The organism is Campylobacter concisus (assembly GCF_002913715.1).
In the GTDB taxonomy this organism is placed as follows: domain Bacteria; phylum Campylobacterota; class Campylobacteria; order Campylobacterales; family Campylobacteraceae; genus Campylobacter_A; species Campylobacter_A concisus_AG.
The window spans coordinates 1-56,504 of sequence record NZ_PPCE01000005.1 but is presented as its reverse complement, the minus strand read 5'-3'; the positions used below and the strand labels follow the sequence as shown (position 1 = coordinate 56,504).

Genomic DNA, 56,504 nt, shown 5'->3' with positions numbered 1-56,504 from the left:
GCAAACGTCTGGCTTTATGTAGTTCATCGTGTCATAGATACTAAAGCCACTTGTTATCACGCCGCCTGGTGAGTTTATGTAAAGATAGATATCTTTATCTGGATCCTCAGCCTCTAAAAATAGCAGCTGAGCGACGATAGAAGCAGCCATGCCGTCCTCTATCTCGCCACTTAGCATAACGATCCTATCTTTTAAAAGACGGGAGTATATATCATAGCTTCGCTCACCTCTACTAGTTCTTTCAACTACGACAGGAACGTAATAGCTCATTACTCGGCCTTCTCTTTTTTACTTACTTTTTTCTCGTCTTTTTCTTTGTTAAAGAGCTCACCAAATAGCTTCTCTTCGATCATCGACATCTTTATAGCTGGAAGCATGCCTTGGTTGCGGTACATCTCAAGGTGTGCTTTTGGATCTTGACCGCTTCTATACGCCTCAAAATAGATCGCTTGAACAACCTCTTGATCGCTTACTTTTACGCCTCTTACACGAGCTAGTTCATCGATGATGAAAGTTAAACGAACGCTATTTTCAGCGTCTTTTCTAAACTCGTCACGTTTTTTAGAAAGAGCATCTTTGTCCTCTCTAAATTTTTTCATATCATCTGGAGTAAATGAGCTCCATGCGTTTCTAAACTGCATATCAATCTCTTGCTCGACAATATTTTTTGGCACGTCAAATTTAAATTTCTCGACCGCAGCTTCAGCAAATTTTGGCTTAAGCTCATCATTTATAAGTTTATAAATTTTCTCTTGGCGGATTTGCTCTTTTATACGCTCATCAAGTAGCTCTTCAGTTGGTTTTTCTTCATTTGGAAGTAGAGTTTTTAAAATCTCTTCATCTAGTTTTTCAGGGATCTTTCTCTCTTGAATTTCATGAAGTTTGACTTTAAAAACAGCGTCTTTGCCGGCTAAATGTGCAGCTCCGTAGTTTTCTGGGAATTTAACCTCGATATCTTTTTCGCCACCAGCTTTTATGCCTACCATACCATCTTCAAAGCCTGGGATAAATTGATTTGAACCGATCTCAAGCACATAGTTTTCAGCCTTGCCACCATCAAATGCAACGCCGTCAACAAAGCCTTCAAAGTCAAATTTAGCAAAGTCGCCAACTTTTAGGCCTCTTTTACCATCAATTTTCTCAAGTGGAGCTATCATTTTTAAAAGTTCAGTTTTCTTCTCATCGATATCTTTTTTCAAAACACGTGGGTTTGAAAACTCAGGTATCAAGCTCTCATAGCCGCTCACATCGACGCTTGGTTTAAATGAAACTGTTAGCTCAACATCGATCTTGCCATCTTTTCTGTCAAATTTTGAAACGATAGGCTCGCCGATAAGATCGTCATTTTTCTTGCCTGCTTGTTTTATAGCCTCATCAACAACATCTCTTAAGACATCTTGCTCAGCATCGTTTGTTAGCTCTTTCTCGTAGCGTTTTAGCACAATAGCAACTGGTACATGGCCTTGTCTAAAGCCATCTACTTTCATAGTTTTTGCTGCTTTTTTTGCTAGTTTCTCTACGCTAGATTTTATAGCATCCGCACTTATAGTCGTGCTTGCTAAGGTATTTACGCTATCTAGAGCTTTTGTTTTGATTTCCATCTAATTCCTTTATGAATACAAATTTTTAGCCCAAAATATAGCAGAATTTTCCTTATTTCATTGTAAATTTGTAAATTTTTATAGATATAAAAGGCGTTTTAACGTAGAATCTAGCAATAAAATTATGGAGAAAATTTATGCAAGAGAGTTTTGAAAATTCGGTTAAAAACATGCTAATGATTATAGGCGAAGATCCAAACAGAGAAGGCCTTATAAAGACGCCTGAGCGTGTCTTTAAAGCATTTAAATTTCTAACTAGCGGATATGATGAAGATCCAAAAGAGGCTCTTGGTGACGCACTTTTTACTAGCTCAAATAACGAAATGGTTCTGATGCGAAACATCGAATTTTACAGTCTTTGCGAGCACCATTTGTTGCCTATTATCGGCCGTGTGCATGTGGCGTACATCCCAAATGGCAAGGTCGTTGGCCTTAGTAAAATTCCACGCATGGTAAATATCTACGCAAGACGCTTGCAAATTCAAGAGCAAATGACTGAGCAGATCGCAAAGGCGCTTGAGGACGTAATCGCTCCAAAAGGCGTTGGTGTCGTCGTCGAGGCTAGACATATGTGTGTTGAGATGAGAGGTGTGCAAAAGATAAACTCAACCACTACGACCTCAGCTCTTAGAGGCTGCTTTATCAAAAACGCGGACACAAGGCGGGAGTTTTTCTCGCTTATAAATTCTCCTAGGGAAACGCATTTTTGAGCTTAGAGCATATAAATTTAAAGCTTAAAGAGGGTGTAAAACTCTCAAACACCTTTGGCATCATAACCAAAATCACAGCTACAACTATAGAGATCACCGGACTTCGTCCAAGCATCGGCGACATCGTGCGTATAGTTGCAAAAGATAAGAGCAAAAATGGTCTTGGCATGGTCACGCAAATAAAGACAGATGGCGCTTATATCAGCCCATTTGGCTTTGTTGAGGGCTTTAGGATAGGCGACTTCGTCTATGAGAGCGATCAAGGTATGAGCATACCTGTAGGGCTAAATTTACTAGGCCGCGTGGTAGATCCATTTATGAAGCCCATTGATGGCAAAGGGGCGATCGAGACGACCGAGTACATGCCGATCATGAGAGCGCCGATAGATGCGATGAAAAGAGGGCTTATAAACGAGCCTTTTAGCGTTGGTATAAAGACGATAGATGGGCTGCTTACTTGTGGTAAAGGGCAAAAACTGGGAATTTTTGCAGGTTCAGGTGTCGGCAAATCAACCCTCATGGGCATGATCGTAAAAAACACGCTAGCACCGATAAAAGTAGTCGCGCTAATAGGCGAGCGTGGCCGTGAGGTGCCTGAATTTATAGAAAAAAACCTAGGTGGCGATCTGGAGGGCACGGTTATCATCGTAGCAACCAGCGATGATAGCTCACTCATGCGAAAATATGGTGCCTTTTGTGCGATGAGCGTGGCTGAATACTTCAAACAGCAGGGTAACGACGTGCTTTTCATCATGGATAGCGTCACGCGTTTTGCGATGGCGCAGCGTGAGATCGGCCTTGCACTTGGCGAGCCACCGACCTCAAAGGGCTATCCGCCAAGCTCACTCACACTTTTACCTCAGCTAATGGAGCGCGCTGGTAAAGAGGAGGGCAAGGGCAGTATCACGGCGTTTTTTACAGTGCTAGTTGAGGGCGATGATATGAGCGATCCGATAGCTGATCAAAGCCGCTCTATCCTAGACGGTCACATCGTGCTAAGCCGCGAGCTAACGGACTTTGGCATCTACCCACCTATCAATATCCAAAATTCGGCCTCGCGTGTCATGGGCGATGTGATCAGTAAAGAGCATAAGCTAAATGCAATGAAATTTAAGCGCCTTTACTCGCTTTTAAAAGAAAACGAGGTCCTACTTCGTATCGGTGCATATCAAAAGGGCAGCGACAAGGAGCTTGACCTTGCGATCTCGAAGAAAGAATTTATGGAGAACTTCTTAAAACAAAGTTCAGAAGAGACCTTTGCGCTCGAAGAGGTCGAAGTGCTACTTGATAAGATCAATCAGTAAATTTCTAAAATTTATAAGCCTTTTTATAAAATTTAGCTACTAAAAATATAATAAAAATTTTTATACTAATTGCCAAAGTGATCACGCATTACTTCTTTACTTCGGATGTAAAAATCGCACTCAAAGACCTATAAATTTCTATTTTCTCATCTCTTTTTTGATTTCAAATGGTGCTGCTACAAATATCATGAAAGAGATTTTGAAATTTATGAGGCTTTTTATTTTAGACTTCGTGAGACGGCTATTTTTGTATTGCACAAAATTATAAGGTTCTAGTAAAACTTTTTTAAAGCACCAAACGTGCAAATACGCATTCCAAACAGCGATCACAAAGTAGGCAAATTCCAAAATTTGGATTTTACAAAAACTTACTCATTTACAAAAACTGCGGTAGTAAATTTGAGACAAGCGAACAAGCTAAATTTATACTAAGTAGCTATATACTGATATCTGGCTTGCTGTAAATTTTGGTAGCAATCATAGCGTAAATTTAACTATGAAAGCAAAATTTTATATTTAGATCATAATCTCTGGTACTTTAAACTTCGCCTAGCAGCAAAAAGTATATGCCATATAAGATGTAAATTTTGGAAAAGCTTAATAGCCAAAACCTATTTTTTCTCATCAAAGCTTGAGTTTAGCTTACACTTTCCCTGACTTTGGCGGCGGCAAACGCATAAATTCTAATTAGATAAAAGCAGATTCCTCGCCAATGTCAGTGGCTCTTGCTTATTTATATTTATTTAAATTTATACAAACAATAAAATCAAGAGAGAAAGGCTTAAGAGCCAAATCCCATCTTTTTATCTTCGCCAAAACTTGAGTTTAGCTCGCGCTCTATCGTCGTTTTAAAGTCCTCAAAGGTAAAAATCCCATCATCTTTTATAGCGACTTTTAAAGCGGTATTTTTTAGTGCAAGGACGATCTGCGCGCCACTTAGGTTAAACTCAGCCAGTCTTTCTACGCTAAAGCCATCTTCAAAGCTCGCATTTTCAGGCAAAATTTTACGCCAAATGGCAAGCCTGCCGTTAAAATCAGGCTTTTTAAACTCGATCTTGTAGTCAAACCTTCTAGAAAACGCCACGTCAAGGCTTTGTAAGAAATTTGTCGTAGCGATCAGCACGCCCTCAAAGCGCTCGATCTGCTCTAAAAAGATATTTTGCATTTGATTATGCATCTTTTCAGCCCCGCTCGAGCTCTCCACTCTCGTGCTTAAAAACTGATCGGCCTCGTTTAGCAAGAGCACCGGCTCGCTGCCACTTTTTTTGCAAATTTCTTTGTAAGTGTCAAAAATTTTCCTTACATTTTGCTCGCTCTCGCCGACATATTTGCTTAAAATTTTTGAGCAGTCAAAGCTTAAAATTTGCTTCTTTAGACTCTTTGCAAGCCCAACGGCGCTCATCGTCTTACCAGTGCCAGGCTCGCCGTAAAAGATGATCTTAGCGTCTATGTTTTTTCTAGTTTTTATGCCCCAGCTGCTAAGTCTAGCAAGCACTTTTTTATCGACTTGCTTTAGTATCGTACTTAAAAGCTGCTTTGTCTTTTCGTTTAGCACGACGTCTTCTAGGCTCGTTACTGGCTCAATGAGCTCAAAAATTTCTTGCTCTTTTACCAGGCTTTCGATCTTGATTTTCTTGCTATTTTTATCATTTTTTGGATGCATTATGCTTTGCAAAATTTCTTCATTTATAAAAAAGCTCTTGCTAACGTTGCCATAAGCGTTTAAAACCTCGTCGTAGTCAATGAGTGCGCCCTCTATGAGCCTTGAGCCATCCTCTAAAAGAGTACGATTTTTGATGCGTTCAAGCTCGTCTTTGCTTATTAGCCCAACTAGCGTGTTTAGATCTCGTCCGTTTTCAAAATCGCCCGCGTACTCCTCTTTTAAAAGGGCTAAAAATATGATCTGCTCTTTTTCATCAAGTGAGTTTTCTTTAAAAATTTGCTCTATTTTTAGGCTAATCTTGCTTAGTTTGACGCGCTCGTTGATTCGCTTTGTAAGTTCAGAAATTTGTTCATTTATGCGCTTTTTTGCATCACTTGAGCCATCGCCAAAAATGGCAGCCTTTGAGTAAAGCTCCACCTTTAAAAACTGATCTTTTAAATACTCCAAATGATCCTCATATGGCGTAAGCTCTGGTAAATTTATATCAGCGTTGCCATCTTCAAGAATTTTTAAAAATGTGGCTGATAGAGAAATTTCAGAATGAAGCAACGAAAGAAGCCCTTGAGCTGAAGCCCTTTGTGTACTCTCAGGTATTTTAAAAAGACTATAATTTTGTACAATCCAACCGCTATCAAGCAAATTTTTTATAAATTTTAGATACAAAAGCTGCTTATCATTTTGCGTGCCAAAGACTGCTCCAAGTAGCTCAAAAACACTCATATTAGCTGTTCCTTGCACATAAGCTTTACTTAGATATTTTAAAATTTCTCCCTCTTCGTCACCACACTTTATCAGCTCGTAAATTTTGCTTTTTTTGAGGTCTTGGTTTAAAAAATCAAGCAAGTATTTCACTAAAATTTATCCTTCATCTGCTCTATTTGCTCTTTTAATACACGTTTTAGCACCTTACCAGTGGCATTTCTAGGCAACTCTTCGGCAAAATAGATACTCTTTGGTATCTTGAAATTCGCTAAATTTTTCTTCAAATGCTCTCTTACCGTCTTTTCATCAAGATCCATGCCATCTTTTACCTGAATAAAGGCCACAACCTCTTCATCGGCATGTACGTCTTTTACACCAATTACCGCTGTTGCTTCAACTGCTTCAAGTTTGTAAATAACCTCTTCGATCTCACGTGGATAGATGTTAATGCCCTTTGATATGATGAGGTCTTTTTTACGATCAACGATATAGATAAAGCCCTCTTCATCGACTTTGCCAAGATCTCCGGTCTTTAACCAGCCGTTTATTATGGTCTCATCAGTGATGCTTGACATACCATAGTAGCCTTGCATGACGCAGTCGCCCTTTATGATGATCTCACCGATCTGGCCAACTGGAAGCTCCATCATCTCATCATTTACGATCTTTACCTCATAGCCATCAAGCACTGGCCCTACACTTAACAGCTTTTGTTTATCATATAAATTTGCAGCTACGACTGGCGAGCATTCGCTAAGGCCATATCCCTCGACAAGTGTTGCACGTGGAAATTTCACCCTAAAGTCATCTATAGTCTGCTTTGCAAGCGGAGCTGCACCACTTACAAATAATCTAATGCGGTTAAACCATCTAAAATACCAAGGAATTTTTGCCTTACCGATAGCTGTATAGATGGCTGGGATTCCTAAAAATACAGTTACACGCTTTAACAAGGTTTGTTTTAACACATTTGAAAATGGAAATACTGATTTTACAAGAACCATCGAAGCGCTCGCAAATATCGGAAGCAACACCATTGCAGTTAGCGTAAAACTATGAAACATCGGCAAAAAGACTATGAAACGATCACTTTTTTTTACTATGAAACGATCATGAGCTCCAATTAAATTTGAAAAGATATTTTTATAGCTTATCATCGCACCCTTTGGCTTACCCGTAGTACCTGAAGTGTAAATTATATGCATTAAATCATCTATTACCGGATACTTTGTGATACTAAGAGCATATTTGTGATTTAGAGTTTCTGTAAAATTTATGTTTTTAATAAGGCCATTATTTTCATAGCCCTTGCTCATATCCTCTTTTGAAATTTGAGGCGTTGAAGTGAGATATGCACTCTCGCCATACTCTTCGTCAGTGTCTATATATTCATCCTTTGAGGCACTTTGAAGTTTCTTTGGTATTGCTCCGATCCAGATTATCTTTCTTAAAATTTCAAGCTCATTTAATGCGATTAACTCTTTTGCAAGCGAGCTAGACGCAAAAAGCACCTTTGCGCCGCAATCATTTATGATATATTCAAACTCATTTGCTTTTAAAAAAGTATTCATAGGCACTGCGATACCGCCTATTGCGGTTATCGCAAGGTATGAGATGATAAATTCTTTCGAGTTTGTAACCGCCATAGCTACTTTATCACCAAATTTTACTCCAGCAAGTTGCAAATAAGCTGCCACTTTATCGACATTTTGCTTTAATTCGCGATATTTTAGCTTCTCTTTTTCTTCAAAAAGAACTACTTGATTTGGATTTTCCTTTGCTACTTTGGTTAAAATTTCATAAAAATTATTATAAGAGTATCGCATTCTTGACCCTAACTAAAATGTATATTTAAAAGTCGTACCAAGGATTTGGATCGTACCAGTATCAAATTCCCCTGACATTTTTGTAGCAATACTGTTGGTAATACCTGTCGCACGCTTCTTATCACGGTGTTGATAAACATATCCAAGTGCCATTTCAAGATTTGGTGTAAATTTATAATTTACTCCAAAAGAATACACCTTAGATGTAGTATTTGGAAGCTCTAATCCAGTATGCTTACTGCTTGTAATGTCTTCATCATAGGCAAAGCCAGCCATTAGCCTAAATTTTTCATTTACGTCGTAGGCAAGACCTAGTCTATATGTATTTGTATCTTTTGCATTTTTAATGACTGGATTATCCATGAATCTTGCAAAAGCTTGATTCGAGTGAGCAGGACCTTTATCCATGTATTCAAAGTCATAGCCTTTAAATTTAGACCAATACGTCCTCTCAAAAGCTAGTAAAAGAGTAAAGTCGCTAAATTTATATCCAGTTGCAAGCACAAGCTGAGCAGGAAGTGGGATCTCAACTTTTGTTTTGCCATGGTAGCTTATAGGTAGGTTATAAAAATCAGCATCTGTATGGCCTTTAAGTTCTAAATTTACATTTGAGCGGTAAGTAACGGCAAAGCTTAAATCCTCAATAGGTCTATAAGTAAGTGCAACATTATAGCCATAGCCCATACCATCACCTTTTATCTCTCTGTAGCCTATCTGTCCAAAGTCACTTGCTATCTTACCTTTGGTGTAAACACCTCTAGCACCAAGAGCAACGGCAAGTTTATCGTTTATGCGGTAAGCTACGGTTGGATTTAACTCAACAACTTGCAGCTTAAACCTTTTAGCGGTAAATGCAGTAGCTGGATCCTCCCATGATACACCAACAGCAGCAGGAACGGCAAGAGCTAAACCAAATTTCCAGTTTTCATAAATTTCTGGCGTTACAAAACTAAATGTACCAGCTAGCGAGTCAAATTTTTCTGATCTATAGCTTTTGCCACTATCACTTTTAAACTTAAGCTTATTTATATGAAACCAGCCAAGGGTACTTTCTATGTGATGGCGTCCATCTAAAAACATCATATTTGCAGGGTTAAAATATGCCGCGTCAGCTCCAAAACTAAAGGCTACGTTACTAGCAGCAAGACCTAAAGAATCAGCACTTTGCTCAGGAATCTTATAACCTCCAGCATTTAGCAAAGTAGATGCCATAATAATGCTTAATAGCACTTTTTTCATAGTTTTTCCTTTTCGAAATTTCTTAAAATTTTTATCTCGTCTTCCCAAATACTCTCGTCAATCGTCTCTAATATTAAAGGAATTTCGCCTATTTTATCATCATTTATTATATTTTTAAAAGCACTAAATCCAAGCTCGCCCTTGCCAAGACTCTCGTGTCTATCTTTTTTCGAGCCAAGTCCAAATTTTGCATCATTTAAATGCATGCCGGATAAAAATTTATAGCCAATGATCGCATCAAATTCCCCCATCGTCTTGGCGTAGGCCTCTTTGCTTCTTAGATCATATCCAGCAGCAAATGCGTGACAGGTATCAAAGCAAACACCAACCCTACTCTCATCGTCTACTCGCTCTATTAAATAAGCAATCTGCTTAAAACTAAAGCCTAAATTTGAGCCTTGTGCAGCTGTATTTTCGATGACTAGCTTTACACCGCTTGTGCGTTTAAGTGCCACGTTCATGCAGCTTGCGATATTATCTAAGCACTCTTTTTCGCTTATTTGTTTTAGATGTGAGCCTGGATGAAAATTTAAAAGCTCTAGCCCAAGCTTACTGGCGCGATCTATCTCATCTATAAAGGCTTCAAGCGACTTTGCTCTTGCCTCCTCATCTGGATGGCCTAAATTTATCAAGTAACTACTGTGTGGCAAAACATGCTTTGTGCTTATGCCAGAAATTTTTAGATTTTCTTTAAACCGCTCTATTTCGCTGATACTTAGCTCTTTTGCATTCCATTGGCGTTGATTTTTTGTAAAAAGCGCAAAGGCATTTGCTCCTATTTTTGCAGCATTTAACGGAGCGTTAAACACGCCTCCAGCCGCACTTACGTGAGCTCCGATGTATCTCATTTTAACTCTTTTATTATCACTCTTATTTTGTTTTTGCTGTCTATAAATTTGACGTAGTTGTCGCAAACCTCGTATTTTATAAAATATGAACTTAGATCTTGGCTAAAACCACACTCCGTATTTATCAAGCCTTTGCCTTCATAAATCTTTTCTTTTTGCAAAATTTCTTCAAAAAGGCTCTCATAATGCGGAGCTAGAAAAAATTTCTCATTAAACTCAGTCTTGTTAAAACAAGCATTATTTATGCAAATTTTATCTCTTATGTTTATGTTTGCAGTGTTTACGCCAGAACTATAAATTTGCAAATTTAGCTCATTTTTATATTTATGGAAAAATCCAACGTCATTTATCTTGATCATCGGAGAAAATAAAGTAACTTGAAAAGCTTGTGAATTTTGCGGTGTTTTGGTAGCTACACAACCTGTAAAAATAAAAACAGATAACAAAGTAAATAAAAAATTTTTCAAAAATTTTTCCTTATTAATCTAAAATTAAGTATAAAAGAAATATAATCCCAACTTCATAACCGACATGTGGCCCATTCGTCTAGCGGTTAGGACATCGCCCTTTCACGGCGGTAACACGAGTTCGAGTCTCGTATGGGTCACCACTTCTAAAAATCAAAATCTTATCCATATAAGCTTTAAAATATAGTTAATCTTAAATATTATTTTTAATTTTTATTTTAAATTTTTATTGAACTGTGCCGCTTCCAATTAAATGCGTTATTAAAATTTTAAAACCTAGAAAAATTAATATCGCTCCTCCCAAAAAGAGCGCCTTTTTCTCTAAAATTTCACCCATAAATTTACCTATATAAAATGCAATCAAACTTAATGCAAAGCAGACTACACCGATGATGAGCGAGCTTTGAAAGATATTTATCTCTTCAAAGCTAAGTGTGACACCAACGGCAAGAGCGTCTATGCTCGTGGCAAATGCGCCTATAAAAATGGTCTTAAGATCCATGCCCAATGACTCGCCCGCTTCGCTACTACAGGCCTCTTTTAGCATTTTAAAGCCAAGAAAACAGAGTATAAAAAATGCGATAAAGTGATCGATAGAGCTTATAAATTTAGCAAAGCTAATACCCAGGAAATAGCCAAGAAGCGGCATGAGAAACTGAAAAAAGCCAAGCATAAAAGCTATAAATAAAATTTTACTAAAAACCAAATTTTTATACCTTGCACCATTTGCCATATTTAGTGCCGCACTATCCATACTAAGAGCAAAGCTAAGAAGTAAAAGCTGCATAAATTCCCTTTAAAAAAAGGGTAAATTCTAGTGCAAAAAGATTAAATTTATTTTAAGTGTTTAGATATTTTTTGTATGATTTTGCTCTAAATTTTAAAAAGGAAAGAAGATGAAAAGATCTCTTGTTGTTCTTTGTGGCGCGCTTGCTTTAAATTTACAAGCCGCAAGCATGGACGATATGATAAATAAAGGCGTCAAAATAGCCACTCGCGCATCAAGTGGCGACTATAAAAGCCTAGTTAGCGAGGCACTAAATGCCGCTGTTAGCGAGCTTTCAAAAGAGGGCTTTATAAACAATGCCACAGCTAAAATTCCACTTCCAAAAAGCCTTGAGATGGCGTCAAATTTAGCCAAAAAAGTAGGTGGTGAGAAGTGGGCGCAGGACCTTAGCAAGTCGATAAACAACGCTGCGACCACGGCCGTGCCAAAGGCTGCTGAAATTTTTAGCGAAAGCATAAAAAATATGAGCGAAGCAGATGTCAAAAAGCTCTTTAACGGCGGCAGTGACAGCGTTACGAAGTATTTAGAGAAAAGCTCAAGCCAAAAGCTAAAGGCGGCTTTTACTCCGATAATTGAAAAAATGATGAGCGAAAATAGCTTCGCGACTGCCTATAATGGGCTAAATTCTTTCATCGTCGGCTCAGCAAAAAATAATGAAACGATAAAATCAGTAAAGAGCCTAGCTAAAAATTTAGGTGCAAGCGAGTATGTACCAGATGACGGCGAGGACCTAAATGCATACATCACAAGAAAGACGTTAGATGGGCTATTTAACGTGATGAGCGAGAAGGAAAAGGGGCTAAGAAGCGGCTTTAGCCTAGATAGCGGCAAAAAGGTGCTAGACTCGATCTTTAAATGAAAAATTTAAGCGCGCAAAACAAAGCCGACATCGCACTCATCGTAGTTGCCATCGTTTGGGGAACTACGTTTTTACCTATGGCAAACGCACTAAAAACAAATAGTGTCTTTGTTATGCTCTTTTGTAGATTTTTTATTTCCGCTATCTTTATGGGGCTTATAGCATTTAAATTTTCTAAAATTTTTGATAAGAAAAGTGTAGTTTATGGCACTATCCTTGGCGTAGTTCTCTTTGGCTCGTTTGTTGCTCAAACTTACGCTCTAAAACTTACTTTTAGCTCAAGTGTTGCCTTTATTACAGGGCTTGAGTGTGTGATCGTGCCTTTTATGACAGCACTCATTTTTAAAAATAAAATAACCATTTTTGCTATTTTTGGTGCATTTATTGCTATTTTTGGGCTTTGGCTTTTAAGTGGAGCCACTCTTGCTTTAGGAGCTGGCGAGGCACTTGCCCTACTTTGTGCCATATTTTACGCACTTTACACGAGCTTAAATGGCCACTTTGTAAGAAAGTGCGAGCTTTATTTGCTTGTATTTGTGGTATTTCTCACCGTCTCTTTACTCTCATTTGTCTTTGCATTTATTGAAGGTAGTGTGGTGCCAAATTACGATAGGGAATTTTTTATAGCAATTTTTATCACTGCATTTATTGGCACCATTTTTTGCTACTTTGTTCAAACCATCGCTCAAAGATATACAACGGCTAGCAAAGCAGCTTTATTTTTCTGTCTTGAGCCAGTTTCTGCTGGCTTTATCGGCTATTTTTTCGCTGGTGAAAAGCTAACTCTCATACAAATTTTTGGCGCAATCTTAATAATCTTTGGAGTTATTTTTAGTGAATTTGGTAAAAAATTTTTCTCTAGATCAAAACTAGCTTAAAAGACAAAAAGCTTCATCTGCGACTCTATTTTCTCATCTATAAACTCGCCATCAAATCTCTCTTTTAACATCGCTAAAACCGCCTTTTCATCGTAGTTTTTAGCTCCGTTTATCTCAAGGTGCCAGCAGATATTCTCAGTAGCTTCCTGCATGCTTCGTCTAACGATCCTTGTCTCGTTTAAAATTTCACTCTTATAAGCAATTCCTTGCTCATTTAGCCACGCTTCAAGCCTATTTACAACATTTTTTTGAGAGAGAGTGCGTCCAAATTTTTTAAAAAATGGCTCAATCAAATCAGAGCTTCTAGGCTTATCCCAGCCAAGGTAGAGTTTTTGATTTGCGATATTATAAAATTTAACAAAATCTTCATCGCTAGCAATCGCTGGACTCATCGTACAAATTGCAATATCAAAGTGCTTTGCGGCCTTAAATTCTCTCCAAGAGCAAACCTCGCTGGTTAAATTTGTCACGCCAAATCTTTTAGCATCTTCATTTAAAATTTCTATCATATTTTTTGAGCTATCAATGCCAGTTATATTTTTTGTAGTTTTTGACAAAAATATCGTCCAAACACCGGTACCACAGCCTATATCAAGAATTTCTTTACCGCTAAAATCAACTCCCCAAGCTAAGGCTTTAGCAAAAATTTGTTGCTGAATAGCACTTACTTTGCCATCAAACCTTTGATAATTTGACGCCTTTTTATCCCATAAATTTTGCATTTTAGCTCCTTATTTTTGGTTATAATTCTAGCAAAAAAGGCTAGAAATGAAAGATTTTATCTACAAAGTAATAATCCCTCCACAAGCCATTGATATGCACGGACACATGAATAATGTCTATTATTTCACTCTTATGCAAGAGGCCGCATTTGCACACTCTGCCGCAGTTGGCGATACAGTTGAGGCGCAGTATAAAAGAAGCGAGATCTGGCTCATTAGAAAAAATGAAGCCAAATATATAAAAAGCGTAAAATTAATGGATGAGATAGAAATTCATACTTACACACAAGCTGAAGGTAAGGCGATTTCGTGTAGATATTTTGAGTTTAAAAAAGATGGTGAACTAATAGCAACTGGCAAGACCGAGTTTGTTTATGTTGATCTAAAAACAAATCGCCCAAAAGCCATTCCAACTGAGATCATCGCTCTTTACTCGTGATCACACTCATCACAAACGCCTTTTATCACGGCGCTTTTTATATTTTTAGCGACGTTTAGATGTGGCATATCGATGTTTGTGACTTTATGACAGATATCGCAGATAAAGTACGCTTTTGCCTCATTTGCTAGTTCGTAGTAGCTTTTATGATTATTTTCAGTTTTTATGACAAGGCCCTTTTTTTCAAAAATTTCTATGCTTCTATAAAAAGTAGTTTTATTTGCATTAAGGCTTTCTAAAATTTCATCATAACTTAATGGAGTTTTGGCATTTTGCAAAATTTCAACGAGCTTTATGCGAAAAGTAGTTGCTTTGATACTATGCTCTTCTAAGAAATTTCTTGCATTCATCCTTGCCCTTTTTATTTTTTGTATATTAACGCTAAAAGTTTTAAATTTCATTTAAAAAGCACTATATTTAGGCTTTTGTTCTTTAAGTTGCAACCAAGTTGCAATCTGCTAAACTTCCGCAATATTTTTTCAAACAAAGGAGAGATGGTGAGAAAGATTTTTGTTTTTTTAGCAGTTTGCGCTTTGTCACTTTTTGCAAAGCCAGTTGTTACGACTAGTATATTGCCTACAAAATTTTTTGTTGAGCAAATCGCTGGTGATACACTAAGCGTAAATACAATGGTTGGCAAAGGTGCTGATCCGCACACTTATGAGCCAAAGCCAAAACAGATGAAGGAGCTTGAAAAGAGCGAGCTTTACTTTGCTATTGGTATTGAGTTTGAAGATACTTGGCTAGAGCGTTTTTCAAAATCTTTTAAAAATTTACACATTGTAAAAACACAAGAAGGCATCGAAAAGATAGCTATGAGTGATGAACATGAACATCATGAACATCATGAACATCATGAACATCATGAGCACAAGCACGAGGGCGAGCATAAACATGAGCATCACGAGCATCATGACCATGACCACGAAGCTGGCGAACATCATCACCATCATCACGACGGCCTTGATCCGCACATTTGGCTTGATCCAGTTTTAGTAAAAACTCAAGCTGATAATATAGCCAAGGCATTAATAGAGAAATTTCCGCAAAATGCAAAGCTCTATGAGGAAAATTTAGCTAAATTTAAAGCCAGCCTTGACGAGCTTGATAGCTTTATAAAAAATACTCTAAAAGATGTTAAAACTCGCGAATTTATCGTATATCACCCATCTTGGGGATATTTTGCAAAACGCTATAACTTAGAGCAAATCGCTATCGAGATAGAGGGCAAAGAGCCAAAGCCAGCTGAGCTAAAAGAGCTCATCGAAGAGGCTAAAGAGCACGGTGTAAAGGTTATTTTCGTGGCTCCGCAGTTTCCAACAAAAGCTGCAAATTTAGTAGCAAAAGAGACTGGCTCAAAGGTCATAAGTATTGATCAGCTCCCAGAAAATTGGCTAGATGAGATGAAAAAAACAGCAGAAATTTTTGCTAAGAGTCTATAAAAAATGTTAGCACGCCTGATTGTCATTTGCTTCTTTGCTATAAATGCCTTCGGGTGTGCTCTTTGCTCGCTTTATAGCCCGACCGCTCACGTGAGCGTAAAATTTGACTCAAACGAAAACAATATCTCTACAATTGCTTTTTCATGGACATTTTCACAAAATTTCTCAGAGCTTATGAGGCAAAATTTTGACCTAAATCAGGATGAAAAGATAGATGAAAGTGAGATCAAAAAGATCCGCTTAAATTTACTTGATTATCTTGTGCCAAGGCACTATTTAACGAATATTGAGTACTTTTACAAAGATGAAAATGCTACAAAGCTTGAGCTAAATTTAAAAAAATATAAACTCTATTTTGATGAGGGCAGATTAAAATTTGATGTTAGTTTTAAGACAAATTTGCTTATCAAAGATGGCTTTGTGGTGTCTGTTGAAATGGACGATAAAGAGGGATATTTTAATTTTAAATTTACACAAAACAACGCTTTTTTGGTATCAGATCAGTTTTGGACGATACCAAATCCAAATGCAAATTTAATATTTTTTACATTTTCAAGTAAGGCTGCAGCCAAAGCTCATAATGAAAAGCCTGCGTTAAAAGAGCTTCTAAAAGAGCCAAACTCAGTAAATTTTGAAGATGAAAATTTAAGCCAGATCGATAAGATCGATGAGGCTAAGTTCGATCTTGTTTCAAAAACAAGTCTAAGCATGCTTGATAGATTAAAGCAAATTCTAAGAAATTTTGATCAAAAAAGTCCGCTAACTCTGCTATTTTTAGCGCTAATATCATTTGGTTATGGCTTTTTGCATGCTGCATCTGCGGGACATGGCAAGGTGCTTACAAGCTCTTATTTTGCCGCAACTGGTGGAAGCTACGCCAAAGCCTTTTTATTCTCTTTAAAGATCGGATTTTTACATGTTGTGGGCGCGTTTATTTTTGTGCTTGCTAGTTTTATGATACTACGTGAGATCAGTAGCGATCTAACAAAAGATACAGCAAGCGTTACGACAGCATTTTCTGGCGTTATTATCTTTTTTGTAGCGATTTTTATGCTTTATAAAAAGGTCAAAATTTATCTTTCAAGTAAAAAAGAGTTAAATAAATTTTATATTTTTAGCTCAAGTTTAAGCCAAAATTTGAGTAAAAATACAAAATTTACTAGCGACTGTGGCTGTAATATCTGTACTACAAAAAAACCAAAAAATAAAGAAGAATGGCTGGTTGCGGCTGCTGCGGCACTTATTCCTTGTCCTGGCACGATACTTGTCTTTGTGCTAGCAAATGAGCTAGGCAGCTACTTTGCAGGCGTTATAAGTGGCGTATTTATGGCGCTTGGCATGAGCACAGTGATATTTTTAGCGGCTGTTTTTGGAGCCAAAATAAATGAGAGCACAAACATTAAGCTAAAAAAGTTTAAAATCTATGCCGAATTTATGGCTCTTAGCGTTATGCTTTGGCTTGGACTTTTTATTTTTACTACGACATTTACGCAAAAGAGTCTGTTTTGAAAGAAATTATAAAAATTAGAAATTTAAACTTTAGCTACGATAAGCAAGTGGTTTTAGAAGGTATCAATTTAGATTATAGTAGCGATGAGTTTTTAGCTATTATCGGTCCAAATGGTGGTGGCAAAAGCACACTTTTAAAGCTTATTTTAGGACTACTTAAGCCTCAAAGTGGCGAGATAAAACTCTTTGGAAAAGAGCCAAGTGAAGTCAGTAAATTTATAGGTTATGTGCCTCAAAATTTCCTCTCAAATCAAAGCTTTCCAATGATGGTTTTAGAAGTAGTTTTAATGGGGCTAATCGATAAAAAAATTTTTGGTTTTTACTCACAAGCTGAGAAACAAATGGCTCTTGGTGCCCTTGAGAAAGTTGGCATGAAAGAATTTGCAAGCGCTAGAATTGGTGAGCTAAGCGGCGGCCAAAGACAGCGCGTATATATCGCAAGAGCGCTTTGTGCAAATGCAAAGGTCCTCGTTTTAGACGAGCCAACAGCTAGTATCGACACAAAGGGTCAGGCTGAAATTTATGAAATTTTAAAAAATATAAATGCAAGTGGTGTTGGTGTAGTTTTGGTAAGTCACGATCTAAATATCGTGCTAAATTATGCTACAAAAATCGCCTATGTGAGCAAAAATTTACATATCCATAAAACTCATGAAGATACTGCGAAAAGAGAATTTATAGAGCATTTAGCAAAATCTCATAGCCATTTTTGCGATGTCGAGATCGCACTTGGTGAATGTGAGTGCAAAATCAAAAGTAATGTTTTTAAGCTAAAGAGATGAAATGAGTGAAATTTTAGAGTTAAATTTTATGCAAAATGCCTTTATTGCTGGCATTTTAGTTAGTATTATTTGTGGGCTCATAGGCTCGCTCGTTGTTATAAATAAAATGACTTTTATCGCTGGCGGCATCGCGCACGGAGCATATGGCGGCATAGGACTTGCCTTTTTCTTCTCGCTCGAACCACTTCTTGGAGCTAGCATATTCTCACTCTTTTTAGCCCTTATAATCGCCACTATCACGCTAAAAGATAAAACCAACATTGACTCGGTTATCGGTGCTATTTGGGCATTTGGCATGGCTATTGGCATCATTTTTATCGATTTAACTCCGGGATACAATGCCGATCTTATGAGTTATCTTTTTGGCTCTATCTTAGCAGTAAGCGGGCAAGATATAACATTTATGAGTATTTTAGATATCTTATTTTTAGCACTCATTGCCCTTTTTTACCGTCAATTTGTAGCTATTAGCTTTGATGCAGAGTTTGCAAAGTTGCGCGGCGTAAATACAACATTTTTTCACTATTTATTAGTATGTATGATGGCACTTTGTGTGGTGGCTACGATTCGTGTTGTTGGGCTGATTCTAGTCATCGCCCTTCTTACTATACCGCCATACTTAGCACAAATTTTTGCCAAAAGACTTGGACTGATGATGCTAATCTCTACTATCTTTTCAATCATTTTTTGTTTTAGCGGTCTATTTATTAGCTTTTATTTTAACCTAACAGGCGGAGCTAGCATAATCTTAGTTGCTTCACTTTGCTTTTTTGCTTTTTGTTCTAAATTTAAAAGCTTACGCCAGTAGCCCTTCTTAGCTGATAAAGCGTCCAAAAGACGAAGCAAATGGCTGTGAGATAGACACTAAAAAATAGGGCCAGCCACATAAATTTTATCTCAAGACCAAAATAAAAAACTACAGCGTAAAAAAGTGATCCTTGAAGCACAAATTGCCTAAATCCATTTAGCAAAAAGATAGCCACTGGGCGTTTTATAGCCTGAAGAGTGCTGCCTGAGACATTTATCGTGCCATAAGCTACGTAAGCAAGAGAATTTATACCAAGATAAAGCCCTGCTATCTCAAAAACTGCCGGCGTATCATCAAAAATTCTTATCATATCTTCACCAAAAAATCTAATAAAAACACAAGCAAGTACACAATAAATAAGCAAAAAAAGAAGCGAAATTTTATAGCATTGCTTAGCTCTTTTAAAATTTTTAGCGCCATAGTTTCTTGAAACGATACTTAAAACTGCTACGGCCATACCAATGGTTGGCAATACCAAAATTTGCTCTATCCTTAAAGCTATACCATATCCCGCTACGGCATTTACACCATAGTAGCTTATAAATTTTAAAAGTACAAGTGAGCCAAGCGACATCGATAGATAGTTTAAGCAAGCCGGTAGAGCTTGCTTTGTAATCTTTGCCCAAATGCTAAAATTTGGCACAAAATAGCTTAAATTTCTTGGCTCGATCATCTTAGCTTTTTTAACTTTTGCAAAAAGGTAGATCATGCCCAAAAGCTGAACACTAGCTGTTGCTAGAGCAAGTCCTTTTACGCCAAGATCCAAAATGAATGCAAAAAAGTAGCAAAAAAATGCATTGATAAAAAGGCCATAAAATAGCCAATCGCGGTAACTTTTTGTATCTCCAAGTGCTACAAGCACGCCATTTAGAGATTTGATAATCAAGAAAAATGGTGCAGCAAGAAAGATAACACCTGCGTAATCAAGCGCCTCTTTTAAATAGTGATGATCGGCTCCTAAAAAAGTGAGTAAATTTGGTGCTAAAAAATAGCCACAAAACCCCATAAAAATAGCAAATACTAACACAAAGATAATTCCATTTGCTGCATAAAATTTAGCCGTTTTTATCTTTCCTGCTCCAAGACTATTGCCTATTAGCGCAGTTAGTGCTGAGCCAAAACCAAGCCCAATGCCTACGATACTTAGATAAAGCAAAAAACTCATAGCCATACCAGCTACAGCAAGGGTAGAAATTTTTGCTGCAAAAAATGTGCCAGTAACGTTATAAAGAGTATTAAACATCATTGCGGTGCCAGCTGGAAGCGAAAGCGAGATGATGAGCTTATTTAACGGGTCTTTTAGTAAATCCATAGTTTGATTTTACGTTTTTTATCTTTAAAATTTGTAAAGAATAAAAATCAACTAAATTTAATAAAAAGCCATTACTCATTAGCATAGTTAAGATTTGATATCTTTTGGCAACGCATTAAAACTTAGAAAGCTTATTTTTATGTATATAAATTATTTGTGTAAAAAATTTGTATTTCTATCAGTCTTTGTTATATTAAAAAATTTAGTAGGCCAAATATCATAAAAAGCAAGGAAAATACCTTGCTAAAAATTTTATTTATATTTTATGCCCATACCGCCAAATTTAAGCGTATTAGCCGTCTTATTATCGCTACTTTCGATTAGAGCTTTAACATCTGCCAAGCCAGGTAATTCCCAAACATTCTTGCAAAGACCATCTGTTTTTATAGTTATTCCTATCTCACCTTTAGTGTTGTTTCCAGCACCCACTTCTAGACACTTATCATTTTTTGCCATTATTGGAGTCTTAACATTTGACATCTTTTTAGTATCACCAGCAAATTCACCTTGCGAAGTATAGTAAGAACCCAAATCATTGATAAGTGTGTTTATGTTTGTAGCGGTTTTGGTTATCTCTGCATCATCCCTTGTTGCAGCTAGTTTTGGTATAGCAACCGCAGCCAATATGCCTAATATAACGATCACGAAGATCAACTCAATCATCGTAAAGCCTTTTTTCATAACTTCTCCTCCCTGAAATATAAATATTTTCTAAATCGAGCGAATTGTATCATAAATTTCAAAAAACAATAAAATAATGTACTATATAAAAAATCAAAAATTTGCCGATATAAAAAAGAAAATTAAAAATTAGGGGCGTTATGAAAGGCGTTATAATTTGTCTATTTATCATCACGATTTCATTTTGTAAATATGAATCTTATAAACCTCTCATGGTAATAAAATATAATGAAGAAAAGGCTCTGCTTGGTAAAAAACTCTTTTTTGACAAAAGACTAAGCCCAAATGAAAACTACTCTTGCCAAACTTGTCACAACTTGTACTGGAATTTAAGTGGAAGCAACCAAGATAGCATGGAAAAAGGCACTTTAAATCCTCCAACCATATTAAATGCTGCAGCAAACTATCTATTTTATAGCGACGCAAGGATTAGCAATTTAAAAGATCAAGTAAAAGAGTCCATAACCTCTAGAATAGAACTAAACTCAGATAACGACAAGATAGTAGATTCTGTAAATAATATCTCTGAGTACAAAATTTTATTTAAAAAAATTTATAATGACGGTATTAATTTTGATAATATTGCAGATGCAATAGCTGAGTTTGAAAAGGCTGTCTTAAGTGTTGATTCGCCATTTGATCGTTTTATATCAGGTGATAACAATGCCATAGATGATAGCGCAAAGAAAGGATTTGAGATATTTAATAATATAGGCTGTGCCGCTTGTCATAATGGTAGAAATTTGGGAGGAAATTTGACACAAGATATTGGCCGAGAAAAAATTTCTGCCTTAGATACAAGCAAAAGATTAAGAAGAGTGCCATCACTAAGAAATATTACAAAAACTGCTCCATATTTATCTCATGGAGAGATAAACGATCTAAAAGAGGCTATAAGCTTTATTGGTAACTACCAGCTAGGATACGTTCTTAGCAAAGATGAAATTGATGCTTTATACTCATTTTTTCTGACATTAAATGGTAAAAAGCCTAGGATACTAAATGAGTACTAAACGAATAAAAACCATACTTAGCGTCTTAACAGCTATATTTTTCATTAGTGCATTTTTTATATATAAAGCAAATATAGCTATTGGTGCAGCTCATAAATTTGATGATGGAATTTTAAATCTAAAATTTATAGACAATGAGATAACTTTTTCTTTAAATAATATTTATGATATCTCAAACTACGACAAACTCAATGCTGACATAAATTCTTTTGATACAAATTTGAGCAACCTTTCAATGCTTAGTGATGAGATGCTGTTATTTCATCAAAATGAAATAACAAAAGATCTACAAAACATAAGAGATGTATTTAGTAAAAAAGTATTTTTTTTACAAAGATCAGCTTATGTAAACTCATCTATAGATTCTTATATCCAAATAAGTCAATATGAAATACAAAATCTCGCACTTCCAAATAAGCTTGAGCCTATATTTTATGCGATAAAAGGTGCTTTGATGCTTAGTCCTGAAGCAATAGATGACATTTCAAAGCAAATAAAAATGTATAAAAACGAGTATAAAGATAACCAAAAAGCTCAAAATGTATTAGACAAGATACTTTATGCAGCTCAAGCTACAAAAACTTTACATACAATCTCAAATAGTGTAAAAGAGCTACATCTTGATAATATGCTAGAAAATTTTAGAAATAAAATCCTAGAATTTCACTCTGATGAGGTGAATAACGCAAAAATAGCTCAGACAATTTGTTTACTTACATTTATAGTATTTTGTGCATTTGGCCTCTTTCAAATTAAAATAGCCTCAGAGCGTTTAAGGCAAATAAAACTCTTAAGATCCACGGTTGAAAACGATCATAGCTCTGTTGTCTATTGCGATAAATACAATAGAATTTCATATGTAAATAAAACCTTTGAAGAAAAAACTGGCTACAAGCTAAAAGAATTAATTGGCAAAAATCCTAGAATACTAAAATCATATATGCACCCACAAAGCTTTTATGAATCCATAAAAGAGGCTCTGCAAAAATCTCTACCTTGGGAGAGCGATGAGCTTATAAGCAGAACAAAAAGTGGTGATTTTTTATATGAAAAGGTAAAATTTTCGCCATTTTTCTTTAAAAATAAATTTGAGGGCTACATAGCTGTAAAGCTTGATAGAACTAAAGAGACGCTGATACTAAACGAGCTAACTCAAAAAAATGAACAAATAAAAATACAATCTTCGATCGATAAGCTAACAGGCTTTGGCAACTACTTTGCTTTAACTGAAATTTTAGACGCGCAAAAAGATGGAGTGCTCATTTGCTTAAGCATTAAAAATTTTAAAATTTTAAGATTCTTTTATCAAACTAAGATTATCGATGCAATGCTAAAAGCAGTTGCTGATACACTAAAGCTTTGCATAGATACTTCTGAGATAAAAGCAAAGCTATTTAGATTTCAAGATGACGCATTTTATATATGGTATGAAGGCGATAATATCGTAAGAGATATTGAATATATAAGAGAATATTTTGGCTCAAATAGAATAAATGTCGCTATTGATGAAAAATTTGAAAATTTACCAGGCATAAAGATGGTGTTTGGTGTTTCATTGCCAAATGATACCCCACAAACTAACCGCCTAATGCAATCAGTCCTTGCAAATCAGCTCGCAATAGAAAATGGTAGCAATATTTACTACTATCTAGAAAATGACGCTATCGAGATGAAATATCACAAAAACCAGCTGGCAGTTCAGCTAATCGAAGATGCTTTAGAAAACGATAGAGTCATCGTAGAAGCACAAGGTATCTTTAACTTAGAAGAAAATGAAACCGAAGCAAAGTATTATGAAGTTTTGGTTCGTATAATCGATCAAAATGGCAAGATACACTATCCGGGCGAATTTTTAGATATTGCCATGAAAACACAACTATATCCGCAAATAACCAAAAAGGTGATAAGTCTTGCGTTTGATCTAGCCAAAAGATATCCAGATTATATGTTCTCAATAAATTTATCAATTACCGATATTGCTGATGCTAGTATGAGAGAGCTTATAGAGAGCAAGCTAAACGAGTGCAAAGATCCTAATAAAATTTGCTTTGAAATGCTAGAGAGTGAAGAGCTTAGCGACTATGTTGCGGTAAATTCTTTCATAAAACGCGTCAAAGGCTATGGATGTAAAATTTCGATTGATGACTTTGGCTCAGGATATTCAAACTATTACCGAATTTTGGAGCTTGATATAGACACTATAAAGATAGACGGCTCAATAATCAAAAAGCTTCCATTTGACGAAAATGCTAGAGTTCTAGTAGAAACCATCGTAAGCTTTGCAAAAAAACAAGGCTACAAAATAGTAGCCGAGTTTGCAAGTTCAGAAGAAATCTTAAACCAAATCAAAAATTTTGGAATACCTTATGCACAAGGTTTCTTACTAGGCAAGCCTCGCAGAATGGAATAGTGGCTAAATTTCTATATCTATCCCAACTGGGCAGTGATCACTACCTGTGATCACTGGCAAGATAAATGCATCTTTTAGCCTATCCTTTAATCCTTGCGAGATAAAGAAATAATCAATTCTCCAGCCGATGTTTTTAGCCCTTGCATTAAAGCGGTAGCTCCACCACGAGTAAGCGTCCGCTACGTCGCCATTTACGGCTCTAAAGGTATCGATAAAGCCACTTTTTAGCACCTCATCTATCCACGCTCGCTCGATAGGCAAAAAGCCAGAAGTTTTGGCATTTGCCTTTGGATTTTTAAGGTCGATCTCACGGTGAGCGGTATTTACATCGCCACAAAATATCACCTCTTTGCCGCTTTTTACAAGCTCTTTGCAGTAAGCTAGAAATTTCTCGTAAAAGTCCATTTTATAGGCTAGGCGCTCGTCATCCTTTTGGCCGTTTGGAAAATAGATATTAAAAAGCACGATATCACCGAATCTATGCTCCAAAACACGCCCCTCCGTATCGTCGAAAAAAACTGCCTTTTGTGTAGAAATGTCAAAATTTGCTAGGCTCATCACGCCAGAGTAGCCAGCTCTTGCGCCTGAATTTACACTGATATCTTTAAAGCCAAGGTTGTAAATTTCTTTTGGCACGTCATCTTCTTTGACCTTGATCTCTTGCAGTCCCAGAAAATCAGGCCTAACCTCATCAAGCCAACCAAAGCCATCTTTTGCCGCGACTGCGCGCAGACCATTTACGTTCCAGCTAATAAGTTTCAAATTTCATCCTTTTTTTAATTATAATTATGCCAAAAATCACAAAAAGGAAAGTTATGAGAAACCAGCCAACGTATAAATTTTTTAAAAATTTTGGCTACGCAAGAGAGGGTTTGGCTGAAATTTTTAAAAACGAAAAGAGCTTTCGCATAGAAATTTGTATATTTTTGATAGCTACGATCTCGCTATTTTTTTGGAAATTTGACCTTATTTTTAATCTATTTTTAATCTTTAGCATGGCATTTGTGCTAGTTTGCGAGTGCTTAAACTCGGGCCTAGAGCGAGTGACTGATCTTGCAAGCCCAGACTATCACGCCCTAGCAAAGGCGGCAAAAGACGCTGGAAGTGCGGCTGTGATGATCGCAAATTTCTTATGTGGCGCGCTTTGGTGCGTGGCGATAGGATATAAAATTTGGGGCTAGCGTGAAAGAGCAAATTTACAAAGCGCTTCTTGGCGAGAAAAAGGTAGAGATCATAAATTTACTTTGCGAGCTGAGCGATGAAAATGGCTTTATCATGCTTAAAATTTCAGACATTTGCGAGAAGCTAAATGTGAGCAAACCAACCGTGATAAGCACGTTTAAGCTGCTTGAAGAGAAGAAAATTTTTGAGCGAATAAAAAACGGGGTTTATAGATTTAAAAATTTATAGTGGCAAGCAAGTGCCTGCCACCTTTTTTAGCCGATAGTCTCAGCAGCGATCATACCAAATGTCAAGCAATCAGTTATAGCAACTGATCCCAGACGGCTGGCTCCGTGAACGCCACCAGTGATCTCGCCAGCTGCATATAAATTTGGTATAGGCATAGCTGTTTGAGAGTTCATGACTTGGGCTTTTGTGTTGATATTTAGGCCGCCCATTGTGTGGTGAACTTTTGGTGTGCCACGCTCTGCGTAAAATGGCGGAACCGAGATATCAATGCCCTTTGTCGTAGTCGCAACAACTGGCTTGCCAAAGTCCTCATCAACGCCTTTTTTGACAAATTCGTTGTATCTTGCGACCGTTTTTTTGAGCTCATCAACTGGGATCTTATACTCAGCTGCCAAAGCATCAAGTGTGTCAAATTTCTTGCAAATTCCAGCTGCGATAGCCTTTTCATAGTGAGCTGGGAGCATGTGAGGAAGGGCTCTTGAGTCGCAGAAGTTGATAGGGAAGTTTTTATCATCTTCGCCTTTTTCATGGATGACTTTAAACATCGCTTCAGTTCTTGTCCTGCGGTCAGCTAGCTCGTTCATATAGCGTTTGCCAGTTCTTGGATTGACTGAAATTCCAAATGGGAAAGCGCCATTTACGTTAAACATAGATCCCACGCCAAAGCCTGTCTCATCGGCACATCCCCAAGGTCCATACTGGATCCAGCTTGGCTGAACTGGATAAGCGCCCGCTCTAAATGCCGCTAAAAGCGCGCCAGCTGTTGAGCCTGGTTGGTTTGTCGAGTCTGTCTCAGGTGTGATCCTTGGATCTTGAAGGCGTCTAAAAATTTTATCTCTACAAAAGCCACCAGCTGCTAGTACAACGCCCTTTTTAGCTTTTATATATTTTGTATCGCCGCCTTTGTTTTCGACATCATCACTCATCAAATTGCCATCAAATTTGTAGTTTTCTCTGACTATGACGCCCACAACTGCGCCCTTGTCGTCAAAGACGAAATCATCAAATTTTGTCCTTTTTTTGATCGATGCGCCTTCTAATTTTTCAAATGTCGCAGTCATAGGAAGCACAATGCCAGCGCCACTGCCGACCTCTGTTTGAAGGCTTCTTGGCACTGAGTGACCGCCTGCGTGAGTGATCTGATCGATATATTTTGCACCACAATCAAGTGTAAGTTTGTAAGCATCTTGCGCTCTCTCGCCGATCTTCGCCAAAAGATCAACGTGGTTGATGCCGCGTCCTGCTTTCAAGCAGTCTTTGATAAATAGCTCTGTGCTATCTTTGATACCAGCTTTCTTTTGCATGTCGCTGTTTGGAACGGCAAAAATTCCGCCGTTGATGACAGAGTTGCCACCTGTGCGGCCCATCTTTTCGATCAAGACGACTTTGTTGCCCTTTTTAGCTGATGTCACACCTGCTGCAAGAGCTGCAAAGCCTGAGCCGATGATGACTACGTCATACTCTTCGTCCCATTTGACATCTTTTTCGTTCATTGGGCTGGCCATTAAATTTGTAGCGCCCATGCCAAGTGCCGTGGCTCCGATAGCGCTAAATTTGACAAAATCTCTTCTAGATAAACCTGAATTTTTCATGCTCTCTCTCCTTTGAAGTAAGATAATTGCTATTAAGCATTATAGGGTAATTTATTAAAATTTGCAATTTAATTTTTATAATTAAATTTTTATTAAAGCTAATTACGAGTGGGACGTAGTTTGGCAATATTTAATGAGATTAAATTCATTTAAATTTGACTTTAGATTTACGCTAAATTGGCTTTTAAAGTAAATTTGGCATAAAGTTTGGAGATTTTATTTTTAAATTTAGAAAAAATAAGTATTAATTAAATTTTGTTTTTAAAAAATTTATGAGAAATTTTGAGATTTAGTTTTGGATATTTGCTTAAATTTAAAAATTAGTTTAAAAGGAGAGGATCGGAGCAAATTTGCTCCGAAAAATTATTTTACGCCAACTATGATTTGAGTTGCTTTAATGATCGCAGTTACTTTATCTCCCGCTTTTAAAGCTAGGCTTTGAACTGACTCTCTTGTGATGATAGCTGAAATTTTGCTGCCATTTACATCGATAATAACTTCAGCATTTACAGCTCCGTCTTTTATCTCGCTAACAACGCCTTTGATTTGGTTTGTTGCGCTAAGTTTGATGCTGTCATCTTTTGAAACGATAACGCTTGAAGCTTTGAATAAAAAGATAGCTTTTTTGCCAACTTTAAGATCAAGAGCTTTCTCGCTATCAACTGTAATAGTTGCTTTTAGCACCTCACCACCTGCTAGTTTGCCAGCTATTAGCGAATTTACCGCACCTGTTCTTACTTCTGATATCTCAACATTTAGTTGATTCCTTGCACTTATTGACATTTTGTCTCCTTGTTTTGAATTAAATTATGGTGAAATTGTAAGGTAGAATTATTAAGCAAAACTTAAAAACCATTTATACAAAATTATAATATCAAAAATAAAAATTTTATACTTTTAAATGCCCTAAAAATTGCTATTTAAGAAATAAAATCTAAAAATTTAATTTATATTATTTTGAAAAAAATGAGAAAAAATATTACTAGCTACCACTTCTAAATATATATTTTTGTAAAATTCTTGTAAATTTGGCTTTAAAGCTTGGTAAATTTAAAAATATTTTAAGTTAAAGTAATATTTTTAGGTAAAGAAATAAATTATAAAATTTGAAGTAAAAATTTGAAAATTTAAATACCAGCTTCTAGCATAGCTTCTGCTTGATAATGCGTAATAAGTGGCTCAATAATCTCGTCAAATAATCCTGCAGCCATAATCGCATCAAGGCGATACAGTGTTAAATTTATACGGTGATCGCTTATACGGTTTTGCGGATAGTTGTATGTCCTTATCCTGCCAGAACGATCCCCAGTGCCAACTTGACTCTTTCGCTCACTAGTCTCTTTTGCAAGCCTCTCTTGCTCTTGAAGCTCATAAAGTCTAGCCTTTAGCACCTTCATCGCAGCTTCTTTATTTTTATGTTGGCTCTTGCCATCTTGGTTTGTGACAACAAGGCCTGTTGGTATATGTGTGATCCTAACGGCGCTATCAGTTGTATTTACTGACTGACCGCCATGGCCTGAGCTTCTCATCACATCGACCCTTATATCATTTGGATTGATTTCGATCTCACTATCCTCGACCTCTGGCATGATAGCCACAGTCACAGCTGAAGTATGCACCCTGCCCTGACTCTCAGTCTCTGGCACACGCTGAACCCTATGCGTGCCACCTTCAAATTTTAGCCTCGAGTAAGCACCCTTGCCCTTTATAAGCACGATAATCTCTTTAAAGCCGCCAGTGTTGCCCTCGCTTTGGCTAACGATCTCAAATCTATATCCACGAAGCTCTGCATATCTGATGTAAGCGTTAAAAAGATCTCCAACAAATAGTGCAGCCTCGTCGCCGCCAGTACCTGCGCGAATTTCTAAAAATATATTTTTATCATCGTTTGGATCTTTTGGAAGAAGTAAAATTTTGATCTCTTCTTCAAGCTTCTCTCTTGAAATTTCTAAATTTTTAAGCTCTTCTTTTGCAAGTTCGCCAAGCTCAGAGTCCTCAAGTAGGGCTTTGTTCTCGTCGATGTCATTTAGAATTTGTAGATATTTTTTTGCAGCAGTTGCGACTGGCTCGATAGATGACTGCTCTTTTGAGAGCTTTGTCATCTTTTCGATATCGTTTGCTATATTTGGATCGCTAAGAAGCGTAGAAATTTCATTATAGCGATCCAAAAATGGATGAAGTTTATCAGCAAACATTAAATTTTATAGATTAAGCAGCTTTTAGAGTATTTACTAATTGTGCAAGACGACTAACGCGACGAGCAGCAGTTTGTTTCTTCAAAAAGCCTCTACTTACGAAGCTGTGGATGCTTTTGTTAGCAACTTTTAAAGCTTCATTTGCAGCATTTAGATCTTTAGCTTCTACAGCTACACGCACTGCTTTTGTGATGTTTTTAAGTCTAGTGCGGTAAAATCTATTTCTCTCAGTTCTTTTTATAGTTTGTCTAGCTCTTTTTTCAGCAGATTTATGGTTTGCCATAATATACCTTTTTGAATAATTTTAGTCGGTGATTATATTAAAGATATAATAAATTTAACCTTAATTTAAGTCATCCTTAATGAAAGTAAAATTTTAGATTTTAAATTAGGTAAATTCTGATAAAATAGCACAATTTTATAATAAAAAGGATAAATTTATGAAACTATTTGGAACGGATGGAGTTCGTGGAAAAGCTGGCGAGAAGCTTTCAGCTCAAACATCTATGCGTCTTGCTATGGCAGCTGGAATTTATTTTAGAAAGACTTCAGCGACAAATGTGATTTTGGTTGGAAAAGATACTAGAAAAAGCGGTTATATGATAGAGACTGCCATTGTTGCGGGGCTGACCGCAGTTGGTTACAACGTCCTTCAAATAGGCCCTATGCCAACACCTGCAATCGCATTTTTAACAGAAAATATGCGCTGTGACGCTGGTATCATGATAAGCGCTTCACACAACCCATACTACGATAACGGCATCAAATTTTTTGATAGCTTTGGTAACAAGCTTGATGAAAAAATAGAAGCTGAGATAGAGAAAATTTTCTATGACGACGAGCTCATCGCGAATGCCCAAAAGACAATGACGGAGATCGGAGCAAACAAGAGAATTGACGACGTTATCGGCAGATATATCGTGCAGATCAAAAATTCATTCCCAAAAGAGTTAAATTTAAAGAATTTACGAGTAGTTTTAGACGTGGCAAACGGAGCTGCTTACAAGGTCGCACCAACTGTATTTAGCGAGCTTGGAGCTGACGTCATCGTTATAAACGACGAGCCAAATGGTAGCAACATTAACCAAAACTGTGGCGCGCTTCATCCAGAGGATCTAGCAAGCGAAGTAAAAAGGCTTCGTGCTGACATCGGCTTTGCATTTGACGGCGATGCTGATAGGCTTGTCGTTGTCGATGAAAACGGCGAAGTTGTGCATGGCGACGCGATACTTGGCTCACTTGCAGCATTTTTACACGAGCAAAAGGCGCTAAAAGGTGGGGCCATCGTGGCTACGGTGATGAGTAACGCCGCACTTGATGACTATCTAAAAGCTCACAAGATCAAGCTACTTCGCTCAAACGTAGGCGATAAATACGTACTTGAGATGATGAAAGAAAATGGTATAAATTTTGGCGGCGAGCAAAGCGGTCACGTCATATTTAACGACTACGCCAAGACTGGCGACGGCCTTGTTACTTCGATGCAAGTAGTTGCTATGATGCTTAAAAAAGGTAAAAAAGCTAGTGAAATTTTTGGCGAGCTAAAGCCGTATCCACAAATTTTACTAAATTTAAAGATCACAGAGAAAAAGCCACTTGATAAGATAGAGGGGCTAAAAGAGCTTGAGGCTAGCCTCGCAAAAGAGGGCATAAGATCACTCTTTAGATACTCTGGCACTGAAAATTTGATCAGACTTTTGCTTGAGGGTAAAAATCAAACTTTAGTTGAAAAACGCATGGATGAAGTTGAGAAATTTTTTGTAAAAGCCCTAAATGCGTAAAAGCTTAGTTAAATTTTTCATCGCGTTTTTTCTCATTTTTATCGTTAATCAAGCGATAAAAATGATATTTATAGATGGTTTTTCGTGGGAGGGCGAGTTTTTCTCGCTAGTTCTTACATATAATAAGGGCGTTGCATTTTCGATGTTTGCCTTTTTAGATGAGTGGCTTAAATTTATCCAGATAGCTCTCATTTTAGGCGTTTTTGTCTATCTAGTCGTTGAAAAAAAACTGCTTTGCTCGCATGCCATTTGGCTTGGAGCTTTGCTAGGAGCTGGCAGCTCAAATATCACAGATAGATTTATCCATGGCGGCGTCGTGGATTATGTCTTTTGGCACAAGTGGTTTAACTTTGCGGTCTTTAACTTCGCTGATGTGATGATCGATCTTTGCGTGGTGATGATACTTTGGCAAAGTTTTATAAAAAGGAGAGAGAGTGGGAAATAATATCTACGTCGCATACGTGCTTTGGTTACTTACTGGCTGGCTTGGGGCGCATAGAATTTACCTTGGTAAATTTATCACTGGCTTTTTGATGATGGGACTATTTTTTATCGGTTACTCTTTGCAAATCATCCTCATTGGTTATTTATTCTTAGCTATTTGGGGCATTTGGTGGATCATCGATGCATTTTTAGTTGGTGCTTATGTCGAGAAAAATTTACAAAAGGCCGAGCTAAAAGAGAGACTAAAACTAAAAGATAAAGAGGACGACTTAAAAAGGCTTTACGAGCTTTTTGAGAGTGGTGCGATCAGCAAGGCTGAATTTGAAGCTAGAAAAGAGATACTTTTTAGATAAGGAGACATTATGGCAGAATATTATCTTTACTTAAAATACCTCCACTATTTGTTTTTCATCTCGTGGATGGCAGTGCTGTTTTATCAGCCAAGGCTCTATGTTTATCACGTAGAAAATATGGACAAACCTGACTTTGTAAAAGTGGTCGAAGTGATGGAGTACAAGATGTATCACTACATCGGCTGGGTCGCACTAATTGGCTCATTTGTCACTGGTATATTGATACTTATTGCGATGCCTGATCTTATAAAAACTGGTCACATACACGTCAAAATTTTAGTTGTCATCTTAATGGCTATCTATCACCTAGACCTTGGACGCTACATGAAGCAGCTCAAAGAAAAGCGCTGTAACAAAAGTGGCATCTTCTTTAGAGCTTACAACGAAGTGCCAACTATCGCGATGCTCATCATCATCTGGGTAATGATAGTAAATCCATTTTAAAGGAATTTGATGAAGAAATTTTTAGCATTTATCGCTTTGCCAGCGCTCTTGCTCGCAGCAACTCAGTATTTTGAGCCGATGCAGATAAAATTTGACAACAGATTCTACTCGCTAGCAGGCTCAGCCAAGCCTGTGCCAAATTTATTCACGCAGGAGTACTTGCTGCCTGGCGAGAAGATAGATAGTTTTAGCTACATGCTCTCGCTAAATACCCTTAAATTTGACGCTACGCCAGAGCAAGCGGTCGAGCAAAAGATAAATGATCTAAAAGAGCTAAAAGCAAAAGGGCTAAAAGTGGCTTATAAAAAGGGCTCGCTCGCAAATGAAATTTATCTTGATATCACGATATTTTCAAACCTAAATGGCACTCCAACAGCCGAGCACTCGATATATCGCTACACCAAACAAGGCGGAAATTTAGTCCTTTTTACCATTCAAAGGCGTGCTTATAAAAAAGAGGGTATTCAAAGATTTGCTACAAATTTCACAATCGAGTCGCAAGATTTTAGCAAAAAAGCCCTAGCCACACCTTTCCCACAAATCATCAGCAAATAAAGAAATTTGAGTGTAAATTTAGCCTTTGCACTCAAATTTTAAAACCAGACTTAACAAATTTATCTAAAAATAAAACGAATAGTTATATGATAAGAAAAACTCAAAAAGGATAGCCTATGATACATAAAATTCTTATCGCAAATCGTGGTGAGATCGCAGTTAGGATAGTCAGAGCTTGTAGGGATTTACACATCCAAAGCGTAGGAATTTACACAGCGCCAGACAGCGAGTGCTTGCATGTAAGGATAGCTGATGAGGCCTATCAAGTGGGCGAAGATCCGATCAAAGGTTATCTTGACGCCAAAGCTATCGTAAAGCTTGCTAAAGAGTGCGGGGCTGACGCGATACACCCAGGATACGGCTTTTTAAGCGAAAACTACGAATTTGCAAAGGCGGTCGAGGACGCTGGACTTATCTTTATCGGTCCAAAGGCTGAAGTGATCAGAAAAATGGGTGATAAAAATATCGCAAGATACCTGATGAAGAGAAACGGCATACCAATCGTTCCAGGCACAGAAAAGCTAAATGACGAGAGTATGGATGCCATAAAAGAGCACGCTAGACGCATCGGCTACCCAGTCATCTTAAAAGCAAGTGGAGGCGGAGGCGGACGTGGCATCAGAGAAGTTTGGCAAGAAGAAGATATGCAAGATGCCTTTGAGTCGTGCACCAGAGAAGCAAAGACCTACTTTAACAACGATGAAGTCTTTATGGAGAAGCTTGTCGTAAATCCTCGTCACATCGAGTTTCAAATTTTAGGCGACAACTACGGCAACATCATCCACCTTTGCGAGCGTGACTGCTCTATCCAAAGGCGTCACCAAAAGATCATTGAGATCGCACCTTGCCCATCAATTAGCGAAAATTTAAGAAAGATCATGGGTGTGACCGCAGTGGCCGCTGCAAAAGCTGTGGGCTACTCAAACGTAGGAACGATCGAGTTTTTGCTAGATGACTACAATAACTTTTACTTTATGGAGATGAATACTCGTATCCAAGTGGAGCATGGCATCACTGAAGAGATCACAGGTCACGACCTTGTCGTTAGGCAGATAAGGATCGCAGCTGGCGAGATTTTAGAAATCGAGCAAAGCGACATCAAACCACGTGGCTATGCGATAGAGGCTAGGATCACAGCTGAGAATGTCTGGGAAAATTTCATCCCAGCACCAGGCACGATCGAGGGCTACTATCCAGCACTTGGCCCATCTGTGCGCGTCGATAGCCACGTCTATAAAGACTACACCATACCGCCATTTTATGACTCTTTGATCGCAAAGCTGATCGTAAAGGCGACCGACTACGATCTAGCGGTAAATAAGCTTGAAAGAGCACTTGAAGAATTTACCATCGAAGGCGTGCGAACGATCATCCCATTTTTGCTAACGATCAGCAAAAGTAAAGAGTTTAGACGAGGATTTTTCGATACTAGCTACGTTGAGAAAAATTTAAAAACTATCCTTGAAAACACCTATGATGATATGAATAAAGAGCCAAACGATGATCTAGAAGATGTCATCGTAGAGGCGATAAAAAGATATAAAAAGAAGAGATAAAATTTTGCTGTGGCTTTGGCGATAAATTTCGCCAAGGCTAAATTTCCACGCAAACTGTATGCATCTTGGCTTTATCATTTACCATAGCGTAGAGTCTACTGGCATGATCTGATCTGTAACTAAGCCAAAATTTCAAACTCTATTTTTTTAGTAGCAAGCTATTTCTAGCGCTTATCAAAACTGGCTTATTTTTGTTGTTTGCGAGTAGAATTTAACCATCGACTTAAGGAAAATGCTCCATGTCACTGGTTTTAAACTTAAATATCATCTCGCCACTTTTCACCTCAATGGCATAGAGATATCCGTCATTGCCAGCGGCGCCAAATTAAAGCATTCGCCCTCCTTAACATCTCACATTTAGTGATTGCTAGTTTTCTTAGTTATCTCTGCCAGCTTCTTAAATTTATTAAGATTGTGGTCTAAATTTGGCGAAGAATGGATCAAATTTAAAAGCGCACCGAGTTAAGTTTGATAAAATTTGCCAAAATCCAGCAGATTAAAGGACTGATATGTTTTTAAAGTTAAACCAGATCGCTCAAAAGTTAGATCAAATTTTCTTGCCACTAGAGCAAGAGGGTATGACTGGCATGAGACTCTTGCTTCAAAATGATATTAAAGCCACCGCACAAGCACTTAAAAACGGCACAAGAAGCTCTTGGCATAAATTTCCCAGCTAAATTTACAAAGCTTTTAAGCAAATTTGACCTTGGAAATTTTGAAATTTGCAATGTCAAATTTGGCTCCAAAGGCGATTACGTGAGTGAGCTAGTACGGCTAAATAGCGTAGATGAGTTTGGTGGCAAATGGTGGAACGGCGAGACTCGCCCTTTAAATTTAATAGTCTTTGCCGTGGGTGATCCGTGGATATTTTTGCTTGATTGCACGAGTGGCGCGGTCTATGCATGGCTCTTTGGAGATGAGGAGCTTTGCGGTAGATGCATCGCAAGCGACTTTGAGAAATTTTTCATAGCACTTGCTAGCATCGATATAGTAAGGTTAAATGAAGAAACACTGCCATCAACCCAGCATATCCTAAATTTTGTCCAAGCAGACGACACAGCACGTCCTTTCTGGCAAGAGATGGCGCAAATTTAGTAAATTTAGACTCACTCTAGCCAAATCCTCTTTTATAAATTTATCCTAGTGATCGAAACAAAAATCACATTTCATAAATTTAGTTTCGATATGTAACGCTCATCGCCTAAAATAAAAATATAAAAATAAATTTAAATAAAAATTTTTTCTAGGAGAGTTAATATTCAACTACAAAAATTTGACGAATAGGAGCCAAAATGAGCGAGTATATCGAAAAAACGATGGAGTGGATAAAAAAGACCAATCCGGGTCAAGGCGTCTTTGTCCAGGCTGCGACCGAGGTGCTAAACAGCCTCGAGCCGCTTATAAAAAGAGAGAGCAAGTACCAAAAACACGCGATCCTAGAGCGCATCGTGATACCCGAGCGCACGGTGATCTTTCGCGTCACGTACACAGGCGACGACGGCAGACCGCAGGTAAATAACGGCTACCGCGTGCAGTTTAACTCAGCCGTCGGCCCCTATAAAGGCGGCATCAGACTGCATCCTAGCGTGGATCTTGGCGTGCTAAAATTTCTAGGATTTGAGCAAATTTTTAAAAACTCGCTCACCGGCGTAAATATCGGCGGCGCAAAAGGCGGCAGCACCTTTGATCCAAAAGGCAAAAGTGAGGGCGAGATAATGCGCTTTTGCCAGGCGTTTATGAGCGAGCTTTACCGCCACATCGGCAACACCGTGGACGTGCCCGCAGGCGACATCGGCGTTGGCGCGCGCGAGATCGGATATATGTTTGGGCAGTACAAAAAACTTACGGGCAGGTTTGACGGCATACTCACGGGCAAAGGCCTAAACTGGGGCGGCAGCCTAGCGCGCACGGAGGCGACCGGATACGGGTTAGTTTATTTTACGCAAAATATGCTGCAAAAAGCAGGCCTGGGACTAGAGGGCAAAAAATGCAGCATAAGCGGTAGCGGAAACGTCGCCATCTACACGGTAGAAAAGCTCTATCAAGTAGGCGCGCTGCCTATCACGGTTTCTGATTCAAACGGATACGTTTACGACGCCGAGGGCATCGATCTAGCGGTGCTTAAGGAGCTAAAAGAGGTCAAACGCGCGCGCCTTAGCGAATACGTCAAATTTAGACCGAACGCAAAATACGTAAGCGTGAGCGAGTACAAAGAGGGCAGAAACGGCGTGTGGGACGTGCCGTGCGACGGAGCGTTTCCGTGCGCGACACAAAACGAACTGCATCTAGCCGACATCAAGACGCTCTACGCTAACGGCTGCCGCTTCGTGGCTGAGGGTGCGAACATGCCAAGCACGCTTGATGCGATAAATTTCATGCTAGCGCAAAAGGATTTTTACTTCGCTCCGGCAAAGGCGGCAAACGCGGGCGGCGTGGGCACGTCAGGCCTTGAGATGATGCAAAATGCCGGCATGACCGCATGGAGCTTTGAAAAGGTCGATCACAGACTGCACGGCATAATGAATCATATCTTTGAGCTTAGCTACGAGACTAGCAAGGAGTTTGGCGACGAGGGAAATCTGGTGCTTGGCTCAAATATCGCGGGCTTTCGCAAGGTGGCCGATGCCATGATAGATCAGGGATATGTGTAGGGCTGATTTTAGCTCTTGCTCTATAAATTTGCGTCCAAGCTAAATTTGGACGCAAATCAATATGAAATAAGTTTGGGCTTTTAGCTAAAAGAGAGTTTGCTTTTTGTATAGCAAATTTTACTGACAAACTATCAAATTTACGCTGGATTGAAGCATTGTATATATATGGATTTGAAGCTCACCTAAATTTAAAATATTGATACTAAGGTGGCGAGCAGATTACTATTTTTAGAGCACTTAATAGAAATTTTGTCAAAAAAGCTGGCGTGGTGGCAAATGGTGGAGTGGCGAGGTTTGTGCAACAAATTTGAAAGTTTTTGCCATGGATGCTTTTGCTTGATTGCACGAGTGGTATGTTTATGTGTGACTGTTTAAAGATGAAGAAATTTGTAGCGCGCGCGTTGTGATCGAGAAATTTTTATAGTGTTAGCTGGCATCGATATAGCAAGGCAAAATGAAGAAGTCCTGACAGAGAACGGGCAAACACTAAATTTTATCCAAGCAGATTATAGGGCATTTGATTTTTGCCAAGAAATGGCTTATAAAATTTAGTAAATTTATGCTCACCCAGCCTAAATTCTCTTTTATAAATTTAAGCAGATACCAATAAAGCGTTTGCCTTTTTGCAAGAGATAATTAAAAATTTTATAAATTTAAGCTACAAACAAGCGAATTTTTTAGCAAATTTATACAGCTACTAGGCGAAATTTAGCTTAAAATGCTAAGCACAAGTACCATAAACTTAAAAATTCACAAGAAGTTATCAAATTTACTCTAACAGGTTACCCTTACCTAGCCAAATTTCAGCAAAGTGCCCATGTAATGGTTGGCAGAAAAAGGATGGAGCAAATTCTAGTAAGCAAAAATTAAAATTTGTTACATTTAATCCACGAACAAGCAAATTTATCGTCAAATTTGGTCGCCACATAAAACCAAGAGTAGTCAAAGCTTTTTGTAAAAAGTATTATTAAAGCGATATCCCATTACCAAATTTAGCTAGATATTAGGCAAAATTTGGCTTAAAAACACTCACGCAAGCACTAAAAATTTGTAAGCTCGCAAGAAAGTCGATTTGCCTAGATTATTTTCAGCACAACATCCATGCAAGCGATAACAAAGCGGGTAAATTCCAGCAAGTAAAGACCAAAATTTACTAAATTTAAACCACATCCAAATTTTGCCTATCAAATTTAATCATAATGTATATCAACCCTGCAAACACCTTTGCGTAAATTTAACACATACAAAAATGATAGGATTTTTGAAAATAATTATTTATAAGTTTTTGTATTAAAAAATTTAATGTAAGAAAGAGCAAGCTAGCACCTGCTCTTTGTTAGAATTTAACCCTTTTTTGGAGTTACAAGCATATTTACATAACGACCTTCTATTATAGGCTCTTTGTCGCGATCAGCCTCGTCTTTAATCATCTCCCAGACCTTCTCAAGCATGGCTACGCCAGCCTCTGGGGTGCTCATCTCGCGACCCTTTAAAAATACACGAAATTTAACGTGTTTGCCATCTTGCAAAAACTCGCTTGCGTGTTTAACCTTATAGTTTATATCGTTTTGGGCGATCTTGACAGAGAGTTTTATCTCTTTTATCTCGATGGTTTTTTGCTTTTTCTTGGCCTCTTTTTGCTTTTTCTCTTGCTGATAACGGAATTTACCATAGTCCATTATCTTGCAAACTGGCGGCTTCGCATCTGGCGCTATAAGCACTAGATCAAGCCCAAGCTTATTTGAGATCTCTAAAGCCTCTTCTCTTGAGATGACACCGTATGCCGTGCCATCATCCCCTACACATCTTACCTCTCTCGCCCTTATGTCCTCATTGAGCAATACTTCATTTTCCTTACTCAAAAATGTACCTCACTAAGTTTCTCCTTCGTTAAATTTATAAATTCCGCCAAGCTCATATCGCTCTGCGTCCTAGCCTGTCTGTCGCGTAGCGCAACGCTCTTGTTTGCTACTTCGTTATCACCTAGCACGACTATCATAGGCACCCTTTGTTTTTCAGCCGTTCTTATTCTTTTATTTAAACTCTCATTTTTACTTGCGATCTCGCTATCGACGTTGATCTTTCTTAGCTCGCGTGAAATCTCTTTTGCGTAGTCTAAATGCGCGTCGCTAATAGGCACGATGACGACTTGCGTAGGAGCTATGAAAAATGGTAGCTCACCAGCAGTGTGCTCAAGTAAAATTCCTATAAATCTCTCAAAACTGCCAAGTAAGGCTCTGTGAAGCATTACTGGGCGTTGTCTTTCGTTATTTGCATCGATGTAGCCTAGATCAAAGCGCTCTGGCAAGTTAAAATCGACTTGTATCGTGCCGCACTGCCACTTTCTCTTAAGCGCGTCAGTTATCTTAATGTCGATCTTTGGTCCGTAAAATGCACCACCGCCCTCGTCGATACCGTATTTAAAGCCATTTTCATCAAGCGCTTCTTTTAGCGCTTTGGTCGCAGTTTCCCAAATTTCATCCCCACCGATCGCTTTAGCTGGTTTGGTTGAAATTTCCATCTCGTAATGAAAGCCGAAATTTTCCATTATTTTGCCAGCAAATTTTAGAATTTCTAGGATATTTTCTTTGATTTGGCTCGGCATACAAAAGATGTGCGAGTCGTCTTGTGCAAATTCGCGAACTCTAAAAAGTCCATGTAAAACGCCACTTTTTTCATGACGATGCACTACGCCGTATTCGAAAAATTTAAGTGGTAAATCGCGGTAAGAGCGGATGTCACTTTGATAGACTTTGATGTGACCAACGCAGTTCATCGGCTTGATGCCATACTCTGTCTCGTCGATCGTCGTAAAGTACATATTTTCTTTATAGTTTGCGTAGTGACCGCTTCTTCTCCACACATCAGCCTTTAAAAGCTCTGGCCCACGCACTGGCTCGTAGCCACGGTCGCGGTGAGCTTTGTATAGAAGTTGCTCTAGTTTTGATCTTAAGCGTCCACCATTTGGTAACCATATCGGCAAGCCGCCACCCACTTCTTCATCAAAAGTAAATAGTTTCATCTCGGTGCCAAGCTTTCTATGGTCACGCTTTTTAGCCTCTTCGATTATGCGGATATGCTCTTTTAAACTCTCTTTATCTGCATAAGCTGTGCCATAAATTCTAGTTAGCATCTCACGGCTCTCATCGCCACCAAGATAAGCTCCAGCCACGCGTGTAAGCTTGAAAAATTTTAAAAATTTAGTATTTGGTACGTGTGGTCCGCGGCAAAGATCTTCAAAATCGCCTTGTGAATAGCTGCTCACTTCGCCATCTGGAATTCTTTTTAAGACCTCTTGTTTTAGGTCGTCACCTTTAAATTTCTCACTCATATTAGCTTTGGTCGAGCAGGTTTTGATGATATCAATTTTCTTCTCAGCAAGCTCTTTCATCTTATCTTCGATTGCAGCTAGATCGCTCTCGCCTAGCTTTGTGCCCTCATCATCAACTCTAAAATCATAATAAAATCCATCTTCTACATTTGGTCCAACAAAGAATTTTGCCTTTGGATAGAGTGATTTGATAGCTTGCGCCATTAGGTGTGCACAGGAGTGTCTGATAACGTGTAGTGCTTCTTTTGAGTTGTCAAAATAGATAGGCTCAGCACTACTTTCTTGCCCTGCGATACTTTGAGTATCGACTATTTCGCCATTTAGTTTGTATGCGATGATATCGCTCATTGTTTTTCCTTATATCAAATTGTCTTTTTTACGATAAAAGAACGATTAAGGATTTTATCTAAATGGGCTTTAAGCTAAACTTAATATTTACTAAGCAAATTTTTATAAATTCTTTTTAAATCCACAAGCTTTGATCTATAAAATTATTTATAAAATATATATATTTATATTTAAATGTGTAAATCCCTAAATTTAAAGCTTTTTATTTATATAATTTATTATATTTTAAGATTATGCCTGATAATATTTGTTCTTGAAATGAATTTAGCAATTTCTCGTCTTTGCATTATTTAAATTCATTTTTCTCCCGACAATATTTAGTGCTAGGAAGTGGTTAGCCTAGCACTTTTTATTCTGCAAAATTTATTAGCGTTGGCCGTACTATCTTTGTATAATCTTTTGTATTTAAAATGATCGATCTATCAAGTAGCCCCGCATTAAATGCGATCTCATCGTTTCTTTGTAGTAACCTTTCATCAACTACGATGTGTAAATTTTTATGAAAGCTAAATGGTGGCACTGAACCAAAAACACAATCTGTCAATGCCAAAACCTCATCTGGACTAGCTAGGCTTGTCCTTTTGCCGTCAAATTTTTGTGTCAAGCTATTAAGATTTGCTTGCATATCGGCTGGCAAAATAGCCAAGACATAAGCTTTACCAGCCTTCATCGCTGGCTTCTCATCGCTTAGCAAATAATCATTTAGCACATTTTCATCTTTAAAAATTTGCCTAAATTTTTCCTCATCCGCTCCTTTAATAGAGCAAACTAGAGCCTTTGCGCCTTGGCTCATCTTTGTTCCTCTAAGTTTTGCCACCTCTTCTGAAGTGGTCGCACTCTCATGATTTAGGACTTTAAATTTGGCTTCATTCTTGCTAAGAAGCTCATAGATCTTATTAAAAATTTGCTCAGACACAGCTCTTTCCTTTGGATAAATTTTAGTTAAAATTATACCGCTAAAACTTACAAAAGGCAGGAAAATGCAGATAAATTTAGATGATATAAAGATTGAGCCAAGTTGGAAAGAGGTGCTAAAAGATGAGTTTTTGAGTGAAAATTTCGCGCGTATCAAAGAAAATTTCTTAAAAGTAAAGAGTGCTGGCACCGTCTATCCACCAAGTGCGCTTATATTTAATGCATTTAACCTAACGCCATTTCACGATGTCAAAGTCGTAATCCTAGGACAAGATCCATATCACGGCGCAAATCAAGCCATGGGATTAAGCTTTTCAGTACCTAGCGGCGTGAGAGTCCCGCCAAGTCTTGTGAATATCTATAAAGAAATTTATGCCGATCTTGGCATAAAAGAGCCAAATAGCGGCGATCTCACAAAATGGGCAAAGCAAGGCGTACTACTTCTAAACTCAACTTTAAGCGTTAGCGCTGGAGTGGCAAATTCTCACGCAAGCTTTGGCTGGCAGGGCTTTACTGATGCTGTAATAAAAAAGATAAGCGAAAATTTACAAAACGTAGTTTTTATGCTTTGGGGCAACCCAGCTAGAGCCAAAGCACCGCTCATTGACGCTAGCAGACACCTCATTTTAGAAGCAGCCCACCCAAGTCCGCTAGCTCGTGGGGCATTTTTTGGCTGCCGTCACTTCTCAAAAGCAAATATCTACCTAGCAAACCATGGCAAAATGCCAATAGACTGGGATCTAAACATAAAAATTTGATCTACTTTTTTAGATCATTTAAAAGTTTGTTTGTCTCTTCAAGCTTTCTTTTGCAAAATTTCTCATCTTTGTTTTGCAAAATTATGGCTTCTTGGCCGCTTTGTCTTTGTTTAAACTCATCAAATTTAAGCTCAAAAAGTCTTAACGCCTTTTCATCGTTTGCGAGTCGTTTGCTCTCTTTGGCATAGAGCTCGTCAAGATATAGCCTGCTTTGCTTGATATATTCATTGCAAACATCGTTTGCATGGACTAAATTTACGCCAAGCAAAAGGGCAAAAATGGCTATTTTTCTCATGTTTTTCCTTGAAATTTTTGCGTTATACTAGCCTTTAAGCACTTAAATTTTAAAATGCTTTTTCAAAAAAAGGATAAAAAATGAGACGAAAAGATAGAGAGCTAAGCCGTGAAGATGGCCTAAAAATCATAGATGAATGCGAATATGCGGTAATTTCATGCGTGGATGATGAGGGAGAAATTTTTAGCGTACCGATCTCGCCAGTAAGAGTTGGTGAAAGCATTTTTATACACGGAGCTACCGCTGGCTGTAAGGCAAAACTGCTTCAAGATGGACGAAAAGTGGAATTTGTCTGCGTTAGTTTCAACAAAGTCCCACACCTAAATGATGGCGAGCTAGAGGCGATACAAGATGACGGCAAGGCACTTGGTGGTAAGGTCTTTACAACCGAATACAAAAGTGCGATCGCAAAAACAAGAGCCTACGAGGTCGAGGACGAGGCCAAAAGATATGAAATTTTAAAAATTCTTAGCCAAAAATACACAGCATATGCGATGAGCACATTTGACGTGGCTGCGGAGTATGGGCTTGGGATCATAAAAATTTATGAGCTAAAGATAGAGAGCCTTAGTGCAAAGGCTAAAATTTTGCCAAAACCAGCAAATTAAAGGAAGAAATTTGAGCTCACTTGCACTGATGTTTAGACCAAAAAGCTTGGATGAAATTTGTGGACAAAAGGCAGTTAAAGCAGCATTTTTAAAATTTATAGCCTCTAACAAAATCCCACACTCCATCTTTTATGGTCCAGCAGGCTGTGGCAAGACGAGCTTTGCAAGAGCAGTAGCAAGCGGCGCAAACTACGACTTTTACGAGTTTGATGGCGGAAATTTAAAGATAGATGACTTTCGCAAAATTTTAAAAAACTACGAAAACGCCCTAAATAAGCCGCTCTTTTTCATAGACGAGATCCACCGCCTAAGCAAAACCCAGCAAGAAGCGCTACTAATCCCCATGGAAAACTACAAAGCCCTAGTCATCGGCGCTAGTACGGAAAATCCCTTTTTCACCCTAAGCTCAGGCATCAGAAGTCGCTCGATGCTCTTTGAGTTTAGGCCGCTTAGTAGTGGTGATTTTGAGGAGCTTCTTGGCAAAATCAAAGAGCAAATTTCATTTAGCATAGACGAGGAAGCAAAAGAGTATCTCTTTAAAAGTAGTGGCGGCGACGCAAGAGCTATGCTAAATTTACTTGAATTTGCCATCACGCTTGATGAAAATGTGAGTCTGGAAAATTTAAAAACGCTTCGCCAAAACGCCCTAAAAGAGGGAGCAAAAGAGGATGACACGCACTACGAACTAGCAAGTGCTTTTATAAAAAGTCTGCGTGGAAGCGACGAAAACGCCGTTATCTACTATCTCGCAAGGCTCATAGACTCTGGCGAGAGTGCGGACTTCATCGCTAGAAGGATGGCGATATTTGCCAGCGAAGACATCGGCAACGCAAACCCAAATGCGCTAAATTTAGCCGCAAGCACGCTAAGCGCGGTAAAAGAGATAGGCTTTCCAGAGGCTAGGATCATACTGGCTCAGTGTGCTATCTATCTAGCTAGCTCGCCAAAGTCAAACTCCAGCTACAACGCGATAAATGCCGCTCTAAGATACGTGCAAAGCGAAGAAATTTTAAAGATCCCGCCATATCTAAAAAATCACACAAAAGAGAGCAAAGACTACCTTTATCCGCATGATTTTGGCGGCTGGGTCGAGCAAAAATACCTAGAAAAACCGCTCGTTTTTTACAAAAGCAAGGGCATAGGCTTTGAAAAAACGCTAAATGAGTGGCTAGAGAAAATAAAATCCAAGGGTTAAATATTAGGCTTTACTCTGTCAATTTGAAAGGGTTCTTTTAAATTTAAAGATAGAATACGTGCCTTGGGGTAGATTAACGACGGCTTATAGCAGAGTAAGCGGATTTCCAGAAATTTTTAAACGGCTTTGGGCGGCGATTGGCGAGAAAATTTGACGCAAAGTTTGGCTACCAGCAAGTCAAACAGCGGACAAAATATGGCAAATCAGCAAATAACAATGAAGTAAAATTTAGCGTCAAAGCCTTTTAAACGCCTTTGATAAAATTTTTAGCAAAACCAATAGCCAAATACGTTTTACCAAGTTATATCCGCGCAATAAAGATTGCAAATTTCTCGTAAAAGCCGTTTGAAACACGCAAAAATCTAATTTTAAAATCCAAAAATCAAGAAATAATTTTAGCCATTCTAAACCTTCACTGTGGGATAAATTTAGAAATTATCAATCAAAAAACGCCTTAGAGCGTAAAAATATTGGTCGTAAAATCTTGCTAGTAAAAGCAAGTTCACAGCGAGTAAGCCGAAACTAGCACAAAATTTTAAACCAAGCTAAAAAATTTTTCTTATTTATTTTAATTTTATATTTTTTTAAATATACTCGCTCTCTAAACTACACCAATGAAAGTTAAGAAAATGCCTACAAATTTTGCTGAAATTTTAAATAATTGTGTTGAAAGTATAAATTCATTTCTTTGGGGTCCATACTTCCTTATCGCCCTACTTTGCGGCACCGGACTATTTTTTACTATTAGGCTTGGGTTTGTTCAAATTTTTAAGTTTAAAATGGGCCTAAGAGAACTTTTTGGGAATTTCTCGCTTCACGGCGAAGCTGCTGGCAAGGCTGGTATGAGCCAGTTTCAAGCAGTTGCAACTGCGATCGCCGCACAAGTTGGCACTGGCAATCTAGTAGGTGCGACAACAGCACTTATCATGGGTGGTCCTGGAGCGATTTTTTGGATGTGGTGTGCTGCGTTTTTAGGCATGGCTACAAATTTTGCTGAAATTTGCCTAGCTCAAATTTACCGCACGAAAGATGACAGCGGTCACACGATAGGCGGTCCAGCATTTTATATAAGTCGTGGATTAAAGGGAAAATGGGCAAAAATTTTAGCTGGATTTTTCGCTATCGCCATCATTATCGCACTTGGCTTTATCGGAAATATGGTGCAAGCAAACTCGATCTCAGACGGCTTTAAAGGTGCCTTTGGTATACCTCAGTGGATAACTGGAGCTTTTTTAGCAATCGTCTGTGCGGTCATCTTTATAGGTGGCGTAAAGGCGATCGCAAGAGTGGCTGAAAAGATCGTGCCTTTGATGGCTTTACTTTATGTAGGTGTTGGACTAATCATTATCGCTTTAAATTTTCACGAAATTCCAGATGCAGTTTTGCTTATCTACAAAGCAGCATTTGATCCTTCAGCTGCGTGGGGTGGAGCGACTGGAGCTAGTATAGCAGCTGCGATGAGATACGGCATAGCAAGGGGCCTTTTTAGCAATGAAGCTGGCATGGGCTCAACTCCACACGCGCACGCCGCAGCTAATGTCAAACACCCGGTCGATCAAGCAGTACTTGGTATAATGAGCGTATTTGTAGATACTTTTATCGTTTTAAATATAACCGTTTTTGTAGTACTTACCGCAAATGTCATCAGCTTTGAAAACGGCAAGGCAGTCTTTACAGGTATCACCTTGGTGCAAGAGGCTTTCTCATCGCATATCTTTGGTAAGGTTGGCGGATATAGTTTCGTGGCTGTTTGCCTATTTTTTTTTGCATTTACAACGATTCTTGGATGGTACTATTTTGCTGAGATTAACGTAAGATACCTTCTTGGGGCAAAGGCGGTCAGGGCGTTTCAAATTTTGGTAGTCGTTTTTGTCTTTTTGGGAAGCTTGCAAAAGGTTGATTTTGTCTGGAGCCTAGCAGATATGTTCAATGGCTTGATGGTCGTACCAAATTTAATTGCCATCATCATTTTAAGCCCTATCGTGGCAAAGCTTTTAAAAGATCACGATGCTGGCAAAGAGTATGATGTGAAAGATTATTTGAAATAAATCTTTACCGCATCTTTATAAAATTGACTAATAATTAATTTTTAAATCTCTTGTTTGGGATGTTTTATTAGAAGTGGTGGCCCCGAATGGACTCGAACCATCGACCACTACCATGTCAAGGTAGTGCTCTACCAACTGAGCTACGGGACCAAAGATTTGGGATTATATTTTATTTTCTATTTTATTTAGCTTAATTCTTTAGTAATTAAATTTATTTATAAGTAGTAAATGTAATGGATAAATTTAGATTTGGAAAAGCAAATATATCTTTGAACTTTCAGTAAAAGCATGATTATCATAAACAATCAAAACTTAAATCAATCACTCATTTAAACTAAATTTTTAGCTAAAGCCTCATTAAAATAGACCAAAAAGCAGTTCTTACCATCTTTGTATTTATACTTCATCTCACAACCATGACGAGTAAAAATTTGATTTGCTATATATAGCCCAAGCCCTAGTCCAGCGCCTGAAAATTCACTTTTACGATTAAAAGCTTTATTAAAATCAAGCCTTTCATCATCTATCTTATCACCATAGCTTACTACCATAAAATGGTCGTTGGAAATTTCCAAAAATACCTCTTTTTTGGAGTATTTTAAAGCATTGTCTAGTAAATTTTTTAATGCTGTAGAAAATAACTCAAAATCAACATTTAAAATAGGAGAAATTTTTAAATTTCTAACCCTCACACGCTCTTTATCTACAGCAAATATCAGATCTATAGCGTGATCTATTATGTCTATTAAGCGGTATTTATTTTTATTTAGGCTTAACTCATTTGAGCTAAATTTCTCTATCCTAGTAAGCTCGCTTAAGATAAGCTCTTCTCTTAGAAAAATTTGCTTAAGATCATCTTTAAATTCTTCGTCATTTATAATATCTGAGATGATCTTGCCTTTCATCACTGGTGTTCTAAGCTCATGCAACACATTTCTTAAAAAGAGCTCTTTAGCCTCTTTTAAGTCATTTAATTTTTTCATAGTTTTGTTAAACTCATGAGCTATCTCACCAAGCTCATCGTGACTACTGATATCTACTTTTTTCGCCGTATCCACTCCGATAGCTTGTATCTGTTTTTTTAAATTTCTAAGCCCTAAAAGCTTACGCATAAGCACAATAAAAAAGATTATAGTTATGCCATTTATCGATGATACTAATAGCCAAAAACTAGCCATTGAAAGCACTTTTGTATCTTCAAGGGCAGGTATTTTATCTGCTTGCATAAATCTACCATAGTCTTCAGTTTCAACACCTGCTTTAAATAAAAAATTTAAAATAGATTTACTAGGATTAGATATTTGTCTTGGCACAAAGTAAAATTTATCTCTAAATTTATACATATCACAATAGCTATCTTGCAATATTATTTTGCCACCTTTTATTATCTCTTTATTTGAAATTTCAGCATATTTTAGATCGATCTCTTTTAGTGATTGCAACACTTTTTCGCCACCCTCAACCCTTATATGCATACCAAGTAAAAATCTTTGAAAGACTGAGTATTCAAGCTCTTGTAGGCTTCTTTTGTATTCTATAAAAAATATTACATTAATAACAATTATTGTCACGCAGAATAAAAATGAGATTAAATTTACGATTGAGAGTTTAGGCATTGATGAATTTATACCCTACGCCGCGCACAGAATGGATAAATCGTGGGTTTTTAGGGTTGTCACCTATCTTTTGTCTTATACGACCGACAATGACATCTATGCTCTTTAACCCGCTTTGAAATTTAACTGAGTCTATATTTAAAAGTAGATCCTATCTTGATATGACATAGCCCTCTTTTTCAAACAAAAAGACAAATATATCATACTCTGCATGAGCTAAAAATACCTGCTCGCCATCTTTTTTAATAATGTGTTTGTCTTTGTCTATACTAAAAATTTTCTTTGATTCCTGCTCTTTTATACCTCTTCTAAGTATCGCTTTGATCCTAAAAGCAAGCTCAATAGGTTCATAAGGTTTTGCTAAGTAATCATCTGCACCAAGCTTAAAGCCTTTTACTTTATCTAAAATTTCAGATCTAGCTGAGGAAATGATAATAGGAAGCGTTGGATGAGTATTTCTAACTAGCTTACAAACATCAAGCCCATCCATATCAGGCAAGGACAAATCAAGTACCAAAGCATCATATTTTAGTCCTTTTTCTAGGATATTTAGCCCATCAAGTGGGTTATATGCCATAGTTGTTTCTATCTCTTCAAGCCTAAGCATTCGTGCAAGTAGTTTTGCTAACTGCTCGTCATCTTCTATCAATAAAATTCTTATCATTTAGGGATTATAACAAATTTATAATAATTACTTTTAAAATTTTAAACTATATAATATTTTTAAGTTTGTTACCAAGAATTTACCATATTCATTTTCATTTATTGTTATGATTCCATTAATTTTTAAAAGTTGTTCTATTTGAGCCAACAAACTATAAAAGGAGATAAAATGCAAAACTCAAGAAGAAGTTTTCTAAAAATGGGTATGGCTGGAGCTAGTACTTTAGCTCTAGGTGGTATCAACGCTAACGCTGCTGCTAATGAAAAAGACGTTAAATTTGATGAAGAATATGACGTTGTCATCGTAGGTACTGGCTTTTCAGGACTAGCTGCTGCTATAAAAGCTAGTGAGCGCGGTAAAAAGGTGCTTATCCTTGAAAAAATGGGACGTACAGGCGGCAACTCCGTAATAAATGGCGGAAATATGGCTGCTCCTATGAATAAATTTCAAGTAGCCCAAGGCATCAAAGATAGCAAAGAGCTCTTTATAGCAGATGCTGTCAAAGACGGACTTGGACTAAATCACACAGAGCTTTTAAGCACAATGTTTGACAGAAGCAATGACGCTGTAAATTTACTAATCTCATGTGGAGCTGACTTTTTAGAAAAATTGATATTTGAAAGCGGACACAGCGTAGCAAGAAGCCTTCAAACTTCAAACGGCTCAGGATCTGGCTACATCCAACCAATGCTAAATAAACTAAAAGATAATCCAAACGTGACTATAAAAACAAGGGCTAAATTTGATAAATTAGTCGTTGATGATAGTGGTAAAGTCATAGGTGCAATCGGTAGAGAAAACTATAAATTTGATGCAAAATTATTTAGTGATGACTTAGAAAATAAATCAGGTGATCAAAAAGCTTACAAAGCAAAAAGTGGCGTACTTCTAGCAGCTGGTGGCTTTGGACGTGACCTATGGTACCGCCAAATTCAAGATCCACGTATCGTTCCAACAATAGACAGCACAAACCATCCAGGCTCATCAGCTGGTGCTATGCTAGAGGCCACAAGGATCGGTGCTTTAACACTTCAAACATCTTGGATTCAGTTCTTACCTTACTGCTCACCAGATGAAAAAGGCTTTGGAGCAGCTGTAAATTTCACCAACCACTGCTGCAATACTTATGGCATCACTGTAAATCCAAAAACAGGTGAGCGCTTCATGAACGAACACGCAGGCCGCAAGATAAAAGCTGACGCTTGCTTTGCGGTTATTGGTAAAGATGAAAACTATCCAGTAAATATCTGCGACTCACAAGCAGTTGCCGCACAAAATCCTATCTATACGTCAAGACCACTTGAGATTGGTGTTGTAAAGAAATTTGAGACGATAGATGAACTTGCAGCTCACTTTAAAATCCCAGCCGATAAGCTAAAAGAAACTATCGCAAAATATAACGAAGGTGTAAAAGCTGGTAAAGATGAATTTGGTAAACCAGTCACAAAGCTAAATGGTATCGATGTTTCAAAAGCACCATTTTATGCAAGCCGTACTATGCCAAAAGTTCACCACACAATGGGTGGCTTAGAGATAAATACAAAAGCTCAGGTAATTTCTCACGAAACACATGAGCCAATACCTGGTCTTTACGCAGCTGGCGAAATCACTGGTGGCGTTCATGGGGCAAGCCGTCTAGGTACATATGCGATACTTGATTGCATGGTATTTGGCATGATCGCTGGAGAAAATATCTAAATTTAGTGTGCCTTTTGGCGCACTAAATTATTATTAATGCAAATTTAATCAAGCGAAGACTATAATTCCATAAAAATAAATTTAAGTAAAAATATTAGTTTTCCATTGAAATTTGATGTTTATAAAATCTTAATAGAAAGGGAAAGGGTATGAATAAGCTTAAATTCATCGCTATTTTTGCCTGTTTATTTTCGCTTCATCTCTTTGGTGCCGATATGCCAAAGGGCGATCTAAACGTCACAAAAGTAGTAGTCTCTGATGAGCTAAGAGCCAAGTATAAGATCAAACCTCATCACGAACACCTAAGCTTTGACTGCGTTGATTGTCACCAAAACCAAGGCGATAATCCTAGCAAATTTAAAGCGATCGGTGACGCTGGCTGTCTATCCTGTCATAAGAGCAAAAAACTCTTAGCCGATAGACTAAAATTCATGGATACTCTAAAAGCAAATCCTCACAACTCTGTTCACGATGGTCCGACTTTGTACTGCGACGAGTGCCACAACGAACACAAGCCATCTACAAATATGTGCTCTGAGTGCCATGAACACGAGGTGCCACAATGGATGAACGGAGTAACACCATGAAAATTTCAAAAAAATTACTAGCGCTTATAATCTTCATAAGCGGAATTGTTGGATTTTTAGTCGTTCTGCCAGTTCATTACGCGCTTGATGAGACGAGTGGGGATAAATTCTGCATCGTTTGCCACGAGATGGATCCTATGGTGATCGCCTACAACGACGATATCCACAGCGGCAAGGGCAAAACTGGCATCAAAGCAAGATGTGTAGATTGTCACATACCGCATGACAACATCGCAAAATACGCTCTAACAAAGGCGAAAAATGGCATTTTAGAGGGCTGGGTGCATTTCTTTGGCGATCCTGATGCGATTGATTGGCACAAAAACCTCAAAAACCGCGAACATTTCGTCTTTGACAACGGCTGCACAAGCTGTCACACAAATGTGATAGACAGCAATAACACTTCAGCGCAAGCTCAAAAGATGCACGCTCACTATAAAGAGCTTCTTGGCAGCGATAAAGAGCTAAAATGCGTAAGCTGTCACTACGACGCAGGCCACAGCGCTGGCTTTAGAAACTACCTTGAGTACTGGAAGCCGTCATATAAAATTTATGATAAGAAGATGATCGAAAAGAGGATCGAAACTAAGCAAAAATTCTTCAAAGATGAGTACAAACCTACAAAAGATGAGGAGGAATTTTTAAAACAAAAGGTTGAAAAAGACGCCAAAAAACCAGCTGGTGGTTTAGCTGGCTGATGAAGAAGATCTTGCTGCTCTCAAGCGACTTTGAGCAAAATGTCATCCTAAATGCATCGCTTTACCGCTTTGGGTTTAGGATGATGCAGCTAAAAAGCGCCAGCGAAGTTATCAAGGACTTTGAGTGTGGCAATGGATAAAGAAATTTAAACCTTGATCTGGTTAAATTTATAAGAGATAGCCAAAACATCACTCCCATTATGCTTTTGCTAGATGAGAGAGTCCCTAGCGTTTTTAAGAGGATTTACTACGCTAGGGTTAATGATTTTATCATTAAACCATTTTGCCCTGAAGAGTTTTTATTTCATGTTTTTAGGCTTTGCAAGGTGCTTTTAGGCTCTAAATTTGAGCTAAAAAATGGTCTGATTTTTGACAAAGACTCCCAGTGCATAATAAAAGAGGACGAGGTCATCTATCTTGGCAAAAAAGAGAGCCAGCTACTTGAAATTTTATGCAAAAACTCGCCCCACGTCGTCATCCTTGATGAGATAGATCATCACCTATATAAAAACGAAACCTTATCGCAAGATCGCATAAGATCGCTCGTGCGAGAGATAAGAGCAAAAATCCCAGCCATCTGCCTAAAAACCATACGAGGCACTGGATATAAGGTGGAGTGAGGGGGTTTAGTCAAATTTAGATCTTATTTGGAGTTAAATTTCTATACTTTTGGATCAAATTTGCTTAAATTTGCAAAAGCTCTTGCCTTGTTTGGCTATTTTGACTTCAACGATTTTCACAGCACTTTTGATAAATTTGCCTTGCCAAAGCACCGCCTTTTTTTCTCTTAGCAGTTTGCCGTATTCGTATATCTCGTCAAATTTCTTACATAAAGCCATATCATTTTTGTTATAGCAGTTTTTGAAATTTGCCAAGTACCAGTAAGCTGATCTTAAAACGGCCTGCGTGCCACATTATCGCTTTTTCAGCCTGTACTAAAATCAATAATTATAACGGCTTTTCTATGTGGATTTGTGACGCCATTGCACCATCAAGAAAGAATTTGTATAAATTTATAGCAAGAGTTGGCTTTACACCAACTCTCTTATGCTTTTTGTTAGCTCCAAGCTCGCTTCGATCTCAGCGCGCTTTGCCATGACGCTTTCTATATTTATGCTTAAGTTTAGCCCATTTTCATCGCCAAATTTCTTTAGCTCGCACCAAATTTCTTTGATGATCTCGCAGCTACTAGCTAGGTAGTCGGAGCTTAAATTTAGCCTCTCCTCAACCGAGTTTGGCACGCTCACTCCGAGCCATTTGATAAATTCAAGCGTTTTTGAATTGCCAGCTGTGCTAAATGTAAGAAATATCGGCTCGCTTATCTTTGCAGCCGCGCAATCCTCTAAAAATTTACGCGCTAGCTGTGCGTCAAAGATCGCTTGCGATATGAAAAATTTAGCCCCAGCTGCGATCTTTTCGCGCATCCTTTGCGGCTCATCGCCCTTTTTGCCGTGGCGCTCTGCGATACAAACACCGCCCACTACCAACTCTTTAAATTCGCTAGCGATCTCGTAAGCGCGAGCTAAATTTAGCCTCACTTTTTGCGTGCTAGAAGCTGCCCCCACTAGCACGTTTAAATTTGAGCTTTGAGCCTTAAGTGCTGCGCGAAATTCATCCTCGCCGTATCCGCTAGCCACGCGGTAAAATATACTAGGTGTTGCGACGTTTAGGTACTTTTTGTAGTAAATTTCTGGACTTAGCGTCCCACTAAACTCAAATGTCCTCTCGCTATCATTTCTCTCGCTCTCGTCTTGCACCTCGTAAAGCACGAGCCCGTCTGCCTTGATATCATTTATCCGGCCCGTCCAGCGCTCTGAGATCTCACGTAGCTTTGACTCTTCAAATTCAGCCTTTGGTGGCGTGAGACCATAGAGCACGAGCCCTTTTTCTTTATTTAAAATTTTCTCTTTTAGCATTTTCTCACTTTTGAACTAGATCAGCCCTCATCACCACGCCAACAGAATTTCTTGACGACATGCAGACAAACTCGTCTTTTAGGTATTTCGCGTCGGCTCGCCAAAAGCTCACGATATTTGCCACGTCGGCATTTTGCTTTTTAGCAGCTATCATATATCTTTTTATGACGTCGACAAAAGCCTCTTGGCAATAGCCCTTTATATCTCCGCTATCAGTGATAAATCTTTGAACCTTTACATTTGCCTTGATGACACTTTTATTTTGGTCGTTTGAGCCAAACTCAAGCCTCACATTTTCAAAGCCTGCTAGCTCTTTTTTGGCAGCTTCTAAATTTAAAGCCTCGCTGATACTATAGATATTTGTTTGTTTGTATGCACCTTTGTTGAGTGGTATAGAGTGGCGTCCAGAACTACATCCGGACGCAAAGATAACTAATATTACAAATAGAAAAATCCTTTTCATTTTCCAAATCCTTTTTAATTAAATTTTATAGACCTCTTACGATCTTGACAGCTTCTACCATGTTTTTAAGGCTTGGCTCGACCTCTTCCCATTTTCTGGTTTTTAGGCCGCAGTCAGGGTTGATCCAGAGTTGCTCTTTTGGCAAGACCTCAAGCAGAGCTTTGATCTGAGCGACGATCTCCTCGACACTTGGCACGCGCGGGCTGTGGATGTCGTAAACGCCAGGTCCGACCTCTTGTTTGTAGCCAACGGCTTTGAAAATTTTAAGTAGCTCGTTGCCACTTCTTGCAGTCTCGATACTGATAACATCAGCATCCATAGCCTCGATAGTCTTAATAATATCGTTAAATTCAGAGTAGCACATATGCGTATGGATCTGAGTTTTTGCCTCTGCTGAGCTTACTGAAAGCTTAAAGCAATCAACCGCAAATTTCTCATAAGCTGGGATATTTTCAGCTCTTAGCGGATAGCCCTCTTTAAACGCTGCTTCATCGACTTGGATCACTCTGATGCCTGCATTTTGCAGGTCTGCAATCTCGTCGTAGATACAAAGCGCAAGCTGTTTTGCCACCTCGCTTCTTGGCAGATCATCACGCACAAAGCTCCAGTTTAGCATAGTCACAGGACCTGTTAGCATGCCCTTCATTACGTGTTTTGTGATACTTTGAGCGTATTTCATCCACTTAACAGTCATCGGCTCTGGGCGGCTTACGTCACCAAAGAGAAGTGGTGGTTTGACGCAGCGGCTGCCGTAGCTTTGTACCCAGCCATTTTGGCTAAATGCATATCCGCTGATCTGCTCGCCAAAGTACTCGACCATGTCGTTTCTCTCTGGCTCGCCGTGTACTAGCACGTCTAGGCCGATATCTTCTTGGAATTTCACGCAGTGATCGATGTATTTTTTGATGCCTGCTTCATAAGCAGCTGCGTCGATCTCGCCTTTTTTGAAATTTTGGCGAAGTACGCGAAGATCAACCGTTTGAGGAAAGCTGCCTATCGTTGTTGTTGGCAAGATGCCGTAGTTTAGCGTTTCACGTTGGATTTTGATGCGGTCTTCAAATTTCTCGTCACGCTCAAATTTGCTTAAATTTTTAACACGTTTTTGAACGCTTTCAGAGTGGATGAGCTTTGAAGTAGCGCGAGTTTTAACTGCATTTTTGTTCTCTTCATAAATTTTTGTTTCGCTCTCATCAAGCTTCTCGCCATTTGCAAGTTTTGTGATGATCTTGATCTCATCAAGCTTCTCAACCGCAAAGCTTAGCCAGCTTTTGATCTCTGGGTTTAAATTCTCTTCATATTTTAGAGTGTACGGCACGTGAAGAAGTGAGCATGAAGTGCCGATGTAAAAGTCTTTGCTGCCTATTTTTTCTGAAATTTCACGAACGAGTTTTACTTTTTCATTGATGTTGCTTTTCCAGATATTTCTGCCATCTATCACGCCAGCAAATAGCGTTAAATGGCTATTTTTGATAGTCTCAAGTGCCTCGAAATTTCTCTTGCCGTGGATGAAGTCAAGAGCGATGCCATAAATTTTAGTTTTAGCCACTTCGCTAACCGCCTTGATCGCATGCTCAAAATATGTCGCAAACACGATTTTGATGTTGTTTGCAACGCCTGTTAGCTCGTTATAAACCTTTGTGATAATTGACAAAAGATCGCTTTCATTTTTGTCAGTTACAAAGATCGGCTCGTCAAACTGCACTAAAATTTCATCATCAAGCTTAGAAATTTGCTCAAGTAACTTTTTGTACTCGCCTACAAGTGCATCAAGGTGCTTAAATGGGCAGCTGCCGTCAGTCGTCTTTGAAAGAGCCAAAAATGTGATAGGACCGATCAAATTTACCTTGCCTTTTACGCCGTTAGCCTTCGCCTCTTTGTATTCATTTAAAATTTTGTCCGCTTTTAGGCTAAATTTGCTCTCGTTGCTAAGCTCTGGCACGATGTAGTGGTAGTTTGTGTTAAACCACTTTGTCATCTCCATCGCAACGCCATTTTTGTTGCCTCTTGAGCAAGCAAAATATTGCTCCAAGCCGCTTAAATTTGCAAATCTTGGAGGCGTAGCGCCAAAAGCGATGATGTTATCAAGCATTAGGTCGTAAAATGAAAAATCATTAACGCTAATGGCTGAAATGCCAGCGTCTTGTTGATATTTCCAGTGTCTTTGGCGAAGCGTCTTTGCAGTCTCTTGCAAATTCTCTTCACTAAAGCCCTCTTTGCCAGCCCAAAAGCCCTCTAACGCACGCTTTAACTCTCTTTTTTCTCCGATTCTTGGAAAACCTAAAACATAACTTTTTATCATTTTTATCCTTTTTAAATTTCTTTTTTTAATTAAATCTGTACCCTGCACAGCAACCTTGAACGTGCAGTGGGGTAGGTGGGGG

60 protein-coding genes, 2 tRNA genes and 1 pseudogene (1 of these 63 running past the window's edge) are annotated in these 56,504 nt (G+C 38.3%); 33 read left to right on the top strand and 30 right to left on the bottom strand.

The features are described from left to right. Together clpP and tig are read right to left on the bottom strand one after the other, a co-directional pair. On the bottom strand, positions 1–270 hold the start of the coding sequence (gene clpP, locus CYO92_RS02960; RefSeq protein WP_004317374.1) for an ATP-dependent Clp endopeptidase proteolytic subunit ClpP. Its footprint begins 321 nt before the window's first position; only the first 270 of its 591 coding nucleotides appear in the window; it begins with the start codon at positions 268–270; the stop codon falls past the left edge of the window. Beyond that, positions 270–1,601, bottom strand: a complete 1,332-nt coding sequence (gene tig / locus CYO92_RS02955) for a trigger factor (RefSeq protein ID WP_103588744.1) — start codon at positions 1,599–1,601, stop codon at positions 270–272. The genes clpP and tig overlap by 1 nt, the downstream gene beginning before the upstream one ends. A 137-nt stretch (positions 1,602–1,738) precedes the next feature. On the opposite strand from tig, the gene folE reads away from it, so the two are divergent. The 3 genes from folE to CYO92_RS09495 all read left to right on the top strand — a co-directional run bounded on the left by folE (position 1,739) and on the right by CYO92_RS09495 (position 4,047). Continuing rightward, a complete protein-coding gene (gene folE / locus CYO92_RS02950; RefSeq protein WP_103588743.1) occupies positions 1,739–2,311 on the top strand; it encodes a GTP cyclohydrolase I FolE in 573 nt (190 codons plus the stop codon). Positions 2,312–2,322: 11 nt separating this feature from the next. Continuing rightward, positions 2,323–3,615 (top strand): flagellar protein export ATPase FliI, encoded by a 1,293-nt coding sequence (gene fliI / locus CYO92_RS02945; protein WP_429827533.1) that lies wholly within the window; start codon positions 2,323–2,325, stop codon positions 3,613–3,615. Positions 3,616–3,915: 300 nt separating this feature from the next. Next, positions 3,916–4,047, top strand: coding sequence for a hypothetical protein (locus tag CYO92_RS09495; RefSeq protein ID WP_258030516.1), 132 nt, complete (start codon positions 3,916–3,918; stop codon positions 4,045–4,047). A gap of 349 nt (positions 4,048–4,396) precedes the next feature. On the opposite strand, the gene CYO92_RS02935 is transcribed toward CYO92_RS09495, so the two are convergent. The 5 genes from CYO92_RS02935 to CYO92_RS02915 are packed head-to-tail and all read right to left on the bottom strand — an operon-like array spanning position 4,397 to position 10,360. Continuing rightward, positions 4,397–6,130, bottom strand: a complete 1,734-nt coding sequence (locus tag CYO92_RS02935) for an ATP-binding protein (RefSeq protein WP_103588740.1) — start codon at positions 6,128–6,130, stop codon at positions 4,397–4,399. Further along, positions 6,130–7,806, bottom strand: a complete 1,677-nt coding sequence (locus tag CYO92_RS02930; protein WP_103588739.1) for a fatty acid--CoA ligase — start codon at positions 7,804–7,806, stop codon at positions 6,130–6,132. The genes CYO92_RS02935 and CYO92_RS02930 overlap by 1 nt, the downstream gene beginning before the upstream one ends. Before the next feature lie 12 nt (positions 7,807–7,818). Next, entirely contained in the window at positions 7,819–9,045 is a 1,227-nt protein-coding gene (locus CYO92_RS02925) for an OmpP1/FadL family transporter (protein ID WP_103588738.1), read from the bottom strand. Continuing rightward, on the bottom strand, positions 9,042–9,893 hold the full coding sequence (gene nfo / locus CYO92_RS02920) for a deoxyribonuclease IV (protein ID WP_103588737.1): 852 nt from the start codon (positions 9,891–9,893) through the stop codon (positions 9,042–9,044). Before nfo ends, CYO92_RS02925 begins: the two co-directional genes overlap by 4 nt. Then, positions 9,890–10,360 (bottom strand): hypothetical protein, encoded by a 471-nt coding sequence (locus CYO92_RS02915; protein WP_103588736.1) that lies wholly within the window; start codon positions 10,358–10,360, stop codon positions 9,890–9,892. Before CYO92_RS02915 ends, nfo begins: the two co-directional genes overlap by 4 nt. A gap of 68 nt (positions 10,361–10,428) precedes the next feature. Between CYO92_RS02915 and CYO92_RS02910 the strand changes: the two genes are divergently transcribed. Continuing rightward, positions 10,429–10,503, top strand: a tRNA-Glu gene (locus CYO92_RS02910). Positions 10,504–10,586: 83 nt separating this feature from the next. On the opposite strand, the gene CYO92_RS02905 is transcribed toward CYO92_RS02910, so the two are convergent. Beyond that, positions 10,587–11,147: a manganese efflux pump MntP family protein gene (locus tag CYO92_RS02905; RefSeq protein ID WP_103588735.1), complete on the bottom strand. Its 561-nt coding sequence runs from the start codon at positions 11,145–11,147 to the stop codon at positions 10,587–10,589. Between the two features lie 109 nt (positions 11,148–11,256). Here CYO92_RS02905 and CYO92_RS02900 point away from each other — a divergent pair, with 109 nt between their 5' ends. Together CYO92_RS02900 and CYO92_RS02895 are read left to right on the top strand one after the other, a co-directional pair. Next, positions 11,257–12,006, top strand: coding sequence for a DUF4197 domain-containing protein (locus CYO92_RS02900; protein WP_103588734.1), 750 nt, complete (start codon positions 11,257–11,259; stop codon positions 12,004–12,006). Beyond that, positions 12,003–12,884 (top strand): DMT family transporter, encoded by an 882-nt coding sequence (locus tag CYO92_RS02895; protein WP_103588733.1) that lies wholly within the window; start codon positions 12,003–12,005, stop codon positions 12,882–12,884. Before CYO92_RS02900 ends, CYO92_RS02895 begins: the two co-directional genes overlap by 4 nt. Here CYO92_RS02895 and CYO92_RS02890 read toward each other — a convergent pair. Continuing rightward, positions 12,881–13,606 (bottom strand): class I SAM-dependent methyltransferase, encoded by a 726-nt coding sequence (locus CYO92_RS02890; RefSeq protein WP_103588732.1) that lies wholly within the window; start codon positions 13,604–13,606, stop codon positions 12,881–12,883. The genes CYO92_RS02895 and CYO92_RS02890 overlap by 4 nt on opposite strands. A 46-nt stretch (positions 13,607–13,652) precedes the next feature. Between CYO92_RS02890 and CYO92_RS02885 the strand changes: the two genes are divergently transcribed. Then, positions 13,653–14,045, top strand: coding sequence for an acyl-CoA thioesterase (locus tag CYO92_RS02885; RefSeq protein ID WP_103588731.1), 393 nt, complete (start codon positions 13,653–13,655; stop codon positions 14,043–14,045). Here the strand turns inward: CYO92_RS02885 and CYO92_RS02880 are convergent. Continuing rightward, complete coding sequence (locus CYO92_RS02880; protein WP_072594097.1) at positions 14,036–14,395, bottom strand: Fur family transcriptional regulator; 360 nt, start codon at positions 14,393–14,395, stop codon at positions 14,036–14,038. The two genes, CYO92_RS02885 and CYO92_RS02880, sit on opposite strands and share 10 nt — an antisense overlap. Before the next feature lie 147 nt (positions 14,396–14,542). Here CYO92_RS02880 and CYO92_RS02875 point away from each other — a divergent pair, with 147 nt between their 5' ends. Genes CYO92_RS02875 through CYO92_RS02860 form a run of 4 tightly spaced genes read left to right on the top strand, consistent with a single transcriptional unit; the run spans position 14,543 to position 18,586 of the window. Further along, the gene (locus CYO92_RS02875; RefSeq protein ID WP_103595496.1) at positions 14,543–15,487 is read left to right on the top strand and encodes a metal ABC transporter solute-binding protein, Zn/Mn family; all 945 of its coding nucleotides are present in this window, start codon (positions 14,543–14,545) and stop codon (positions 15,485–15,487) included. Positions 15,488–15,490: 3 nt separating this feature from the next. Continuing rightward, positions 15,491–16,996, top strand: coding sequence for a nickel/cobalt transporter (locus tag CYO92_RS02870; RefSeq protein WP_103588730.1), 1,506 nt, complete (start codon positions 15,491–15,493; stop codon positions 16,994–16,996). After that, on the top strand, positions 16,993–17,778 hold the full coding sequence (locus CYO92_RS02865) for a metal ABC transporter ATP-binding protein (protein ID WP_103588729.1): 786 nt from the start codon (positions 16,993–16,995) through the stop codon (positions 17,776–17,778). The genes CYO92_RS02870 and CYO92_RS02865 overlap by 4 nt, the downstream gene beginning before the upstream one ends. A 1-nt stretch (position 17,779) precedes the next feature. Then, positions 17,780–18,586, top strand: coding sequence for a metal ABC transporter permease (locus CYO92_RS02860; protein ID WP_103588728.1), 807 nt, complete (start codon positions 17,780–17,782; stop codon positions 18,584–18,586). Here CYO92_RS02860 and CYO92_RS02855 read toward each other — a convergent pair. Continuing rightward, entirely contained in the window at positions 18,567–19,898 is a 1,332-nt protein-coding gene (locus CYO92_RS02855) for an MATE family efflux transporter (protein WP_103588727.1), read from the bottom strand. The genes CYO92_RS02860 and CYO92_RS02855 overlap by 20 nt on opposite strands. Positions 19,899–20,150: 252 nt before the next feature. Continuing rightward, on the bottom strand, positions 20,151–20,579 hold the full coding sequence (locus CYO92_RS02850; protein ID WP_103588726.1) for a type II secretion system protein: 429 nt from the start codon (positions 20,577–20,579) through the stop codon (positions 20,151–20,153). A 140-nt stretch (positions 20,580–20,719) separates the two neighbouring features. Here CYO92_RS02850 and CYO92_RS02845 point away from each other — a divergent pair, with 140 nt between their 5' ends. Together CYO92_RS02845 and CYO92_RS02840 are read left to right on the top strand one after the other, a co-directional pair. Further along, on the top strand, positions 20,720–21,592 hold the full coding sequence (locus CYO92_RS02845) for a cytochrome-c peroxidase (protein WP_103588725.1): 873 nt from the start codon (positions 20,720–20,722) through the stop codon (positions 21,590–21,592). After that, positions 21,582–24,002, top strand: a complete 2,421-nt coding sequence (locus CYO92_RS02840) for a bifunctional diguanylate cyclase/phosphodiesterase (RefSeq protein ID WP_103588724.1) — start codon at positions 21,582–21,584, stop codon at positions 24,000–24,002. The genes CYO92_RS02845 and CYO92_RS02840 overlap by 11 nt, the downstream gene beginning before the upstream one ends. Positions 24,003–24,005: 3 nt before the next feature. Here the strand turns inward: CYO92_RS02840 and CYO92_RS02835 are convergent, their stop codons facing one another. Then, on the bottom strand, positions 24,006–24,764 hold the full coding sequence (locus CYO92_RS02835; RefSeq protein ID WP_103588723.1) for an exodeoxyribonuclease III: 759 nt from the start codon (positions 24,762–24,764) through the stop codon (positions 24,006–24,008). Positions 24,765–24,817: 53 nt separating this feature from the next. Between CYO92_RS02835 and CYO92_RS02830 the strand changes: the two genes are divergently transcribed. Both CYO92_RS02830 and CYO92_RS02825 read left to right on the top strand, forming a co-directional pair. Next, positions 24,818–25,183 (top strand): diacylglycerol kinase, encoded by a 366-nt coding sequence (locus tag CYO92_RS02830; protein WP_103588722.1) that lies wholly within the window; start codon positions 24,818–24,820, stop codon positions 25,181–25,183. Between the two features lies 1 nt (position 25,184). After that, positions 25,185–25,412, top strand: coding sequence for a replication/maintenance protein RepL (locus tag CYO92_RS02825; RefSeq protein WP_103588721.1), 228 nt, complete (start codon positions 25,185–25,187; stop codon positions 25,410–25,412). Between the two features lie 26 nt (positions 25,413–25,438). On the opposite strand, the gene CYO92_RS02820 is transcribed toward CYO92_RS02825, so the two are convergent. From CYO92_RS02820 to rpsT, 4 genes are all read right to left on the bottom strand, one after another. Next, a complete protein-coding gene (locus tag CYO92_RS02820) occupies positions 25,439–27,004 on the bottom strand; it encodes a flavocytochrome c (protein WP_021083834.1) in 1,566 nt (521 codons plus the stop codon). A 363-nt stretch (positions 27,005–27,367) separates the two neighbouring features. Continuing rightward, positions 27,368–27,787 (bottom strand): TOBE domain-containing protein, encoded by a 420-nt coding sequence (locus CYO92_RS02815; RefSeq protein WP_103588720.1) that lies wholly within the window; start codon positions 27,785–27,787, stop codon positions 27,368–27,370. Positions 27,788–28,131: 344 nt separating this feature from the next. Continuing rightward, positions 28,132–29,199 carry a peptide chain release factor 1 gene (gene prfA / locus CYO92_RS02810; protein ID WP_103588542.1) on the bottom strand — a complete coding sequence of 356 codons (1,068 nt, stop codon included), beginning with the start codon at positions 29,197–29,199 and terminating at the stop codon, positions 28,132–28,134. Positions 29,200–29,212: 13 nt separating this feature from the next. Then, on the bottom strand, positions 29,213–29,482 hold the full coding sequence (gene rpsT / locus CYO92_RS02805) for a 30S ribosomal protein S20 (RefSeq protein ID WP_004317319.1): 270 nt from the start codon (positions 29,480–29,482) through the stop codon (positions 29,213–29,215). A 157-nt stretch (positions 29,483–29,639) separates the two neighbouring features. Between rpsT and glmM the strand changes: the two genes are divergently transcribed. The 6 genes from glmM (at position 29,640) to CYO92_RS02775 (ending at position 34,332) form a co-directional block, all read left to right on the top strand. Beyond that, a complete protein-coding gene (gene glmM, locus CYO92_RS02800; RefSeq protein WP_087578184.1) occupies positions 29,640–30,980 on the top strand; it encodes a phosphoglucosamine mutase in 1,341 nt (446 codons plus the stop codon). After that, positions 30,973–31,425 (top strand): signal peptidase II, encoded by a 453-nt coding sequence (lspA, locus tag CYO92_RS02795; RefSeq protein WP_103588543.1) that lies wholly within the window; start codon positions 30,973–30,975, stop codon positions 31,423–31,425. The genes glmM and lspA overlap by 8 nt, the downstream gene beginning before the upstream one ends. Further along, positions 31,415–31,777 (top strand): NINE protein, encoded by a 363-nt coding sequence (locus CYO92_RS02790; RefSeq protein ID WP_103588544.1) that lies wholly within the window; start codon positions 31,415–31,417, stop codon positions 31,775–31,777. The genes lspA and CYO92_RS02790 overlap by 11 nt, the downstream gene beginning before the upstream one ends. Positions 31,778–31,786: 9 nt before the next feature. Continuing rightward, positions 31,787–32,221 (top strand): CopD family protein, encoded by a 435-nt coding sequence (locus tag CYO92_RS02785; protein WP_004317437.1) that lies wholly within the window; start codon positions 31,787–31,789, stop codon positions 32,219–32,221. 9 nt (positions 32,222–32,230) lie between these two features. Continuing rightward, complete coding sequence (locus tag CYO92_RS02780) at positions 32,231–32,776, top strand: hypothetical protein (RefSeq protein ID WP_103588545.1); 546 nt, start codon at positions 32,231–32,233, stop codon at positions 32,774–32,776. A 116-nt stretch (positions 32,777–32,892) separates the two neighbouring features. Continuing rightward, positions 32,893–34,332, top strand: coding sequence for an acetyl-CoA carboxylase subunit A (locus CYO92_RS02775; protein ID WP_103588546.1), 1,440 nt, complete (start codon positions 32,893–32,895; stop codon positions 34,330–34,332). Between the two features lie 223 nt (positions 34,333–34,555). Here CYO92_RS02775 and CYO92_RS09490 read toward each other — a convergent pair. Then, a pseudogene (locus CYO92_RS09490) lies at positions 34,556–34,639 on the bottom strand (hypothetical protein); the annotation flags it as partial. A 202-nt stretch (positions 34,640–34,841) separates the two neighbouring features. Here CYO92_RS09490 and CYO92_RS09485 point away from each other — a divergent pair. From CYO92_RS09485 to gdhA, 3 genes are all read left to right on the top strand, one after another. Beyond that, on the top strand, positions 34,842–35,009 hold the full coding sequence (locus tag CYO92_RS09485) for a hypothetical protein (RefSeq protein ID WP_258030515.1): 168 nt from the start codon (positions 34,842–34,844) through the stop codon (positions 35,007–35,009). Then, complete coding sequence (locus tag CYO92_RS02770; protein WP_258030514.1) at positions 34,939–35,427, top strand: SMI1/KNR4 family protein; 489 nt, start codon at positions 34,939–34,941, stop codon at positions 35,425–35,427. The genes CYO92_RS09485 and CYO92_RS02770 overlap by 71 nt, the downstream gene beginning before the upstream one ends. 197 nt (positions 35,428–35,624) lie before the next feature. Next, positions 35,625–36,983: an NADP-specific glutamate dehydrogenase gene (gene gdhA / locus CYO92_RS02765; protein WP_103588547.1), complete on the top strand. Its 1,359-nt coding sequence runs from the start codon at positions 35,625–35,627 to the stop codon at positions 36,981–36,983. A 1,343-nt stretch (positions 36,984–38,326) separates the two neighbouring features. Here the strand turns inward: gdhA and infC are convergent. The 3 genes from infC to CYO92_RS02750 all read right to left on the bottom strand — a co-directional run bounded on the left by infC (position 38,327) and on the right by CYO92_RS02750 (position 41,578). After that, positions 38,327–38,845, bottom strand: coding sequence for a translation initiation factor IF-3 (infC, locus tag CYO92_RS02760; protein ID WP_087586816.1), 519 nt, complete (start codon positions 38,843–38,845; stop codon positions 38,327–38,329). Beyond that, a complete protein-coding gene (gene thrS, locus CYO92_RS02755; protein ID WP_103588548.1) occupies positions 38,842–40,662 on the bottom strand; it encodes a threonine--tRNA ligase in 1,821 nt (606 codons plus the stop codon). Before thrS ends, infC begins: the two co-directional genes overlap by 4 nt. Before the next feature lie 349 nt (positions 40,663–41,011). Further along, positions 41,012–41,578 (bottom strand): YbaK/EbsC family protein, encoded by a 567-nt coding sequence (locus CYO92_RS02750; protein ID WP_103588549.1) that lies wholly within the window; start codon positions 41,576–41,578, stop codon positions 41,012–41,014. A gap of 64 nt (positions 41,579–41,642) precedes the next feature. On the opposite strand from CYO92_RS02750, the gene ung reads away from it, so the two are divergent. Then, positions 41,643–42,335: a uracil-DNA glycosylase gene (gene ung / locus CYO92_RS02745; protein ID WP_103588550.1), complete on the top strand. Its 693-nt coding sequence runs from the start codon at positions 41,643–41,645 to the stop codon at positions 42,333–42,335. Between the two features lies 1 nt (position 42,336). On the opposite strand, the gene CYO92_RS02740 is transcribed toward ung, so the two are convergent. Further along, complete coding sequence (locus tag CYO92_RS02740; protein ID WP_103588551.1) at positions 42,337–42,630, bottom strand: hypothetical protein; 294 nt, start codon at positions 42,628–42,630, stop codon at positions 42,337–42,339. A gap of 80 nt (positions 42,631–42,710) precedes the next feature. Here CYO92_RS02740 and CYO92_RS02735 point away from each other — a divergent pair, with 80 nt between their 5' ends. From CYO92_RS02735 to CYO92_RS02725, 3 genes are all read left to right on the top strand, one after another. Further along, entirely contained in the window at positions 42,711–43,238 is a 528-nt protein-coding gene (locus CYO92_RS02735) for a pyridoxamine 5'-phosphate oxidase family protein (RefSeq protein ID WP_103588552.1), read from the top strand. Positions 43,239–43,266: 28 nt separating this feature from the next. Then, complete coding sequence (locus CYO92_RS02730) at positions 43,267–44,433, top strand: replication-associated recombination protein A (RefSeq protein ID WP_258030517.1); 1,167 nt, start codon at positions 43,267–43,269, stop codon at positions 44,431–44,433. A gap of 629 nt (positions 44,434–45,062) precedes the next feature. After that, positions 45,063–46,481, top strand: a complete 1,419-nt coding sequence (locus CYO92_RS02725; protein ID WP_087577252.1) for an alanine/glycine:cation symporter family protein — start codon at positions 45,063–45,065, stop codon at positions 46,479–46,481. Positions 46,482–46,555: 74 nt separating this feature from the next. Here the strand turns inward: CYO92_RS02725 and CYO92_RS02720 are convergent. From CYO92_RS02720 to CYO92_RS02710, 4 genes are all read right to left on the bottom strand, one after another. Continuing rightward, positions 46,556–46,631, bottom strand: a tRNA-Val gene (locus tag CYO92_RS02720). Positions 46,632–46,810: 179 nt separating this feature from the next. Next, positions 46,811–48,097 (bottom strand): ArsS family sensor histidine kinase, encoded by a 1,287-nt coding sequence (locus tag CYO92_RS02715; protein WP_103588554.1) that lies wholly within the window; start codon positions 48,095–48,097, stop codon positions 46,811–46,813. Next, the gene (locus CYO92_RS09605) at positions 48,090–48,233 is read right to left on the bottom strand and encodes a winged helix-turn-helix domain-containing protein (RefSeq protein ID WP_343218562.1); all 144 of its coding nucleotides are present in this window, start codon (positions 48,231–48,233) and stop codon (positions 48,090–48,092) included. The genes CYO92_RS02715 and CYO92_RS09605 overlap by 8 nt, the downstream gene beginning before the upstream one ends. 15 nt (positions 48,234–48,248) lie before the next feature. Further along, complete coding sequence (locus CYO92_RS02710) at positions 48,249–48,761, bottom strand: response regulator transcription factor (RefSeq protein ID WP_343219194.1); 513 nt, start codon at positions 48,759–48,761, stop codon at positions 48,249–48,251. A gap of 168 nt (positions 48,762–48,929) precedes the next feature. Here CYO92_RS02710 and CYO92_RS02705 point away from each other — a divergent pair, with 168 nt between their 5' ends. The 5 genes from CYO92_RS02705 (at position 48,930) to CYO92_RS02690 (ending at position 52,364) form a co-directional block, all read left to right on the top strand. Continuing rightward, positions 48,930–50,459 carry a flavocytochrome c gene (locus CYO92_RS02705; protein ID WP_103588555.1) on the top strand — a complete coding sequence of 510 codons (1,530 nt, stop codon included), beginning with the start codon at positions 48,930–48,932 and terminating at the stop codon, positions 50,457–50,459. A 149-nt stretch (positions 50,460–50,608) separates the two neighbouring features. Further along, on the top strand, positions 50,609–51,046 hold the full coding sequence (locus CYO92_RS02700) for a cytochrome c3 family protein (RefSeq protein WP_103588556.1): 438 nt from the start codon (positions 50,609–50,611) through the stop codon (positions 51,044–51,046). After that, positions 51,043–51,744 carry a cytochrome c3 family protein gene (locus CYO92_RS02695; protein ID WP_103588557.1) on the top strand — a complete coding sequence of 234 codons (702 nt, stop codon included), beginning with the start codon at positions 51,043–51,045 and terminating at the stop codon, positions 51,742–51,744. The genes CYO92_RS02700 and CYO92_RS02695 overlap by 4 nt, the downstream gene beginning before the upstream one ends. Continuing rightward, the gene (locus tag CYO92_RS09315; protein ID WP_180996974.1) at positions 51,744–51,884 is read left to right on the top strand and encodes a hypothetical protein; all 141 of its coding nucleotides are present in this window, start codon (positions 51,744–51,746) and stop codon (positions 51,882–51,884) included. The genes CYO92_RS02695 and CYO92_RS09315 overlap by 1 nt, the downstream gene beginning before the upstream one ends. Positions 51,885–51,950: 66 nt before the next feature. Next, a complete protein-coding gene (locus CYO92_RS02690) occupies positions 51,951–52,364 on the top strand; it encodes a winged helix-turn-helix domain-containing protein (protein ID WP_180997985.1) in 414 nt (137 codons plus the stop codon). 54 nt (positions 52,365–52,418) lie between these two features. Here CYO92_RS02690 and CYO92_RS02685 read toward each other — a convergent pair whose 3' ends face one another. From CYO92_RS02685 to metE, 4 genes are all read right to left on the bottom strand, one after another. Next, entirely contained in the window at positions 52,419–52,583 is a 165-nt protein-coding gene (locus CYO92_RS02685; protein ID WP_180997839.1) for a hypothetical protein, read from the bottom strand. 192 nt (positions 52,584–52,775) lie between these two features. Then, on the bottom strand, positions 52,776–53,660 hold the full coding sequence (locus CYO92_RS02680; protein ID WP_103588559.1) for a methylenetetrahydrofolate reductase: 885 nt from the start codon (positions 53,658–53,660) through the stop codon (positions 52,776–52,778). 4 nt (positions 53,661–53,664) lie between these two features. Continuing rightward, positions 53,665–54,123 (bottom strand): hypothetical protein, encoded by a 459-nt coding sequence (locus CYO92_RS02675; RefSeq protein ID WP_103588560.1) that lies wholly within the window; start codon positions 54,121–54,123, stop codon positions 53,665–53,667. A 25-nt stretch (positions 54,124–54,148) separates the two neighbouring features. Further along, the gene (gene metE, locus CYO92_RS02670) at positions 54,149–56,422 is read right to left on the bottom strand and encodes a 5-methyltetrahydropteroyltriglutamate--homocysteine S-methyltransferase (protein ID WP_103588561.1); all 2,274 of its coding nucleotides are present in this window, start codon (positions 56,420–56,422) and stop codon (positions 54,149–54,151) included. Positions 56,423–56,504 lie beyond the last annotated feature (82 nt).

Excerpts from the sequence above, each read along its gene's own strand:
- CYO92_RS02895 (WP_103588733.1), top strand. The coding sequence starts at position 12,003 with ATGAAAAATTTAAGCGCGCAAAACAAAGCCGACATCGCACTCATCGTA.
- CYO92_RS02785 (WP_004317437.1), top strand. The coding sequence starts at position 31,787 with ATGGCAGAATATTATCTTTACTTAAAATACCTCCACTATTTGTTTTTC.
- CYO92_RS09485 (WP_258030515.1), top strand. The coding sequence starts at position 34,842 with ATGTTTTTAAAGTTAAACCAGATCGCTCAAAAGTTAGATCAAATTTTC.
- lspA (WP_103588543.1), top strand. The coding sequence starts at position 30,973 with ATGCGTAAAAGCTTAGTTAAATTTTTCATCGCGTTTTTTCTCATTTTT.
- CYO92_RS02680 (WP_103588559.1), bottom strand. The coding sequence starts at position 53,660 with ATGCTAAAAGAGAAAATTTTAAATAAAGAAAAAGGGCTCGTGCTCTAT.
- CYO92_RS02770 (WP_258030514.1), top strand. The coding sequence starts at position 34,939 with ATGATATTAAAGCCACCGCACAAGCACTTAAAAACGGCACAAGAAGCT.
- CYO92_RS02870 (WP_103588730.1), top strand. The coding sequence starts at position 15,491 with ATGTTAGCACGCCTGATTGTCATTTGCTTCTTTGCTATAAATGCCTTC.
- nfo (WP_103588737.1), bottom strand. The coding sequence starts at position 9,893 with ATGAGATACATCGGAGCTCACGTAAGTGCGGCTGGAGGCGTGTTTAAC.
- CYO92_RS02715 (WP_103588554.1), bottom strand. The coding sequence starts at position 48,097 with ATGCCTAAACTCTCAATCGTAAATTTAATCTCATTTTTATTCTGCGTG.
- CYO92_RS02735 (WP_103588552.1), top strand. The coding sequence starts at position 42,711 with ATGAGACGAAAAGATAGAGAGCTAAGCCGTGAAGATGGCCTAAAAATC.
- CYO92_RS02725 (WP_087577252.1), top strand. The coding sequence starts at position 45,063 with ATGCCTACAAATTTTGCTGAAATTTTAAATAATTGTGTTGAAAGTATA.
- CYO92_RS02840 (WP_103588724.1), top strand. The coding sequence starts at position 21,582 with ATGAGTACTAAACGAATAAAAACCATACTTAGCGTCTTAACAGCTATA.
- thrS (WP_103588548.1), bottom strand. The coding sequence starts at position 40,662 with ATGAGCGATATCATCGCATACAAACTAAATGGCGAAATAGTCGATACT.
- CYO92_RS02905 (WP_103588735.1), bottom strand. The coding sequence starts at position 11,147 with ATGCAGCTTTTACTTCTTAGCTTTGCTCTTAGTATGGATAGTGCGGCA.
- folE (WP_103588743.1), top strand. The coding sequence starts at position 1,739 with ATGCAAGAGAGTTTTGAAAATTCGGTTAAAAACATGCTAATGATTATA.
- CYO92_RS02930 (WP_103588739.1), bottom strand. The coding sequence starts at position 7,806 with ATGCGATACTCTTATAATAATTTTTATGAAATTTTAACCAAAGTAGCA.
- CYO92_RS02830 (WP_103588722.1), top strand. The coding sequence starts at position 24,818 with ATGAGAAACCAGCCAACGTATAAATTTTTTAAAAATTTTGGCTACGCA.
- CYO92_RS02925 (WP_103588738.1), bottom strand. The coding sequence starts at position 9,045 with ATGAAAAAAGTGCTATTAAGCATTATTATGGCATCTACTTTGCTAAAT.
- CYO92_RS02675 (WP_103588560.1), bottom strand. The coding sequence starts at position 54,123 with ATGAAAAGGATTTTTCTATTTGTAATATTAGTTATCTTTGCGTCCGGA.
- CYO92_RS02855 (WP_103588727.1), bottom strand. The coding sequence starts at position 19,898 with ATGGATTTACTAAAAGACCCGTTAAATAAGCTCATCATCTCGCTTTCG.
- CYO92_RS02845 (WP_103588725.1), top strand. The coding sequence starts at position 20,720 with ATGAAAGGCGTTATAATTTGTCTATTTATCATCACGATTTCATTTTGT.
- CYO92_RS02740 (WP_103588551.1), bottom strand. The coding sequence starts at position 42,630 with ATGAGAAAAATAGCCATTTTTGCCCTTTTGCTTGGCGTAAATTTAGTC.
- CYO92_RS02710 (WP_343219194.1), bottom strand. The coding sequence starts at position 48,761 with ATGATAAGAATTTTATTGATAGAAGATGACGAGCAGTTAGCAAAACTA.
- CYO92_RS02880 (WP_072594097.1), bottom strand. The coding sequence starts at position 14,395 with ATGAATGCAAGAAATTTCTTAGAAGAGCATAGTATCAAAGCAACTACT.
- CYO92_RS02695 (WP_103588557.1), top strand. The coding sequence starts at position 51,043 with ATGAAAATTTCAAAAAAATTACTAGCGCTTATAATCTTCATAAGCGGA.
- tig (WP_103588744.1), bottom strand. The coding sequence starts at position 1,601 with ATGGAAATCAAAACAAAAGCTCTAGATAGCGTAAATACCTTAGCAAGC.
- CYO92_RS02890 (WP_103588732.1), bottom strand. The coding sequence starts at position 13,606 with ATGCAAAATTTATGGGATAAAAAGGCGTCAAATTATCAAAGGTTTGAT.
- CYO92_RS02730 (WP_258030517.1), top strand. The coding sequence starts at position 43,267 with ATGTTTAGACCAAAAAGCTTGGATGAAATTTGTGGACAAAAGGCAGTT.
- CYO92_RS02780 (WP_103588545.1), top strand. The coding sequence starts at position 32,231 with ATGAAGAAATTTTTAGCATTTATCGCTTTGCCAGCGCTCTTGCTCGCA.
- CYO92_RS02705 (WP_103588555.1), top strand. The coding sequence starts at position 48,930 with ATGCAAAACTCAAGAAGAAGTTTTCTAAAAATGGGTATGGCTGGAGCT.
- ung (WP_103588550.1), top strand. The coding sequence starts at position 41,643 with ATGCAGATAAATTTAGATGATATAAAGATTGAGCCAAGTTGGAAAGAG.
- CYO92_RS02700 (WP_103588556.1), top strand. The coding sequence starts at position 50,609 with ATGAATAAGCTTAAATTCATCGCTATTTTTGCCTGTTTATTTTCGCTT.
- CYO92_RS02850 (WP_103588726.1), bottom strand. The coding sequence starts at position 20,579 with ATGAAAAAAGGCTTTACGATGATTGAGTTGATCTTCGTGATCGTTATA.
- CYO92_RS02775 (WP_103588546.1), top strand. The coding sequence starts at position 32,893 with ATGATACATAAAATTCTTATCGCAAATCGTGGTGAGATCGCAGTTAGG.
- gdhA (WP_103588547.1), top strand. The coding sequence starts at position 35,625 with ATGAGCGAGTATATCGAAAAAACGATGGAGTGGATAAAAAAGACCAAT.
- metE (WP_103588561.1), bottom strand. The coding sequence starts at position 56,422 with ATGATAAAAAGTTATGTTTTAGGTTTTCCAAGAATCGGAGAAAAAAGA.
- rpsT (WP_004317319.1), bottom strand. The coding sequence starts at position 29,482 with ATGGCAAACCATAAATCTGCTGAAAAAAGAGCTAGACAAACTATAAAA.
- CYO92_RS02885 (WP_103588731.1), top strand. The coding sequence starts at position 13,653 with ATGAAAGATTTTATCTACAAAGTAATAATCCCTCCACAAGCCATTGAT.
- CYO92_RS09315 (WP_180996974.1), top strand. The coding sequence starts at position 51,744 with ATGAAGAAGATCTTGCTGCTCTCAAGCGACTTTGAGCAAAATGTCATC.
- glmM (WP_087578184.1), top strand. The coding sequence starts at position 29,640 with ATGAAACTATTTGGAACGGATGGAGTTCGTGGAAAAGCTGGCGAGAAG.
- CYO92_RS02820 (WP_021083834.1), bottom strand. The coding sequence starts at position 27,004 with ATGAAAAATTCAGGTTTATCTAGAAGAGATTTTGTCAAATTTAGCGCT.
- prfA (WP_103588542.1), bottom strand. The coding sequence starts at position 29,199 with ATGTTTGCTGATAAACTTCATCCATTTTTGGATCGCTATAATGAAATT.
- CYO92_RS02900 (WP_103588734.1), top strand. The coding sequence starts at position 11,257 with ATGAAAAGATCTCTTGTTGTTCTTTGTGGCGCGCTTGCTTTAAATTTA.
- CYO92_RS02860 (WP_103588728.1), top strand. The coding sequence starts at position 17,780 with ATGAGTGAAATTTTAGAGTTAAATTTTATGCAAAATGCCTTTATTGCT.
- CYO92_RS02685 (WP_180997839.1), bottom strand. The coding sequence starts at position 52,583 with ATGGCTTTATGTAAGAAATTTGACGAGATATACGAATACGGCAAACTG.
- CYO92_RS02815 (WP_103588720.1), bottom strand. The coding sequence starts at position 27,787 with ATGTCAATAAGTGCAAGGAATCAACTAAATGTTGAGATATCAGAAGTA.